Source organism: Methanoculleus sp. 10 (assembly GCF_913757945.1).
Taxonomy (GTDB): Archaea; Halobacteriota; Methanomicrobia; order Methanomicrobiales; family Methanoculleaceae; genus Methanoculleus.
On the sequence record NZ_CAJYDP010000007.1, the window covers coordinates 1 to 53,641 of the forward strand.

At 62.3% G+C, this 53,641-nt stretch carries 66 protein-coding genes and 1 tRNA gene (1 of these 67 cut by a window edge); 42 read left to right on the plus strand and 25 right to left on the minus strand.

From position 1 onward, the window contains the following. Positions 1–471 (plus strand): fibronectin type III domain-containing protein (locus tag QZ408_RS09035; RefSeq protein ID WP_292491044.1); only part of this gene is annotated, 471 nt, incomplete at its 5' end. Between the two features lie 39 nt (positions 472–510). Here the strand turns inward: QZ408_RS09035 and QZ408_RS09040 are convergent. Next, positions 511–582, minus strand: a tRNA-Arg gene (locus tag QZ408_RS09040). Positions 583–637: 55 nt separating this feature from the next. On the opposite strand from QZ408_RS09040, the gene QZ408_RS09045 reads away from it, so the two are divergent. Together QZ408_RS09045 and QZ408_RS09050 are read left to right on the plus strand one after the other, a co-directional pair. After that, positions 638–1,063 (plus strand): dCTP deaminase, encoded by a 426-nt coding sequence (locus QZ408_RS09045; protein WP_292491046.1) that lies wholly within the window; start codon positions 638–640, stop codon positions 1,061–1,063. Further along, positions 1,060–2,028, plus strand: coding sequence for an NrpR regulatory domain-containing protein (locus tag QZ408_RS09050; RefSeq protein WP_292491047.1), 969 nt, complete (start codon positions 1,060–1,062; stop codon positions 2,026–2,028). The genes QZ408_RS09045 and QZ408_RS09050 overlap by 4 nt, the downstream gene beginning before the upstream one ends. Here the strand turns inward: QZ408_RS09050 and QZ408_RS09055 are convergent. Further along, positions 2,012–3,898 (minus strand): tubulin/FtsZ family protein, encoded by a 1,887-nt coding sequence (locus tag QZ408_RS09055; protein WP_292491048.1) that lies wholly within the window; start codon positions 3,896–3,898, stop codon positions 2,012–2,014. The genes QZ408_RS09050 and QZ408_RS09055 overlap by 17 nt on opposite strands. A 345-nt stretch (positions 3,899–4,243) precedes the next feature. Here QZ408_RS09055 and QZ408_RS09060 point away from each other — a divergent pair, with 345 nt between their 5' ends. Continuing rightward, positions 4,244–5,251: a 5,10-methylenetetrahydromethanopterin reductase gene (locus tag QZ408_RS09060; RefSeq protein ID WP_292491050.1), complete on the plus strand. Its 1,008-nt coding sequence runs from the start codon at positions 4,244–4,246 to the stop codon at positions 5,249–5,251. Between the two features lie 189 nt (positions 5,252–5,440). Next, complete coding sequence (locus tag QZ408_RS09065) at positions 5,441–6,367, plus strand: galactose-1-phosphate uridylyltransferase (protein ID WP_292491051.1); 927 nt, start codon at positions 5,441–5,443, stop codon at positions 6,365–6,367. Positions 6,368–6,726: 359 nt separating this feature from the next. On the opposite strand, the gene QZ408_RS09070 is transcribed toward QZ408_RS09065, so the two are convergent. Beyond that, a complete protein-coding gene (locus QZ408_RS09070; RefSeq protein ID WP_292491052.1) occupies positions 6,727–7,569 on the minus strand; it encodes a F420-dependent methylenetetrahydromethanopterin dehydrogenase in 843 nt (280 codons plus the stop codon). A gap of 141 nt (positions 7,570–7,710) precedes the next feature. Here QZ408_RS09070 and QZ408_RS09075 point away from each other — a divergent pair, with 141 nt between their 5' ends. The 28 genes from QZ408_RS09075 (at position 7,711) to cmk (ending at position 23,528) form a co-directional block, all read left to right on the plus strand. Continuing rightward, the gene (locus QZ408_RS09075; protein ID WP_292491053.1) at positions 7,711–8,115 is read left to right on the plus strand and encodes a Tfx family DNA-binding protein; all 405 of its coding nucleotides are present in this window, start codon (positions 7,711–7,713) and stop codon (positions 8,113–8,115) included. Positions 8,116–8,956: 841 nt separating this feature from the next. Further along, positions 8,957–9,970, plus strand: coding sequence for a 50S ribosomal protein L3 (locus QZ408_RS09080; protein ID WP_292491054.1), 1,014 nt, complete (start codon positions 8,957–8,959; stop codon positions 9,968–9,970). 6 nt (positions 9,971–9,976) lie between these two features. Continuing rightward, positions 9,977–10,726, plus strand: coding sequence for a 50S ribosomal protein L4 (gene rpl4p / locus QZ408_RS09085; RefSeq protein ID WP_292491055.1), 750 nt, complete (start codon positions 9,977–9,979; stop codon positions 10,724–10,726). Then, positions 10,723–10,971 (plus strand): 50S ribosomal protein L23, encoded by a 249-nt coding sequence (locus QZ408_RS09090; RefSeq protein ID WP_292491057.1) that lies wholly within the window; start codon positions 10,723–10,725, stop codon positions 10,969–10,971. Before rpl4p ends, QZ408_RS09090 begins: the two co-directional genes overlap by 4 nt. Before the next feature lie 11 nt (positions 10,972–10,982). Next, positions 10,983–11,702: a 50S ribosomal protein L2 gene (locus QZ408_RS09095; protein ID WP_292491058.1), complete on the plus strand. Its 720-nt coding sequence runs from the start codon at positions 10,983–10,985 to the stop codon at positions 11,700–11,702. 10 nt (positions 11,703–11,712) lie between these two features. Then, positions 11,713–12,126, plus strand: a complete 414-nt coding sequence (locus QZ408_RS09100; protein WP_292491059.1) for a 30S ribosomal protein S19 — start codon at positions 11,713–11,715, stop codon at positions 12,124–12,126. A 5-nt stretch (positions 12,127–12,131) separates the two neighbouring features. Beyond that, positions 12,132–12,593: a 50S ribosomal protein L22 gene (locus tag QZ408_RS09105; RefSeq protein ID WP_292491060.1), complete on the plus strand. Its 462-nt coding sequence runs from the start codon at positions 12,132–12,134 to the stop codon at positions 12,591–12,593. Further along, positions 12,593–13,297: a 30S ribosomal protein S3 gene (locus QZ408_RS09110; RefSeq protein WP_292491061.1), complete on the plus strand. Its 705-nt coding sequence runs from the start codon at positions 12,593–12,595 to the stop codon at positions 13,295–13,297. Before QZ408_RS09105 ends, QZ408_RS09110 begins: the two co-directional genes overlap by 1 nt. After that, on the plus strand, positions 13,298–13,501 hold the full coding sequence (rpmC, locus tag QZ408_RS09115; protein WP_292491062.1) for a 50S ribosomal protein L29: 204 nt from the start codon (positions 13,298–13,300) through the stop codon (positions 13,499–13,501). After that, the gene (locus tag QZ408_RS09120) at positions 13,498–13,770 is read left to right on the plus strand and encodes a ribonuclease P protein component 1 (RefSeq protein WP_292491064.1); all 273 of its coding nucleotides are present in this window, start codon (positions 13,498–13,500) and stop codon (positions 13,768–13,770) included. The genes rpmC and QZ408_RS09120 overlap by 4 nt, the downstream gene beginning before the upstream one ends. 12 nt (positions 13,771–13,782) lie before the next feature. After that, the gene (locus QZ408_RS09125; RefSeq protein WP_292491065.1) at positions 13,783–14,109 is read left to right on the plus strand and encodes a 30S ribosomal protein S17; all 327 of its coding nucleotides are present in this window, start codon (positions 13,783–13,785) and stop codon (positions 14,107–14,109) included. Then, positions 14,106–14,504, plus strand: coding sequence for a 50S ribosomal protein L14 (gene rpl14p, locus QZ408_RS09130; protein ID WP_292491067.1), 399 nt, complete (start codon positions 14,106–14,108; stop codon positions 14,502–14,504). The genes QZ408_RS09125 and rpl14p overlap by 4 nt, the downstream gene beginning before the upstream one ends. A 13-nt stretch (positions 14,505–14,517) precedes the next feature. Next, positions 14,518–14,883, plus strand: coding sequence for a 50S ribosomal protein L24 (gene rplX / locus QZ408_RS09135; RefSeq protein ID WP_292491068.1), 366 nt, complete (start codon positions 14,518–14,520; stop codon positions 14,881–14,883). Next, entirely contained in the window at positions 14,883–15,611 is a 729-nt protein-coding gene (locus QZ408_RS09140; protein ID WP_292491069.1) for a 30S ribosomal protein S4e, read from the plus strand. The genes rplX and QZ408_RS09140 overlap by 1 nt, the downstream gene beginning before the upstream one ends. Continuing rightward, positions 15,608–16,111: a 50S ribosomal protein L5 gene (locus tag QZ408_RS09145; RefSeq protein WP_292491071.1), complete on the plus strand. Its 504-nt coding sequence runs from the start codon at positions 15,608–15,610 to the stop codon at positions 16,109–16,111. The genes QZ408_RS09140 and QZ408_RS09145 overlap by 4 nt, the downstream gene beginning before the upstream one ends. A 3-nt stretch (positions 16,112–16,114) precedes the next feature. Then, entirely contained in the window at positions 16,115–16,294 is a 180-nt protein-coding gene (locus QZ408_RS09150) for a 30S ribosomal protein S14 (protein WP_292491073.1), read from the plus strand. A gap of 12 nt (positions 16,295–16,306) precedes the next feature. After that, positions 16,307–16,699 (plus strand): 30S ribosomal protein S8, encoded by a 393-nt coding sequence (locus QZ408_RS09155; RefSeq protein ID WP_292491075.1) that lies wholly within the window; start codon positions 16,307–16,309, stop codon positions 16,697–16,699. A gap of 14 nt (positions 16,700–16,713) precedes the next feature. Then, a complete protein-coding gene (locus QZ408_RS09160) occupies positions 16,714–17,238 on the plus strand; it encodes a 50S ribosomal protein L6 (protein WP_292491077.1) in 525 nt (174 codons plus the stop codon). A 5-nt stretch (positions 17,239–17,243) separates the two neighbouring features. Beyond that, positions 17,244–17,675 carry a 50S ribosomal protein L32e gene (locus tag QZ408_RS09165; RefSeq protein WP_292491079.1) on the plus strand — a complete coding sequence of 144 codons (432 nt, stop codon included), beginning with the start codon at positions 17,244–17,246 and terminating at the stop codon, positions 17,673–17,675. Continuing rightward, positions 17,668–18,120, plus strand: a complete 453-nt coding sequence (locus tag QZ408_RS09170) for a 50S ribosomal protein L19e (protein WP_292491080.1) — start codon at positions 17,668–17,670, stop codon at positions 18,118–18,120. Before QZ408_RS09165 ends, QZ408_RS09170 begins: the two co-directional genes overlap by 8 nt. Next, complete coding sequence (locus QZ408_RS09175; RefSeq protein ID WP_292491082.1) at positions 18,120–18,647, plus strand: 50S ribosomal protein L18; 528 nt, start codon at positions 18,120–18,122, stop codon at positions 18,645–18,647. Before QZ408_RS09170 ends, QZ408_RS09175 begins: the two co-directional genes overlap by 1 nt. Position 18,648: 1 nt before the next feature. Next, positions 18,649–19,266, plus strand: coding sequence for a 30S ribosomal protein S5 (locus tag QZ408_RS09180; protein ID WP_292491084.1), 618 nt, complete (start codon positions 18,649–18,651; stop codon positions 19,264–19,266). Then, positions 19,267–19,728: a 50S ribosomal protein L30 gene (locus QZ408_RS09185; protein ID WP_292491086.1), complete on the plus strand. Its 462-nt coding sequence runs from the start codon at positions 19,267–19,269 to the stop codon at positions 19,726–19,728. A gap of 5 nt (positions 19,729–19,733) precedes the next feature. After that, positions 19,734–20,159 (plus strand): uL15m family ribosomal protein, encoded by a 426-nt coding sequence (locus QZ408_RS09190; RefSeq protein WP_292491089.1) that lies wholly within the window; start codon positions 19,734–19,736, stop codon positions 20,157–20,159. A 20-nt stretch (positions 20,160–20,179) separates the two neighbouring features. After that, positions 20,180–21,613 carry a preprotein translocase subunit SecY gene (secY, locus tag QZ408_RS09195; RefSeq protein WP_292491091.1) on the plus strand — a complete coding sequence of 478 codons (1,434 nt, stop codon included), beginning with the start codon at positions 20,180–20,182 and terminating at the stop codon, positions 21,611–21,613. A 164-nt stretch (positions 21,614–21,777) separates the two neighbouring features. Then, the gene (locus QZ408_RS09200) at positions 21,778–22,353 is read left to right on the plus strand and encodes an adenylate kinase (protein WP_292491272.1); all 576 of its coding nucleotides are present in this window, start codon (positions 21,778–21,780) and stop codon (positions 22,351–22,353) included. 6 nt (positions 22,354–22,359) lie between these two features. Then, the gene (locus tag QZ408_RS09205; RefSeq protein ID WP_292491092.1) at positions 22,360–22,986 is read left to right on the plus strand and encodes an EMC3/TMCO1 family protein; all 627 of its coding nucleotides are present in this window, start codon (positions 22,360–22,362) and stop codon (positions 22,984–22,986) included. Further along, positions 22,986–23,528, plus strand: coding sequence for a (d)CMP kinase (gene cmk, locus QZ408_RS09210; protein ID WP_292491095.1), 543 nt, complete (start codon positions 22,986–22,988; stop codon positions 23,526–23,528). Before QZ408_RS09205 ends, cmk begins: the two co-directional genes overlap by 1 nt. Here cmk and QZ408_RS09215 read toward each other — a convergent pair. Both QZ408_RS09215 and QZ408_RS09220 read right to left on the minus strand, forming a co-directional pair. Beyond that, positions 23,525–24,169 carry a V-type ATP synthase subunit D gene (locus QZ408_RS09215; protein WP_292491097.1) on the minus strand — a complete coding sequence of 215 codons (645 nt, stop codon included), beginning with the start codon at positions 24,167–24,169 and terminating at the stop codon, positions 23,525–23,527. The two genes, cmk and QZ408_RS09215, sit on opposite strands and share 4 nt — an antisense overlap. A gap of 9 nt (positions 24,170–24,178) precedes the next feature. After that, positions 24,179–25,288 carry a V-type ATP synthase subunit C gene (locus tag QZ408_RS09220; RefSeq protein WP_292491099.1) on the minus strand — a complete coding sequence of 370 codons (1,110 nt, stop codon included), beginning with the start codon at positions 25,286–25,288 and terminating at the stop codon, positions 24,179–24,181. Between the two features lie 82 nt (positions 25,289–25,370). Between QZ408_RS09220 and QZ408_RS09225 the strand changes: the two genes are divergently transcribed. The 6 genes from QZ408_RS09225 (at position 25,371) to QZ408_RS09250 (ending at position 30,634) form a co-directional block, all read left to right on the plus strand. Beyond that, a complete protein-coding gene (locus QZ408_RS09225) occupies positions 25,371–26,447 on the plus strand; it encodes a histone deacetylase (RefSeq protein ID WP_365995891.1) in 1,077 nt (358 codons plus the stop codon). A gap of 205 nt (positions 26,448–26,652) precedes the next feature. Beyond that, on the plus strand, positions 26,653–27,243 hold the full coding sequence (locus QZ408_RS09230; RefSeq protein ID WP_292491100.1) for a hypothetical protein: 591 nt from the start codon (positions 26,653–26,655) through the stop codon (positions 27,241–27,243). A gap of 204 nt (positions 27,244–27,447) precedes the next feature. Then, positions 27,448–28,020 carry a tryptophan transporter gene (locus QZ408_RS09235; protein ID WP_292491101.1) on the plus strand — a complete coding sequence of 191 codons (573 nt, stop codon included), beginning with the start codon at positions 27,448–27,450 and terminating at the stop codon, positions 28,018–28,020. After that, on the plus strand, positions 28,010–29,425 hold the full coding sequence (locus QZ408_RS09240) for an energy-coupling factor transporter ATPase (RefSeq protein WP_292491104.1): 1,416 nt from the start codon (positions 28,010–28,012) through the stop codon (positions 29,423–29,425). The genes QZ408_RS09235 and QZ408_RS09240 overlap by 11 nt, the downstream gene beginning before the upstream one ends. 8 nt (positions 29,426–29,433) lie before the next feature. Continuing rightward, positions 29,434–30,219: an energy-coupling factor transporter transmembrane protein EcfT gene (locus QZ408_RS09245; protein ID WP_292491105.1), complete on the plus strand. Its 786-nt coding sequence runs from the start codon at positions 29,434–29,436 to the stop codon at positions 30,217–30,219. A 7-nt stretch (positions 30,220–30,226) separates the two neighbouring features. Further along, a complete protein-coding gene (locus QZ408_RS09250) occupies positions 30,227–30,634 on the plus strand; it encodes a hypothetical protein (RefSeq protein WP_292491107.1) in 408 nt (135 codons plus the stop codon). 4 nt (positions 30,635–30,638) lie between these two features. On the opposite strand, the gene QZ408_RS09255 is transcribed toward QZ408_RS09250, so the two are convergent. The 6 genes from QZ408_RS09255 to QZ408_RS09280 all read right to left on the minus strand — a co-directional run bounded on the left by QZ408_RS09255 (position 30,639) and on the right by QZ408_RS09280 (position 39,753). Further along, the gene (locus QZ408_RS09255; protein WP_292491108.1) at positions 30,639–31,379 is read right to left on the minus strand and encodes a sugar phosphate isomerase/epimerase family protein; all 741 of its coding nucleotides are present in this window, start codon (positions 31,377–31,379) and stop codon (positions 30,639–30,641) included. Positions 31,380–31,389: 10 nt separating this feature from the next. After that, a complete protein-coding gene (locus tag QZ408_RS09260; protein ID WP_292491109.1) occupies positions 31,390–32,487 on the minus strand; it encodes a PQQ-binding-like beta-propeller repeat protein in 1,098 nt (365 codons plus the stop codon). Between the two features lie 17 nt (positions 32,488–32,504). Further along, positions 32,505–34,487, minus strand: coding sequence for a helical backbone metal receptor (locus tag QZ408_RS09265; RefSeq protein WP_292491111.1), 1,983 nt, complete (start codon positions 34,485–34,487; stop codon positions 32,505–32,507). Then, positions 34,469–37,393 (minus strand): PQQ-binding-like beta-propeller repeat protein, encoded by a 2,925-nt coding sequence (locus QZ408_RS09270; RefSeq protein WP_292491112.1) that lies wholly within the window; start codon positions 37,391–37,393, stop codon positions 34,469–34,471. The genes QZ408_RS09265 and QZ408_RS09270 overlap by 19 nt, the downstream gene beginning before the upstream one ends. A gap of 174 nt (positions 37,394–37,567) precedes the next feature. Continuing rightward, positions 37,568–38,812, minus strand: a complete 1,245-nt coding sequence (locus tag QZ408_RS09275; protein ID WP_292491114.1) for an ABC transporter ATP-binding protein — start codon at positions 38,810–38,812, stop codon at positions 37,568–37,570. Beyond that, positions 38,809–39,753 carry an iron chelate uptake ABC transporter family permease subunit gene (locus QZ408_RS09280; protein WP_292491116.1) on the minus strand — a complete coding sequence of 315 codons (945 nt, stop codon included), beginning with the start codon at positions 39,751–39,753 and terminating at the stop codon, positions 38,809–38,811. Before QZ408_RS09280 ends, QZ408_RS09275 begins: the two co-directional genes overlap by 4 nt. Positions 39,754–40,082: 329 nt before the next feature. Between QZ408_RS09280 and QZ408_RS09285 the strand changes: the two genes are divergently transcribed. The 3 genes from QZ408_RS09285 to QZ408_RS09295 all read left to right on the plus strand — a co-directional run bounded on the left by QZ408_RS09285 (position 40,083) and on the right by QZ408_RS09295 (position 41,821). Then, on the plus strand, positions 40,083–41,048 hold the full coding sequence (locus tag QZ408_RS09285; RefSeq protein ID WP_292491117.1) for an EF-Tu/IF-2/RF-3 family GTPase: 966 nt from the start codon (positions 40,083–40,085) through the stop codon (positions 41,046–41,048). Positions 41,049–41,357: 309 nt separating this feature from the next. Next, a complete protein-coding gene (locus QZ408_RS09290; protein WP_292491119.1) occupies positions 41,358–41,537 on the plus strand; it encodes a type II toxin-antitoxin system Phd/YefM family antitoxin in 180 nt (59 codons plus the stop codon). Beyond that, positions 41,537–41,821 (plus strand): type II toxin-antitoxin system RelE/ParE family toxin, encoded by a 285-nt coding sequence (locus QZ408_RS09295; RefSeq protein WP_292491121.1) that lies wholly within the window; start codon positions 41,537–41,539, stop codon positions 41,819–41,821. Before QZ408_RS09290 ends, QZ408_RS09295 begins: the two co-directional genes overlap by 1 nt. Before the next feature lie 69 nt (positions 41,822–41,890). On the opposite strand, the gene QZ408_RS09300 is transcribed toward QZ408_RS09295, so the two are convergent. From QZ408_RS09300 to mcrC, 14 genes are all read right to left on the minus strand, one after another. After that, positions 41,891–42,655, minus strand: a complete 765-nt coding sequence (locus QZ408_RS09300) for a DUF364 domain-containing protein (protein WP_292491122.1) — start codon at positions 42,653–42,655, stop codon at positions 41,891–41,893. A gap of 3 nt (positions 42,656–42,658) precedes the next feature. Then, positions 42,659–43,693 (minus strand): ABC transporter ATP-binding protein, encoded by a 1,035-nt coding sequence (locus QZ408_RS09305; RefSeq protein WP_292491124.1) that lies wholly within the window; start codon positions 43,691–43,693, stop codon positions 42,659–42,661. Beyond that, positions 43,690–44,382 carry a GTP-binding protein gene (locus QZ408_RS09310; RefSeq protein WP_292491126.1) on the minus strand — a complete coding sequence of 231 codons (693 nt, stop codon included), beginning with the start codon at positions 44,380–44,382 and terminating at the stop codon, positions 43,690–43,692. The genes QZ408_RS09305 and QZ408_RS09310 overlap by 4 nt, the downstream gene beginning before the upstream one ends. Positions 44,383–44,711: 329 nt before the next feature. Next, positions 44,712–45,749, minus strand: coding sequence for a tetrahydromethanopterin S-methyltransferase subunit H (gene mtrH / locus QZ408_RS09315; RefSeq protein WP_292491128.1), 1,038 nt, complete (start codon positions 45,747–45,749; stop codon positions 44,712–44,714). Between the two features lie 15 nt (positions 45,750–45,764). Beyond that, positions 45,765–46,505, minus strand: a complete 741-nt coding sequence (gene mtrA, locus QZ408_RS09320; protein ID WP_292491130.1) for a tetrahydromethanopterin S-methyltransferase subunit A — start codon at positions 46,503–46,505, stop codon at positions 45,765–45,767. A 1-nt stretch (position 46,506) separates the two neighbouring features. After that, positions 46,507–46,716, minus strand: coding sequence for a tetrahydromethanopterin S-methyltransferase subunit F (locus QZ408_RS09325; RefSeq protein WP_292491132.1), 210 nt, complete (start codon positions 46,714–46,716; stop codon positions 46,507–46,509). Between the two features lie 5 nt (positions 46,717–46,721). Next, positions 46,722–47,447, minus strand: coding sequence for a tetrahydromethanopterin S-methyltransferase subunit A (mtrA, locus tag QZ408_RS09330; protein ID WP_292491134.1), 726 nt, complete (start codon positions 47,445–47,447; stop codon positions 46,722–46,724). A 10-nt stretch (positions 47,448–47,457) separates the two neighbouring features. Further along, positions 47,458–47,742 (minus strand): tetrahydromethanopterin S-methyltransferase subunit MtrB, encoded by a 285-nt coding sequence (gene mtrB, locus QZ408_RS09335; RefSeq protein ID WP_292491136.1) that lies wholly within the window; start codon positions 47,740–47,742, stop codon positions 47,458–47,460. After that, entirely contained in the window at positions 47,743–48,594 is an 852-nt protein-coding gene (gene mtrC / locus QZ408_RS09340; protein ID WP_292491138.1) for a tetrahydromethanopterin S-methyltransferase subunit MtrC, read from the minus strand. Continuing rightward, positions 48,595–49,446, minus strand: a complete 852-nt coding sequence (mtrD, locus tag QZ408_RS09345; RefSeq protein WP_292491140.1) for a tetrahydromethanopterin S-methyltransferase subunit D — start codon at positions 49,444–49,446, stop codon at positions 48,595–48,597. Beyond that, entirely contained in the window at positions 49,443–50,342 is a 900-nt protein-coding gene (mtrE, locus tag QZ408_RS09350) for a tetrahydromethanopterin S-methyltransferase subunit E (RefSeq protein WP_292491142.1), read from the minus strand. Before mtrE ends, mtrD begins: the two co-directional genes overlap by 4 nt. A 194-nt stretch (positions 50,343–50,536) precedes the next feature. After that, entirely contained in the window at positions 50,537–52,243 is a 1,707-nt protein-coding gene (gene mcrA / locus QZ408_RS09355) for a coenzyme-B sulfoethylthiotransferase subunit alpha (protein ID WP_292491143.1), read from the minus strand. Positions 52,244–52,248: 5 nt separating this feature from the next. Next, a complete protein-coding gene (gene mcrG / locus QZ408_RS09360) occupies positions 52,249–53,010 on the minus strand; it encodes a coenzyme-B sulfoethylthiotransferase subunit gamma (protein ID WP_292491274.1) in 762 nt (253 codons plus the stop codon). A 14-nt stretch (positions 53,011–53,024) separates the two neighbouring features. Beyond that, positions 53,025–53,641, minus strand: the 3' portion of a protein-coding gene (gene mcrC, locus QZ408_RS09365; RefSeq protein ID WP_292491144.1) for a methyl-coenzyme M reductase I operon protein C. 7 nt of this gene lie beyond the right edge of the window; the window shows 617 of its 624 coding nt (coding positions 8–624); its start codon lies beyond the right edge, outside the window; its stop codon occupies positions 53,025–53,027.

Below are 53,641 nucleotides of genomic sequence, written 5' to 3' on the forward strand. Positions count from 1 at the left end.
GTGCTCACCGACGGCAACATCAACATCTTCGGGCCCGGATCGAAGATACGCTTCAACGAAGGAGCAGCAGAACTCGACCTTCCCGACACCTTCATCACGGCCGTGCCGGACCTCACCAACACAGGCCTCGGCTCCGGGACGCTTCAACTCGCGAACCCGCGCTACACCTGCGCAGAACCGGCCCTGGAGTTCCTCACCGCCGCCTGGGACCTCTCGTACACCGGGGCGGGAACCGTGACTGAGGTCGTGGAGTACTCAAACGACGGCGGCCTCTCCTGGGTGCGGTTCGACACCCTGACCGCAGGCAGCACCGCGACCGGGGGCGTCGCCACCCTTGATGTCCGGGACCTCCCGCCCGGGGAGTACCGGGTCCGGGTACGCGCCTCAGCAGATGACGCGCCCGACGCCGGGGTGCTCTTCCCCCCGATCCGGGTCGGAGAACGACAAACAGCGTATATCAAGCTCTCATAATTTTTTCAGGGTGCACCGGGTGCACCCGGGAAGAAATGACGGACCCAGCGGGAATTGAACCCGCGTCCTTGGGTTCGAAGCCCAAAAGGATGTCCTCTACCCCATGGGTCCCCACATGGGTTTCTATCATAAGTTATTAAGCGTTTTTATGCCAGTACTCTGTACAATGATCCTCTCATCCAGCGAAATTGTTCGCAGGCGCGAGGACGGCGATCTCGTCATCGAGCCGTACCACAGCGTATCCCAGCAGCCCGCATCATACGACCTCCGCGTGGCCGGGGCAACCGTGCTCCCGTGCAACGCATGCACCCTTGTCCCCTCGATCGAGCGGGTAGAACTCCCCGCCGACCTCGCGGCAACCCTCCGGTGCCGCTCCTCGCTCGCCCGCCGGGGCGTCATCCTCGGCGGCGGGTTTGTCGATCCCGGGTTTCGCGGCCAGCTGACCCTCTGCCTGACCAACATGGGGCCGGAACCCATAACCCTGGCTCCAGGAGACCGGATCGTCCAGATGGTCATCCAGGAAGTCAGAAACGGCGACCGGCTCTACCAGGGCAGATACCAGGACAGTCTTGGCGCGGTGCATACGCGATGAGCCCCTCCATACGCTCGGAACGGAAGTATCTTGAGCTCCTCCGGATCCTCGCGGAGTCGCACGAACCCCTGGGCGCAAAGAGGTTGAGCGAGAAGATGGCCGAGCGGGGGTTCGTCCTGAGCGACCGCGCCGTCCAGTACTACCTCCAGTACCTCGACGAGATGGGGTTCACGGAGAAGATCGGAAACCGGGGACGTATCCTCACCGAGGCAGGGACCGCCGAGAGCGAGAGCGCGCTCGTCGACGAACGGATCGGTTTCATCATATCGAGGCTCGAGCAGCTCTCCTTCCGGAGCACCTTCAACCCGGCGACCGGGACCGGAAGCGTCGCCTACAACCTCTCCTTCGTGCGGGAGGAGGACCTCCCGGGCGTCACGGCAGCCTTCGACGAGGTGGCAGAGAGCGGCTACGGGTTCCTCAGCACCTACCGGATCGTCGATGCCGACCCCCGGATACCTGACGGCCATGTCGGGATCATGACGGCCTGCAGCGTCACCCTCGACGGTGTCCTCCAGAAGATGGGCATACCCGCGAGGCTTGAGTACGCGGGGAGGATGGCCGTCGATGAGAACGGCTCTGCCGGGTTCCTCGACCTCATCGGCTACCGGGGAACCTCGGTCGACCCGCTCCACCTCTTCATATCCGCCGGGCTCACCGCGATCAACCGGCTGGTGACAACCCGGGCCGGTGTGGCGCTGGCAAACGTCCGTGCGGTCCCGGCGGCCGCGCGGGACCGGGTGGAGGAGGCTGCCGGCCTGATGATGGAGTGCGGGTTCACCTTCCCTGCCGGGAACGGGATCGGGGAGTTCAACCTCCCGAGGCACCCCTACCGGCTCTCCGTCGTCGCCTTCAGCGGCATGAACATGGTGGCAAACGCCGTTGAGAAGGGCTACGCCATCAGGACCGAGATCGGTGCCGGGACCATACCATTTGAAAGAATAACGGGTGCTACCGGATCCAGGTGATCCCGCCGTCGTCGCGGTCGTCGTCCGGTTTCTTCTCCACTTTCTTCTTCGGCCGCTCGACTGCATCGATCACATCGAGCCTCCCGCGGGAGGGGTCCACCTCCTTCGGGCGGGGTCCCCCGCGGCCGAACCCCCGGCCGGTCTGATCCAGCGGGGCGTCCTTCGGTGCGGGAGCCGCCCCGCGCATCTGCAGACCGGGCTCATCGAGGATCCCGTCGCGTGGCCGCCGCACCCCGCGGTCCAGCACAACCGCATCGCCGGTGAGCGCCCCGTCCTTCGGGCGCTGTACCGGGCGGACGGGTGCGGAGTAGAGCACTGCATCGTCTTTTGGGGCGTTTTTCGCGATGTTGATGCCCTTTGGGCCGAAGGCGGAATTCTTCGGCGCAGGCATAGACGAGGTGACCGATGCCGACCCGGTGAGGTCAATCTCCCGCCCGCCCTGTTTCGGGGGAAGGATGACGGCGCCGTCATCATGGTTCTTCGCGGCTCTCGGGAGCATATCGATGGTGTCATCTCTGCCCGCATCACCGCTTCTGCCGCTGCCCGTAAGCACGATCATCTCGTCCTTTCCTGCTGTAGACTGTTCTGCCATAGAGTCACTCTCCTCGAGAAACGCCGATTCAAGGGGGGAGGCGAACTCCAGGGCATCTCCCTCCTCCTCCGGCACCTCCGGAGCGCCCCCCGGTGCCCGGGCTCTCTCCTCTTCGGCCCTCAGCGCCTCTTCCTCGCACTCGAGCCGGTACTCGGCCCGGATCTCCCGGAGATCTTCGACGCGGGGAACGTTCGCGAGCCCCGAGAGCACGATGATGATCCCGACAAACGATGTGTTCTTCACGGGGTAGTCGCCGGAACGCATCTCGAGGCCGGCGATGTTCCGGTCGATCCACTTCCTGACGGTCTGGAACCCCTTCATCGAGAGTTCGGCAGAAGGCCCCGCGATCAGGACGAGCGCCTTGTCGGCGCTCGTGAGGTCGCAGGGGACCGATACCTCCTCATAGACCGCCTTCTTCGCGAGCGAGACGATCCGGGCCGCCTTCTCCTGGGAGCCCTGGATGAAGTACTTCAGCGATCGCCGCCGGTAGATCCGGTCCAGCCACCCGGACGGCAGGCGTTCGGCGGCGTAGCCGACCGCAACGAGGCCGTTCCCTTTCAGGGTGTTGAGCACCTCCCCGGCATCCAGGACAACCTCGGCGACGTCGAGTCCGGACTCGTTGAACTCGCCGGCGCGGAGGAGGAGGCCGATCTGGCGGGCGATCCGCTCGTTGAGCAGGCCGTATTGGGTCCGCGGGTCGAGCGCCCCCGGACGCGGGTTCCGGCGCAGCTGGTCCATGATCCCGGCATTCTCCTTTCCGGCCGCGGCCGCGGCAGCCCTGATCTTCTGCGACCAGGTCTCGTTATCGAAGAGGATGACGGCATCGACAAGCCCCCGAAGCGTATCGAGGTCGTCGGCGGCCTTTGCCGAGACCCGCTTCCCCTCGTTGAGGCACGGCAGGACGGCGAGGGCGAAGATCGGCTCCATATAGGACTTCCGGAGTTCGCCGATGATGAGCGGCGCGATATCGGCGACGTTGCCCCCGAGCCCGCAACAGAGCAGGATGGCATCGATCTCCATTGTGTCCATGCCCTGGATGCGGGTCATGACCTCCTCGATATCGATCACGTTCACGATCTCGCCCTGGCCCGCCGGGTCGATCCTCGGGAAGAAGATCCTCGCGGGATCCGGGAGGTGACGGAGCTGGATCAGGGAGTTCGGGTCGATGTCGATTGCTACCGCACTCATGCAGCAGACTTTGCTCCGCCTGTCATGGTCGTAGAGGTTATCCACAACCCGTGACCCCGCGCCCCCGAGCCCGATCGCCAGCACCCGCATACTGTTCTACTCCCCGATCCTCGAACCTTCGCATGCCCGGGATGACCGTTGACGCGAAAAAGAGCGCGCATATCACCCGGAACTACTGATGAGTATGTGGGCAGACAAACTTATATATTTCTGTACGTCCCCGGGCCCCGGAGCGCATCCGTTCACAAACGTTCCATATTTGAATTTTCCGGTTTCATTTCCCCGCGCTGGCGTCCCCTGCAGGATAAGAGAGAACAGTCACCGGATGCCCTTCTAAACCCGTTACATCCCTCCATTTTGCACTACATGTGCGGTACGTGTCGTTTAGCGAGCACAAAATGGTAATATATATAACTCTCTGCACGTAACTACTCAATGAGGTGCATAGCCTTGACTACATATGGAATTGAATTTGTGCCCGGAGCAGTCAACGTCAAGCAGGTGGTGACCTACACCAAGCTTGCAGAGTCGAAGGATATCGACTATGCTTGGATCACCAACCACTACAACAACCGTCATGCATACCCGACCCTCGCCATGATCGCGGCGAACACCGACACGATCAAGATGGGGCCGGGCATCATGAATACGTTCACCGATACCCCCGCAGCCATCGCATCCTTCATGGCTACCTTAAACGAGATCTCCGACGGACGTGCCGTCCTCGGCATCGGACCCGGCGACCTCTCGACACTCCCGAAGCTCGCCATCGACCCCGCAAAGCCCGTCGCCCGCCTGAAAGAGGGTGTCGAGCAGATCAAGAAACTCCTCACCGGTGAGGAGGTCAAGAAGACCGGCAACATGGAGTTCTTCGACTACGACGGCGCCAAGCTGACCGGTGTCACCCTGCCCGGCAAGAAGGGCATCCCCGTCTACATCGGTGCCCAGGGGCCCAAGATGCTCGAACTTGCCGGCGAGGTCGGTGAGGGAGCCCTGATCAACGCCTCGAACCCCAAGGACTTCGATATTGCCATCCCGATCATCAAGCAGGCGATGGAGAAGGTCGGCAAGAAGAAATTCGACGTCGGCGCCTACACCGCCATGTCCATCGACAGGGACGAGAAGAAGGCCCGGAACGCCGCAAAGATTGTAGCTGCATTCATCGCCGCAGGCTCCCCGCCCCCGCTCCTGCAGCGCCACGGCCTCGACCTCAACAACGTCGCGAAGATCAAGGAGGCGCTCGGCCGCTTCGACTTCAAGACCGTCGGCGGACTCGTTACCGACAAGGAGATCGACGCCTTCACCATCGCCGGAACCCCAGATATGGTCAAGCAGAAGTGCGAGGATCTCGCAAAGTCCGGAGTTACCCAGATCATCTTCGGCTCGCCGCTCGGCCCCGACATGACCAACTCCATCCGCCTGCTCGGCAAGTACATTGTCTAAAGCGGGAAAACCCTCATCATTTTTTCTCGGAAACGTTCAGGCCCCGGCGAAGAGCTCGTGCGGGCCGATCCACAGGCACCCCCGGGTTTTCCGGGCACCATACGTCCCACGAGGAGCCCCCGGCCTCCATCGCCGGCAACCCGGACAGGGTTTTATAGGGTCGGCGCGCCAATCGGAATACGAAGGGTCATGTTCACCACCCGCGAGATCCGGACCAAGCGAGGAGTCCTCCAGTACCGCCGGGAGTCCCTCACCGGTATCCGGTGCCGGATCAGTCCCGTCCGGGTCGAACGGCAGATCGACACCGCTCCCGCCCTGTCCCCCTCCCGTGAAGGTTGTCCGTTCTGCCCCGATACCATAAATGTCTCCACCCCGACGTTTGAGGACGGCAGCCGCCTCCGGTGCGGGGAGAGCGTAACGTTCCCGAACCTCTACCCGTTTGCAGAGCACCACGTGGTCACGGTGATCACGCCCGACCACGCGGCCGGCCGGTTCAGCGTCCGGTGCCTCGCCGACGCCATATCCGGCACGGCAGAAGCCCTGTCCCGGTCTTCCGGCTACGCGAGCATCAACTGGAACTACCTCCCTTCGGCCGGTGCGAGCATCGTCCACCCACACCTGCAGGGCATCGCCGACCCGGAGCCCACCTGCCTTGCGGGCCTCTACATCGCCGCCGGCCGCCGGTATCTTGCCGACCACGGCCGCCTCTACTGGGACGACCTGGTGGAGCGCGAGCGCTGCTCCGGCCGGTTCCTCTTCGAGGACGAGATCTTCTGGTCGGCAAGCCCCGTCCCCCTCGGCGAACGGGAGGTGCGGGGGATCCTCCCGGTATCGACGCTTGCCGACCTCGGACCCTACATCGAGCCGCTGGCCGACGGGATCCTCCGGGTCATCGAGTTCTACCGGGGCCTCGGGACGCACGCCTTCAATGCCGCGATCTTCTTTGACGCCCCCCGGGTGGGGCGGGGCCACCGGGCATTCTGCTCCCTCATCGCGCGGTTAAACCCAAACAGTCTCTCCATGTGCGACTCGGCGTTCATGGAGCGGCTGCACCTGGAGCCGGTCATCCTGACGCTCCCGGAAGACCTGGGCACGCTCTTTTCGGGCGGGAAGTGATACAGCGCTTCGCACGGGACCGCCGGTATCCCTTCACCGTTACTTTGCGCGGAGGATGCGAAGGAGCGTTTTACGCCCGTCTACCAATCTTCGCGAACTTCCGCGGCAACGCGAGAGGTACCTGGTGCGGATAGCGATAGAGCCTCGCGCGAAGGGTGCGAAGCCGCGGGGGAGCGTTGCTCACGACGATCCACCGATCTTTGCGCTCTTTGCGACAACGCGTGATCCGACCTGCGCGGTTCATCGGCGGTCCGCCCGGGCGCCGGACCACCCGGAATTAGATGACCCGATGCAGTAACTTCGCCGATCCAGAGATCATATCACAGCGAGAACACGAAAAAAGGGAAGTGCTATTGAATTTACTCGGGTTTGCTGATGAGTTTCGTCTTCGAGACGATCTCGCCAGTCTTCTTGTGGGGCTTCCTGATCACGCCGTCCATGGCCTTCTCGAGCTCACGGGCCTCCTCGCAGAGGTACATGGCCTGGCGCATCATCTCGTGAGCGCTTGAGACGATCGGGATGTACTTCTCCCACTCCTTCGTCATGAAGCAGCCCTTGACGTTGACGCCGGCAACCGACTGTGCGATCTCGTAGGCGGCACGGGCCTTCGCGAGCGCGTAGGGGTTGCTGAACTCGCCCTCCACGGCCTTGTCGGAGGTCATGACGACCTTCGGGAGCGCAAGGTCCGCGCCCTTCTTGCCTGCCTTCACCTGGTCGATCACCTTGTCGAGTTCCAGCTGCATCTTGCGGAACGCGCCGGTGATGGCGAGGACCTTGACGAGGTTCCCGTTGTAATCCGCCATCTCGATGGGGTCGAGGAATTCACGGCGGGCGCCGATCATGGCGTCGGCCTTCATGATGATGTAGCCGAAGTTGCTCGCCTTGAGCGCCTCGAACTGCTCCTTCTTGGTGGTGACGTCGTCGGTGATGACGATGCAGGGGATTCCGGCCGCTGCGAGGTCCTCACGGGCCTTGGTGGGTCCGGGGAGGATACCGTTCGGGGAGACGACGATACAGAAGTCCGGGCCCCATGCCTTCATGTTGCTGACCACGCGGTCAATATCCTCAGGCTGCAGCTTCGTGCCGGAGGTTGCCATGAAGGTGATCATATCCTCACGGTCGGCACGCTCGTCGAGGAGGAGTTCACCCATTACACCGCTGGCGATATTTCCCAGTTTCGCAATTCCAACTTTAACAACCACTTTAACACCTCTCAAAATTTGAGAACACGATAGTATCGCCAAGTTCTCATATAAACATTTTGAAATGGCCCCGAAAAGTGCGGTCGAAGAGGGGTGGTTAAGGAAAAGTGTTTAAATTTATCACGACCATATATAATCCTGATGAAACAAGGTCTGCTTACCGATCGCCAGAAGGAAGTGTTGCGTTACCGGAAGAAAGGACTGACGCAACAACAGATCGCGGACATTATAAAAACCTCAAAGGCAAACGTCTGTACCATCGAGAAGGCCGCTCTCGAGAATATAGCGCGTGCGCGTGAGACGCTTGAGTTTCTCTATACACTCGACGCCGCACACCTCTGCACGCTCGAGGGCGGCCTCGACCTGCTCAAAGCTCCCGAGGTCATCTACGCCGAAGCCGAGAAGATGGGGGTAAAAGTCAAGTATGACACGATATCGCTCATCAACAGGCTCAGGGATGCAAATCCTGATCGGTTCAGGGGCAGGCAGGTCCGTGACGATGTCGAGGTCTACATCAACCAGGACGGCGATCTGTACTTTGGATGACGCGGACCCCGGGGCGCGCACACGCGCGGGTCATGTGCCAGGGTGGCCCGGCCGGAGCGGGAGCCCTGAAAATGGGAGTCTTTCGCCTGTTTTGCGGCAACACCATCCTCGCAGCCCTTCGTTCATCCAGTCGGCCGTTCAGTCCGGGGGGCCGGTGCCGCGCCTGCAGCACCACCCATCCGGCGCAAATTTTTGGGAGAACGGATAACAAGGTTTATATCTCCTTTTAAGTAATGTTTAAGAAACCGCTCTGTACAATCCTGCCCGGACCCGGGGAGTGATCGGCACTTTACGTGCCTCCGATCTCCGGGAACTCTCTGGATCCGTAAGATAACCGGATCAGAGACCCGCGGCAGGAGGGTGCAGGAGGTACCAGACAAAGCGAAGGACGAACCCTCCTCACGGAGGGCCGATGTCGATACGGAGTTGTGCTCGTCACAACGGGATGACAGGAGCTGGATCTGATCGAGACGCTGGGCCAACGCCAGTGCAGCGCGCCCGGTTCCGGGAACTCTCTTCCCGGAAGCGTCAGAGAGTCAGGATCTATTGGCGACGACTGGAGCGTACCCGGGTGGCACACCTGGGCCGGCAGCGGAGAGCGATCGGGATGTGGAGCAGGAGACAGACGTCTCCCCCGTCCTCACGCTCCGCTGCCTCCATCAACTGTTTCCCTTCACATCCGGGCGTTTTCGCCCGGATGTTCGATGTCCTGCCCGGTATGGGTTCGCCAGAAGACCGATCGTGCCGGTGCGTCCGGCACGGGATTCGGCGCACGCATCGCCCTGCAGCAGGCCTGCAGGGCAGTGCATCACACTACAACGCACGAAGGGTTGATTGAAACATGCCGAAGTTTAACAGGCCACGCAGAGGATCCCTCGCGTACAGCCCGCGAAAACGGGCAAAGAGCCCGGTTCCCCGGTATGGCTCATGGCCGGAGTACAAGGGAGCCCCGGCCGTGCAGGGATTTGCAGGGTACAAGGTGGGGATGACCCACGTCATCATGGTGGACGACCACAAGAGCAGCCCCACCGAAGGCAGGGATGTGATGGTGCCGGTGACTGTGGTTGAGGTCCCGCCCATGCGGGTGGCAGGCGTGCGCGCATACTGCGAGGATACCTACGGGAAGCACGCGCTGACCGAGGCCTGGACGACCGACCTCGATGGGGAGTTGTCCCGGCGGATCAACGTCCCGAAGAACCACGACACCGCCGCGGCCCTTGAGGCCATCCGGAACGCAATCGGCGAGGGCAGGGTCACGGAACTCTACGCCCTCACCTACACCCGGCCCATGGAACTCACCGGCGTCCCGAAGAAGGTCCCCGACCTGATGGAGATGCGGATCGCCGGCGGAAGCCTTGACGACCAGATCGCCTACGCCGCCGGGATCCTCGGGAAAGAGGTTACGATCTCCGGGAACCTCAAGGTCGGCGAATACGTCGACGTGACTGCCGTCACCACCGGTAAGGGCACCGAAGGGCCCGTAAAGCGCTGGGGCGTCCAGGTCCGGAAGCGGAAACACTCCCGGGGCGGCAAAAAGCGCCACATCGGCAACCTCGGCCCGTGGCACCCGCACCACGTCCGGTGGCAGGTGCCCCAGATGGGCCAGATGGGCTACCAGCAGCGCACCGAGTTCAACAAACGGATCTTGAAGATCGGTGCGAACGGCGATGAGATAACCCCGGCAGGCGGCTTCCTCCACTACGGCCTCGTGCGCGGTCCTTACGTGCTGATCAAGGGTTCCGTCCCCGGGCCGAACAAGCGTCTCGTCCGGATACGGCCCGCGATACGGCTCGGTGAACACACCATCCGCACGCCGACGATCAGCTTTGTCAGCGCGCAGAGCAAGCAGGGGTGAGCAGCGATGAAGGCACAGGTTCGAACACTGACAGGCGAGATCGCCCACGAGATCGATCTCCCGGAAATATTCAATGAAGAGTACAGGCCCGACCTGATTAAGCGGGCAGTCCTCGCGCTCCAGAGCACCCGGTTCCAGCCGCACGGGACAGACCCCTATGCCGGCATCCGCACCTCGGCAGAGTCCTGGGGTAGCGGGCGGGGTGTCGCTCAGGTCCCCCGCTTAAAGAACGGAAGCAGGGTGGCCCGGGTTCCGCAGGCAACCGGCGGGCGTGCAGCCCATCCCCCGAAGGTCGCAAAGATCCTCGTCAAGGAGATCAACAGAAAAGAGAAGCAGAAGGCTCTCCGGTCTGCAATCGCAGCCAGCACGTCCCAGGACCTCGTCCGCGGGCGCGGGCACCTCTTTGAGGGCGACCTCCCGCTGGTCTTTGAGGACCGGTTCGAGGAGGTCACCCGGACGGGCGACGTCATCGCGGCGCTCTCTGCACTCGGAGTCTACGCCGATGTCGAGCGGGCAAAGGGCAGCAGGAAGGTCCGCGCAGGGCGCGGCACCATGCGCGGCCGCCGCTACAAGCAGCGCAAGAGCATTCTCATCGTCACCGGGAACGAACCGCTCAGGGCGGCCCGGAACCTTGCCGGCGTCGATGTTGTGGCGGTCAACCAGCTCAACACCGAACTGCTCGCACCCGGCACGCAGGCAGGACGCCTGACGGTCTGGACGGAGTCTGCAATCAGGAGGCTGGAGGAGTTCTCATGACACTGAAACACCCGTTCGTTACTGAAAAGGCAACGATGATGCTCGAAGGCGAGAACAAACTCCAGTTTATCGTGCAGAGGAACGCCACGAAGTCGGAGATCAAGCGCGAGTTGGAGTCGGCCTTCGAGCAGGACGTGGCCGAGATCCGAACCATGATGACGATGAAAGGCGAAAAGAAGGCCATTGTAAAGTTTTCGGATGAAAAGGCGGCTGAAGAGATCCTCAGCCGGCTGGGAATAATGTAAGGTGAGTGACGATGGCACACCGAATTATAGCGCAGAACCGCGGTAAAGGCGGTCCGACCTACCGTGCACCGTCGCACCGGTATAAGGCCGAGCTCCGGCACGCCGGGAAGAACACCGCCCTGATCTCCGGGCGCGTCGTCGATATAGAGCACGACCCCGCCCGCCACGCGCCGATCGCTCTCACCAGGCTCGAAGACGGCCGGAAGGTCTACGTCCTTGCCACCGAAGGGCTCGGTGTCGGGGATACGGTCACCTGGGGGCCGGGAGGCGCCGTGAAGAACGGAAACACCCTGCCGCTCCAGGAGATTCCGGTCGGTGCATACATCTGCAACATCGAGGCCAGGCCCAACGACGGCGGCAGGTTCGTCCGCGCAAGCGGCGTCCAGGCCCTCGTCATCGGGAAGGCCGACGACGGCAGAGTCGGCGTCCGGATGCCAAGCGGCAAGAACAAGTGGTTCAGCGGTGTCTGCATGGCAACCGTCGGTATCGTTGCCGGCGGCGGACGGGGCGAGAAACCGTTCGCCAAGGCAGGAAAGAAGCACTTCCATGTCAAGTCCTCCGCCGAGAAGTGGCCCCGCGTCAAGGGTGTCTGCATGAACGTCATCGACCACCCGTTCGGTGGCGGCGGTCACCAGCACTGCGGGCGGCCAAAGACTGTATCCCACGGAACGTCCCCGGGGAGGAAGGTAGGGCATATTGCCGCCCGGAGAACCGGCAAGTGGAAGAAGTGAGGGGTGAATCATGGCAAAGAAGATACAAAAACGAATGCCGCGGCGGCGTGAGGAGTTCACCTATCGCGGCCACTCCGTTGAGGACCTGCAGCAGATGGCTCTCTCCGAGCTGCTGCCGATCATGCCGGCCCGGGCACGCAGGAAGTTTGACCGGGGTCTCTCCCGGGAGCACGAGAAACTCCTTGCCGATGTCCGGTCGGGGGATGAGACCATCCGCACCCACCTGCGTGACATGATCGTCATGCCCGAGATGATCGGGAAGACAATCCTGATCCACAACGGGAAGGAGTTCCAGAAGGTGGAGATCCAGCCTGAGGCGGTCTTCCACTACCTTGGAGAGTTTGCACTGACCCGTAAGAGGGTCTCCCACGGCAGCGCCGGTATCGGTGCAACCCGGTCGAGCAAGTACGTCCCGCTGAAGTGATGGCTATGGCAAGAACTGAATATTCAGCAAAGATTGAGGGGGAGAACGTCGCTCGCGCAAAGGCGAACGAACTTCCCGTCTCACCCAAGCACTCGATCGAGATTGCCAGGTTCATCCGGACGATGACCACCACCGAAGCAAAGGCGTACCTCGCAGATGTGGTGGAGCTGAAGAAGGCCATCCCCTTCAAGCGGTTCAACCGGAACGTCGCCCACAAACGGGGCCTCGACCGGTGGGCGGCGGGCCGGTACCCGGTCAAGGCCGCGGAAGCCTACATCAGGCTGCTTGAGTCCGTCGAGAAGAACGCCGAGTACATCGGCCTTGATACCGAAAACCTCCGGATCGACCACGTCGCCGCGAACACGGGCCGTGGTCTCCGGGCCTTCTTCCCGCGTGCGATGGGCCGCGCCACCCCGAAGCGCAGGGAGACCGTGAACATCGAGATCGTTGTGACCGAGGTGGCGTAATGGCAATCGAGAAGAAGTTTATCACTGACGGCGTGCGCAACGTTCGCGTCGAGAAGTTCCTCACGAAGGAACTCAAACGGGCCGGGTACGGCGGCATGGATATCACCCGGACGCCGCTCGGCACCCAGGTGACCATCTTTGCGGAGAAACCCGGCATCGTGATCGGGAAGGGCGGCAAACAGGTCCGCCAACTCACCCAGGATCTCGCTACCACCTACGATATCGAGTCGCCGCAGGTGGAGGTCCAGCAGGTCCAGAACCCCAACTTCAACGCCCAGATCATGGCGGAGCGGCTGGCAAACGCCCTTGAGCGTGGCTGGTACTTCCGGAAGGCCGGACAGAGCACGATCCGCCGGGTGATGGAATCCGGTGCGCTCGGCTGCGAGATCATCATCGCCGGGAAACTGACCGGCGCCCGGGCACGGACCCAGAAGTTCACCGAGGGCTACGTCAAGCACTGTGGCGAGCCCAGCGAGACGATCGTCGAGAAGGGCTACGCTATCGCCGTCAAGAAACTCGGGACCATCGGGGTCCAGGTCAAGATCGTCCCGCCGGGTGCGCGGCTGCCCGACACTTTCGACGTCCTTGCACCCGCGCCGAAGCAGGCCCCGGCCAAGCCCGCCGAGCCCGAAGAGGTCGGCGACGAGGAGTTCGAGGAAGAGTTCGAGGCGATCCCCGGCGAGGAGTACATGGAGGAGAGATAAATGGCAATCTTTCGCGCACAGGAAGTGAGACAACTCTCCGATACCGAACTCCTCGAGCAGGAGCAGAAACTCTCCCTTGAACTGATCCAGGAGCGGGGAAAAGTCAGCGCCGGCGGTGCCACCGAGAACCCCGGGAGGATCCGCGAGATCCGGAGGACGATCGCGCGTATCCGGACCGAGCAGAACGCACGGAGGACCGCATGATCTCTCCCCAGAACGTCCTGCGGCACGAGTTGATCGGCCTCGACGTTCTGGTCGCCCGCGCAAGCAACCCGGGTCATGTCGGGGTGTCCGGTCGCATCATCGATGAGACGAAAAACACCCTGGTCATCCTGACCGGGCGGGGAGAGACGCGGATTCCAAAACGGTTCAGCGTATTCCGCATCCGGCTCCCTGACGGCACGACCGTCGAGATCGATGGTTCGAGCCTGGAGACACAGCCGGAACGGCGGATCAGTATGCGCATCAGATAAGCGAGGATAAATATGGCACGAAACATTGGGTTAGACGTCGCCGTTCCGGAAACGGAATGTGAGGACGCAAATTGTCCGTTTCACGGCACTTTGCCGGTACGCGGCCAGGTGATTACCGGCAAAGTCGTGAGCGACCGTATGAACGGTACCGTCGTCGTGGAGCGTGAGTTCCTCCACTACGTCAAGAAATATAAGCGGTACGAGAAGCGCAGGTCCCGGTATCATGCCCACAGCACGCCCTGCATCAACGCGGGCGTCGGCGATGTGGTCCGGATTGCGGAGTGCCGCCCGCTCTCGAAGACCAAGAACTTTGTGGTGGTTGAGGTGATGAAGGAATGAAGGCGATGCAGTCGACCATTCCGCGTGCCCTCGCCACCGGCTCCCGGATGGTCTGCTCCGACAACACCGGCGCACGCCTTGTGGAGATCGTCTCGGTCGACGGCTACCACGGTGTCCGGCGGCGGCAGCCCTGCATGGGCGTCGGCGACGTCGCGACCGTGAGCGTCAAGAAGGGCACCCCCGACATGCGGAGGAAACTTGAGAAGGCGGTCGTCATCCGGCAGAAGAAGGAGATTCGCCGGCCGAACGGCATCCGGCTCTCGTTCGAGGACAACGCCATGGTGCTCATCAACGAGCGCGGCGAGCCGAAGGGAACCGAGATCAAGGGCCCTGTCCCCCGCGAGATCGCTGAGCGGTTCCCAAAGATCGCCTCCATGGCGACGATCATCGTGTAAGGTGTGGTGAAGGATGGTACGCATAGTCAGCAAACAACCGAGAAAACAGCGTAAGGCACGTTACAACGCGCCGAACCACACTCGGGGCCGCTTCCTCTCCGCATCGCTCGCCCCCGACCTCCGCGGGAAGTATAACGCCCGGAGGACCCGTGTGGTCAAGGGCGACACCGTGAAGGTGCTCCGTGGCGACTTCGCCGGTGAAGAAGGCGTCGTCGACGCGGTCGATATGAAGATGTGCCGGCTGGTCGTGCACGGCGTGATGGTGACCAAATCCGACGGAACTGAGGTTCCCCGGCCGGTCGACCCCTCGAACGTGCAGATCACGAAGCTCAACCTGAAAGACAAACTCCGTGAGGAGAGACTCGGAGGCGGAGCATAATGTCCAATCATCTCAAACGACTGGTAGCGCCAGGATCCTGGCATATCCCGAAGAAGGTACAGAAATTCGTCATGAAGACCGCCCCGGGCCCCCACAGCGCCGGAGCCCTGCCGGTCGGTGTCTGGCTCCGCGAGCATATCGGCCTTGCACAGAATGCAAGCGAGGTCCGTAAGATCCTCTACCAGCGCGACATCATCGTCAACGGACGGGCCTGCAGGAACCCCCAGATGGGTCTAGGTGTCTTTGACATCGTCTCGATCCCGAAACTCGGGAAGCACTACCGCATCCAGCTCGACAAGCGGGGCAACCTGATTGCCGTTGAGATCTCTGCGGAGTCCGCGAAAACCCGGCTCTGCAAGGTGCAGAACAAGACCACCGTCAAGGGCGGCAGGGTGCAGCTGAACCTTGCGTTCGGCGCAAACATCCTTGCCGACAACACCTACAGGGCAAAAGACTCCATCGTCGTGACCCTTGGAACGGACGGCGAAGACCGGTTCCGGATCGTCGACCACTTCCCCTTCGCGGAAGGCAACGTGGCCATGATCGTCGGCGGGAAGCACTCCGGGAAGGTCGCGAGGATCGTCGAGATCACGAGGACCGCGAGCTCCGTCCCGAACCGGGTGATCCTTGTGGACGACTCGGCCGGCGAACGGTTCGAGACCATCGAGGAGTACGTCTTCATGGTCGGCCGCTCCGCGATTGCACCCGAACTGGAGGCCTCGGCATGAGCGCGATGAAGGATGTCTACATCGACAAGGTCGTCGTGCATATGGGCGTCGGGGAGAGCGGTGAGCGGCTGGTCAAGGCCGAGGATCTCGTGAAGAAGATCACCGGCCAGAAACCCGTCCGCACCATCGCAAAGCGGACCCAGCCGGCATTCGGTATCAGGAAGGGCGCACCCATCGGGTGCAAGGTCACCCTGCGCCGGGAGAACGCCGAGAAGTTTGTCGAGACCGCGCTCAACATCATCGAGCGGCACCTTGCCGTCTCGCAGTTCGACCGGACGGGCAACGTCTCCTTCGGCATCGAAGAACACACGGACTTTCCCGGCATGGCCTATGACCCGGCAATCGGTATCTTCGGCATGGACGTCAACGTGGTGCTCGAGCGCAGAGGCGTGCGGATCGCAAGGAGAAGCGTCGAGCGCAGGAAATTGCCGGCAAAGCAGAGAGTGAATCAGGATGAAGCCATCGCGTTCATGCGCGAGCGCTACCAGGTGGAGGTGTAAGGTATGGCAGAAGAGTCAGGTGCATCTGCTCCGGGCGAGGGCGTAAAGAAGTTCGGCCGTGGCGCGAACGAGTGCCGCATCTGCGGCCGGAAGCAGGGCCTTGTGCGTAAATACGGCATCTATTTCTGCCGCCAGTGCTTCCGCGAGTGGGCCGGGAAGATGGGCTTCAAGAAGATGAACTAGGGGTGAGAGAATATGGCACGACTGAATCCAATCGCTGACGCGATGAGCACGATCAAGAATGCCGGCGACGCTGGAAAGAGCGAGGTTATTGTCGAACCTGCCGGCAAGCTCCTGGGCGCAATGCTCCGCGTTATGCAGGAAAACGGCTTTATCGGCGGCTTCGAGTTCATCGAAGACGGCCGTGGCGGCCAGTTCCGGGTCCAGCTCTCCGGAACGATCAATAAGTGTGGCGCCATCACCCCCCGGTTCTCGGTGGGAATGGCTGATATGGAATACTGGGAGTCGCAGTACCTCCCCGCAAAGAACTTCGGTATCCTGATCGTCTCGACCTCGAAGGGAGTCGTCTCCCACGAGCAGGCCCGGGGCGAGGGTGTCGGCGGGCAGCTGCTGGGATACGTCTACTGACGGAGGAGAGGCTTATGGGAATAACACGACAGGTCGAGATCCCTCCCGGTGTGAACGTCGCGCTCGAAGGCAACGCGCTCACGGTCTCAGGACCGAAGGGCACGCTGGTCCGTGACATGCGTTTCCCGCAGATCGACGTCAGGATTGAAGACGGCGAAGTCGTCGTCTCCACGGCATCCGACAAGAAGCGGTTCCTCGCCATGAGCGGCACGCTCGAGGCACATGTGAAGAGCATGGTCCGGGGTGTCGTCGAAGGCTACGAGTACCGTATGAAAGTGGTCTACAGCCACTTCCCGATCCAGCTCAAACTGCAGGGCAACCGCCTCGAGATCGGCAACTTCCTCGGCGAGAAGCAGCCCCGGGCAGCGAAGATCATCGAGGGCGTCACCGTCAAGATTGGAAACGACGAGGTGACTCTCACCGGTATCGACAAGGAGAAGGTGGGCAACACGGCCGCAAACATCGAGCACGCGACGAAGATCACGAAGCGTGATCCCCGGGTGTTCCAGGACGGCATCTACATCACCGAGAGGGCGTGAAAAGAATGGATGAAACACGAAGATTGATCCGCGTCCGCACCCGGCACAACAAGCCTGCCTTCAAGAGGCGGGGACTTCACCGCAAAGCGAAACTGGAAGATGTCTGGCGGCGGCCGCGCGGTCTGCACAACAAGCAGAGACGGCAGTTCAGAGCAAAGGGCGTTCTTCCCCGGCCGGGGTATGGGAGCCCTGCCGCAATCCGCGGCATGCACCCGAGCGGCTATGAGGAGGTCCGGGTCTTTACACCGGCAGAACTTGCCGGGTTGAACCCGGAGAGCCAGGCTGTCCGGATCGGCGGATCCGTCGGCAACAAAAAGCGCGGGGAGATCCAGACCCGGGCCCTGGAACTGGGGCTCAAGGTGCTGAATGCAAAAGACCTCACCCGTGCGGCAAAAGTGCCTGCCGAAAGCGAAGAAGAGGTGAACGAGGATGAGTGATCTCGCCAACCAGAAGCGGATGGCAGCCGCCATCCTCAAGTGCGGGGTCAACCGTGTCTGGTTCGATCCCGAGCGCCAGGCCGATATCGAGGCGGCCATCTCCAGAAACGACCTGCGCGACCTCATCGGGGAGGGCGCGATCAGGGCCCACGCCGTGAAGGGGAACAGCCGTGGCAGGGCACGCGCGCGGATGGCACAGCGCTCCTACGGCCACCGGAAAGGACCGGGGCGGAGGAAGGGTGCCGCCGGTGCCCGCGCTTCGAGCAAGCGCATGTGGATCGGCAAGATCCGGGCACAGCGCCGGGCTCTTCGCGAGATGCGCGACGAAGGCAGAATCGAGCGGAGTCTCTACCGCGTGATGTATCGCCGGGCTTCCGGAGGCCAGTTCCGGAGCGTATCGCATCTCGCGGCTCATGTTGAGACGATGGCAGGGAGGATGAAATAATGGCAACGGGCCCACGGTACTTCGTGCCCTTCCGGAGAAGGCACGAGGGTAAGACAGACTACTACAAGCGGATGTCGCTCCTGTCGTCAGGCAGCCCGAGGGTGGTCGTCCGGAAGACGAACCGGCAGATCATCGTGCAGCTGGTCGTCCCTGAGAATGAGGGAGACCGCACTCTGGTGGCTGCATACTCGGCCGAACTTGCCGATTACGGCTACGAGGGATCGACCTCCTGCACCCCGGCCGCCTACCTGACCGGGATGCTGTTTGCAGTCAAGGCGCTGAATGCAGGGTATGAAGAGGGTATCCTGGATATCGGGCTCGCCCGGGCAAAACCCGGGGCGCGTGTCTTTGCCGCCCTCAAAGGGGCGGTGGACGGCGGTCTCGATATCCCCTACGGCGAGTCGATCCTCCCCGACGAGGAGCGGCTCAAGGGTGCCCACATCGCCGGGTATGCCCCCGAACGGGCAGGCAACCTAGTGGCGAATGTAGAGGCTGTGGCTCTGGCCATCAAGAAGGAGCTGGTGTGACATGGCATACGCACAGGAAGAATGGATTCCGCTCACCGGTCTCGGGCGCATGGTCGCCGCAGGCGAGATCACCAGTATCGATGAGGTGCTCGCGAGCGGCAGGCCGATCAAGGAGCCCCAGATCGTCGATCTCCTCCTGCCCGACCTGGAGGACGAGGTGCTGGACATCAACATGGTCCAGCGGATGACGGACTCGGGTCGCCGTGTAAAGTTCCGCACCGTCGTGGTGGTCGGCAACCGGAACGGCTACGTCGGGTTTGGTCAGGGCAAGGATGCCCAGGTCGGCAACGCGATCCAGAAGGCAATAACGGACGCAAAGGTGAACCTCATCAAGGTCTACCGGGGATGCGGGAGCTGGGAATGCGGTTGTGACGCCGCCCACTCGATCCCCATCGAGGTGACCGGCAAGGCAGGCAGCGTCCGGGTGACGCTGAAACCCGCCCCGCAGGGGATCGGTCTCGTGACCGGAGATATCCCGAAGAAGGTCCTGACGCTTGCAGGCATCAAGGATGTCTGGGCCTTCAACCGGGGGCAGACCCGGACGACTATCAACTACGCCAAGGCGACGTTCGAGGCGCTCCGGCAGACGAACATCGTCAGGATCGGGGGGACGCAGTAAATGTACGCGGTAGTGCAGGTGCGCGGCGTGGTCAAGACCAACCGCGAGATTAAGGACACCTTAAAGATGCTCCGTCTGCACCACGTCAACCACTGCGTCCTCGTGCCCGATACGCCGGCGTACCTTGGCATGATCCGCAAGGTGAAGGACTTTGTGGCGTATGGCGAGGTGGACGCGGAGACCCTGGCCACCCTCCTGCGTACCCGGGGCAGACTGACCGGGGATGAGCAGCTGACCGACGATTACGTCCGTGCGCATACCCCGTATGCCGGCATCGACGAATTCGCGAGGGCGCTGTGCAGCGGTGAGACCACTATCTGTGATCTCGCCGAGATCAAGCCGGTACTGAGACTGCACCCACCACGAAAGGGCTATAAAACCATCAAGCGAACCTTTCAGCAGGGTGGAGCTCTCGGCTACTATGGTTCCGAGATCAACGATCTCCTCTACAAGATGAGGTGAGACTGATGCCCGTAAACAAGAGAACCAAATATAGAGGTTCACGGACCTGCGGCGGCGGCACGCACAAGAACCGGCGCGGCGCTGGCAACAGGGGTGGACGGGGTAGAGCCGGGCAGCGGGATCACCGCTTCTCCCACTTCTACTTAAAGGGCGAGATATCCAACGGCAAGCACGGGTTCGTCAGCAAGACGTCCGTGCCGGTATCCGCCCTCGATGTCGGGGAGATCGACCAGATGGCCGAGGCACTGCTCCGCGAGGGGCTTGCAAGCAAAGAGGGCGACCTCATTGCCCTTGACGTCACCGGGATCGGTATCGACAAGGTGCTCGGCGGCGGAAGAGTCACCCACAAGATGAGTATCTCCGCCCGGGCGTTCTCGGAACGTGCCCGGGCAAAAATTGAGGAGATGGGCGGTCAGGCAACGACCGTCTGATCTTCTTTTCAGGTGAAACCATGGGAGATCTGCTGGATAGATTTGAATCCTTCCTTGCAGCGATGCCTGCAGTTCGAAGTCCGGAGGGGCACGTCCACTTCAAAAACAAACTGATGTGGACGCTTGCAATCCTGCTCCTCTACTTCACATTGACCAACATCGATATCTTTGGACTCTCTCCGCAGTCACAGGATATTTTCGGAATATACCGCGCCCTGCTTGCCGGTGCGAGCGGTTCGCTCCTGCATCTCGGTATCGGGCCGATCGTCACCGCGTCGATCGTGCTGCAGCTGCTCAAGGGCGCCGGAATCCTGCAGATCGATACGAGCGAAGCCCGCGGCCAGGTCATGTACATGGGCCTGCAGAAGATGCTCATCTTCGTGATGATCGTCGTTGAGGCGCTTCCCATGGTCTTGAGCGGGATGATGATGCCCGACCCGTCGGTGGCAACGCAGTTCTTCGGCGGCAATATGTTCGCGGTCTCGTTCCTGATCTTCCTCCAGCTCTGCATAGGCGGCCTCCTCGTGGTGCTGATGGATGAGGTCGTCACCAAGTGGGGTGTCGGATCGGGCGTGGGGCTCTTCATCGTTGCGGGGGTTTCGCAGGGTCTCGTGAACGGGTTCCTGAACTGGCAGACGGGCACCGACCCCTTCCCGATCGGGTTCTTCCCGCGGCTGATCGCCATCGGGACATCGGGGGCGAACTTCCTCGAGTACTTCGGCACGGACGTGCTCGCCCTCGTCACGACGATCATCATCTTCCTGGTGATTGTCTACGTGGAGTCGACCCGTATCGAGATTCCGCTTGCGCATACCGCCGTCCGGGGTGCCCGCGCGCGGTTCCCGGTGAAGCTCATCTACGCGAGCGTTCTCCCCATGATCCTGGTCCGGGTGCTGCAGGCGAACATCCAGATGATCGGGATGCTCCTCTCGAACGCCGGGATAACGATCCTCGGTGAGTTCCAGGGGCAGCAGCCGATAAGCGGCCTGATGTGGTATATTGCTCCCATCAACCAGCCGCAGGACTGGATGTGGTGGCTCTCCGACCTCGGGCATGCCCCCTGGGAGATCCTCCTCCGAATGGGCATCGATATCACCGTCATGGTGCTCGGCGGTGCGATCTTCGCGCTCTTCTGGGTCAAGACCGCGGGCCTCGACTCAAAAGACGTGGCCCGGCAGATACAGAGGAGCGGGATGCACATCCCCGGCTACCGCCGGAACGAGCAGGTGCTTGAGAGGTACCTCGACCGCTACATACCGAGGATCACCATCATCGGCGGTGCGTTCATCGGGATCCTCTCGGTCGTCGCAAACCTCTTTGGTGTGATCGGCGCGGTCGGCGGGACCGGGTTGCTGCTTGCGGTGAGCATCACCTACCGGCTCTACGAGGAGATCGCGAGCCAGCAGATCATGGAGATGTACCCGTTCATGCGGGGATTCTTCGGGAAGGAGTAAGTCCAGGTGGACTTACCTTTTTTCCCGGAACAATACCGCCGCATCCGCTTTTTTACCCGGGCGACTTCGGCCGCCGCTCAAGGTCGGGGTGATTCCGAAAGGCATTACTCCCGTGGGCGCGGATTTATTCTGCAGGGAACTATAACATAAACGGAGTGATAGAGTTGGGGAAGAAAGTCGTCGTGACGGGGGTTCCCGGCGTCGGGAAGACCACCGTCATCAATGGTGCGATGGAGCGGCTGGCGGCCGAAGGTGTCGCCTACGAGGCCGTCAATTTCGGTACGTTCATGTTCGACGTGGCGAGGAAAGAGAGCCTCGTCTCGAATCGCGACGAGATGCGCAAACTCGGAAAAGATGTCCAGAAGCGCCTCCAGCAGGCGGCGGCATCGGAGATTGCTGCCATGAGCGCCGATGCGAACATCATCATCGACACCCACAGCAGCGTCAAGACCCCGGCGGGCTTCCTCGCGGGGTTGCCTGAATGGGTGCTCCGGGAGCTGATGCCGGATGTCGTCGTGCTGGTGGAGACCGACCCGGACCAGATCCTGATGCGCCGGCTCGGCGACGCCTCGAGAGTCCGGGATATGGAGGGAGCCCGGGCAATCGCCGAACACCAGGAGTTCAACCGCGCGGTCAGCGCAGCATACGCGATGTACACCGGCTGCACCATCAAGATCGTCCGAAACGAGAACTTCCTCCTCGAACGGGGCATCGACGATCTGGTGGACGTACTGAGGTAACCTGATATGGTGGACCTGAAGAAGCACGGCCCGACGATCGCTCTCCTCTTCACCATGCTCGTGATGCTCTCCTACGGCATCGAGTGGGTGCGGGTGACGGTCGGTCAGGGGATGAATGTCCTGCTCGGCCCCTTCATCGACCCGAACGGACTCGGCGTACCCTTTTTCGTCATGATCCTGATCCTCTCCGGCATCACGGGCCTGTACTCGTCGCTCGTCCAGAAGTATACCATCGATTATGAGAAGATGCAGGAGACGCAGGCGAAGATGCGGGTCTTCCAGAAGGAGTTCCGGGAGGCCCAGCTCTCCGGAGACGAAAAACGGATCAAGAAACTCCAGGGGAAGCAGGAACGGATGATGCAGGACCAGCTCGATATGTCCCGGCAGCAGTTCACCCCGATGGCGATCATCCTCGTGCTCTCGGTGCCGATATTCTTCTGGCTCCTCCTGCGGCTCCCGGCGGTCGGCACGCCGACCACCATTGCGAGCGGCATCGTGATGCCCTTCATCGGGGCCGTCACGCTCTCGGATATTGCGTTCTGGATCGTGCCGGCCTGGATCCTGTGGTACATGCTCTGCTCGCTGACGATCAGCCAGGTGATCCGGAAGTCGCTCAACATCGGAGGGCTCTGATGCGGATCACCATCAGCGGCCCCCCGGGGAGCGGCACCACGTCGCTCGCCCGCTACCTCGCCGGGAAGCACGGGCTCGACTTCATATCTGCAGGGGAGGTCTTCCGGCAGCTCGCCCGGGAGCACGGCATGGATCTCGCCGCGTTCGGCAGGTTTGCGGAGAGCGACCCCGCGGTCGACCGGATGATCGATGCCCGGCAGAAAGAGATCGGTGAGGGTTCCGAAGACATCATCGTCGAGGGGAGGCTCTCGGGCCGGATGATCGAGAACGCCGATCTCCGGATCTGGCTTTCTGCACCGCTCTCCTGCCGGGCAAAGCGGATCGCGGGGCGTGACGGGATGGACGAGGAGGGAGCCCGGGTCTACACCGAGAACCGGCAGCGCTCGGAGGCCACCCGCTACCGGAGTTACTACGGCATCGATATCAACGACCTCTCGCCGTATGATATCGTCCTCTCCTCCGAGACCTTCGGCGTGGACGCTCTCGGTGCGATTGTGGATACGGCGATTGCGTGCCTCGCACGGCAGAAAGGCACCCTCTAGAGTTTCTCCGCCCTTTTTGCCTTTATCTTTTTGATGCGCCGGAGTCGTGTCCACTCCTGCCGCTCCATCTCGTCGCGCTGGTCCTCGATGATCCGGCGTTTCTCCACAAGTTCCGGGATGACTTTGAACTCCAGCGCGTTCACCCTCCGGCGGGTCCGCTCGATCTCGTCAAGCAGTTGCTTGACGCCCCCTTCGAGTTCGGCGCTTGCTATGATCGCTTCAAGGAGGTTCTCGTAGGCGTCGGCGGCGTCGTCGATGACCGATGATGTCCCGAGGACGCCGTATCCCCGCTGATCGAGCGTCTTCCTCACCGCTACCGGTTCCAGGTCCGGGAGGTGTACGCCAAAGACGTTCTTGTGCCCGGGCGTGTAGGTCGGGACGGTCTCCACCGAGAGTGCTGCAAGGAGCACTCCTGTCGCCCCCTCCATCATGGCGGCGATTGCCGCCATCTCCCGGGCCCTGGTATACAGTTCTTCGAGTTCCCGGCGTTGCAGTGCGGCCCGGTCGGTGAGCCTGACCAGTTCCAGCATCATACCATCGAGTTTCATCGAGAGAAGTTCATGTACCCGCTCCGCGAGCGCCATCCGCCGCCTGACGATCAGGAGGCCGGCCCGGGTAGGTTTGATCTCGTCGATCGGCATGGCTCCTCCTCACATGACAATGTACTGCCATATCCGGTCGGCCGGCAGACCGAACGCCTTCCCCCGTGCGATCGCCCGCAGGTTCGCGACCTCGTATCTCTTTCGCTCGAGGTACGCAAGCACCGGCAGGACCGAGAACGGGTGGCGCCGGGAGAGGGAATCCATCTGCTGAAGCCTGACGCGGGTGATCGCCATCTCGAGCTCGTGAACGGGCCGCAGGTGCTGGTGCCACCGCCGCCAGACCAGCTCTGCGGCGTCCGTGCTCGAGAAGTTCGGGTCCTGCCGGAGTTCACGCACCGCCCGGGCCAGAACCGGGGCGATCGCCATCTGCAAGAAGACGCTGATGAACTCTTCCTCCGTCCCGATGCCGTAGAGCCGGCGGAAGAGAGCGAGGGGGATGTTGCCGCCCGGGATCATGGTCCGGTCGACGACCGTGATGTCGCACGCCTCCTTCGCACAATGGAGCCGGAGGAGGTTCTTCATGTTGGTGATGTCTATCTCGAACCGGAGGTAGGCGATCAACTCCTGGCAGCCGCTACACCCTGATGCGGCAAGGCCGAGCAGCCCGGCGTAGTACTGCTGGTAGAGTTCGTCCTCGATCCGGGCAAAGACGCCCTTCTCCCCGCAGATCCGGTAGTATTCTGCAAGGGCCGGGTAGAGCCGCCAATCCTGGAGCGATTCCAGGACATCGCCGCATCCGGTGAGGTCGAGGAGGCGGTCGAGGAGCGCGCTGTCGAGCTCGCCCGCCGGGATAAGCAGGTCACGGATCTGTCGCCGGGGTACGTCGTGAACCGTGCCCCGCAGGATTGCCATGACGTTTGCGATGTCCCACCGGGCGAGGTATTCTCCCGTCAGGGTGTGCAGATCCCCCGGGGCAATCGCCATGGCGCTCCGGAACGACCGGGCCAGACTGCGGTTTACCGCTTCTTCGATGAGCTGGGCGCCGGAAAAGTCGCCGGCGAGATCCATGATCTCCTGGTAATCCTCCTGCCGGCCGAGGTGAGTGACGACCTCCGGTATGCTCATCCGCATGATCCGGAGATACGCTTCACGGGAGAGGAGTTTCGTCCTGCGGACGCGGAACCGGGTGCAGGCGTAGATACACGACGGAGAGATCACACCGCACAGGGCCATACAACATTTCTATATCATCCCTTCCCCTTAAAAGCACACCCGGCGGCACGGTCGCCGTCCTCTGTCGGTGCGGCATTACCGGGAACTGGCTGTCCGGCACCCGGGCAGGAGAAGGTTCATCTCCTGTGCCGGCGATCCTGCCCTGATCGCCATGCCATACTCGGTCGTGACGGGGGATGTCTTTGCCGGCCATGACGATCCCGGCCACCCCGAGTCACAGGCACGCCTCGAGGCTGCGCTTGCCGGGGTGCCGGCCGGTGCCCGCCGCGTACCTCCGGAGCAGGCGACGACCCGGGACCTTGCACGGGTGCACACGCACCGGCACATCGCGGCTATCCACTCGTTCTGCAGGGAGTGTCCCCCGGGCCGGGCCTGCTACATCGACCCCGACACCTACGTCACCCGGGGGTCGTTCGATGCGGCCCTCTACGCGGCAGGGGCCGCTTCTCAGGCGGTGGACCGCGCGCTCGGCGGCGAACACTCGTTTGCCCTGGTCCGCCCGCCGGGCCACCACGCCACGCCGGACCGGGCGATGGGGTTCTGCCTCTTCAACAACGCCGCCGTCGCGACGGCGCGGGCGCTTCGCGAGGTTGACCGGGTCGCCATCGTCGACTGGGACGTGCACCACGGCAACGGAACAGAGATGGCGTTCTACACATCGGACCGGGTGCTCTACTGCTCGGTCCACCAGATGGGGATCTTCCCCGGGACAGGCTGGCCGGATGAACGGGGTGCCGGCCCGGGCGCTGGATACACCATCAACGCACCGCTTGAGCCGGGCTCGACCGGCGCCGACTACACCCTGGTCTTTCGTGAGGTCTTCATCCCGGCGATCCGGCGGTTCGAGCCGGACCTCGTGGTGGTGTCGGCAGGGCAGGATGCGCTCGCCGGTGACCCACTCGGTTCGATGCTCCTCGAACCGGGCGACTTCGGGGTTCTCGCCGGGATGCTCGCGGACGCGGGTCCCGGTGCTCTCGCCCTCGTGCTCGAGGGGGGCTACGGGCGATTGCATGCCGGGGCCGTCGGCGCGATCATTGCCGCCCTTGACGGGGCGCGCTTCACCCCGGGCGGCGGTGAGCCGAAGGCAAGCACCCGGCAACTTGTCGAGACGTATATCGGTGTGGGACGGGCTGTTCCTGCCTGATTGCCTCTGTAACGGTCAGGATCATCCTGCCTGTCCTCAGCGGCGGTGAGTGCCCATGCGAGGTTGTTTACGGCTGTTCTCCAGGGTTATCCATACCCAGTTGCTTCGCGGCTCCGCGACTTGCACCTTCGGTGTTCAAGGTTGTTCTTGCTCCCCGGGGATCAGGTTCATCGTCTCCCGCGGGGATGGTGCGGCGGTGAACCGCATGCCCGGTCGCATTGGAACTCCTGGTGTCATTCTTCTCTTTCTCGCTCTCCTGACCGTGGCGGCCGTCTCTGCCGTCACCGTGTACCCGGGGAGCATCGTCACGCTCACGGGAACAAGCACGGGGGGCGATACCGTCTACCTCTTCGTCACCGGTCCGAACCTGCCGGCTGCCGGCGGACGACTCGATAACCCGGATACGCCTGTCCGGTCGGGCGACCCGGAGAGTTTCACGACGGTGGCGGTCGAGGGCGGCGACCGGTGGACCTACCGCTGGAGGACCGGCGACGCCGGGCTCGATCCGGGGACTTACACCGTCTACGCCGTGGATGCCCCCGTCGACCGATCGAATCTCTCCGGCCATGCCTACACGACCATCCCCGTCACCCTCGGCACACCTCCGGAGACCCCGGTGGCGGGGACCGCCGCTCCGACTACCGTGATGCCCACGGAGCCAGAGGCACCGATGGTTTCAGCGGCGACACCTTCACCCGCACCTTCGCCCACGTCGACAGCGGCGGCGCCTGTTGCCGCTGCGTGGATCACGGCCGGCGCAGTGCTTGTTGCCGCGCTCCTTATACGGCGACGGTGATCTACAGCAAGAGGTATCTATATATACATTAATGTACTATTTTGTACAATGATGTCCATGGTGCTATCGGGGTCTTTCGCCTGGCCCATCACCTCCGGGGGACTTTTCCGGCCCCTCTCCCAACCACGTTGGCGTCCCTGCCGACCTCAATAACCCTCAAACCCGCACCGCCCGTCGAACACCATACTATGAAGATAAGATACCATGAAATCGAGAGATATCGCAATCGTCGGCATACTCCTTGCCGTAGGGGCCATCATCAGGTACATGTCCCTCCTGATCCCCGGCCCCATCGTATCGAACCTCGTGATCGCCTTCTATAGCCTCGCCATCATCCTCGTCGTGCCCACGTTCCGGGAGGCGCTCGGGATCGGCGTTGTAGCGGGCATCATATGCGCCCTCATCAGCCACTCGATCTTCCCGCCCGCAAACCTGATCAGCGAACCCGTCGGGGCGGTCGTCTGCCTCGCGACCTATCTGGTGCTCAAGGAGCGCTTCGTGCTCGCACCCGCCGTGACGACGCTTCTGGCCACCCTCGCGAGTGGGTTCTCCTTCATCCTCATCGCGCTCATCGCGGTGGCCCCGACGGTTCTCGGCAAGTTCGGGACCGCCGGCGCGTTCCTCGCGGTCACCGTCCCGATCGTCCTCATCACGGCAACGGTCAACGCCGTCGTCGCACAGGCGCTCGAGGTGCCGGCGTCGCGGGCTCTCCTGCGGGGGGCCCGGCAGGCGGCCCCGGTGCGGAGAGCAGGAGCAGGACCGGCCGATGACTCCTGAGACCGCCCTCTCTCTCGCGGGCGTCTCCTACACGTATCCCGGCTCCGGGTCGCCGGCACTCGACGGGATCGGCCTTGAGATCCGGCGGGGGGAGATCGTCCTCGTCACCGGCCCTACCGGGGCGGGGAAGACGACCCTCTGCCTTGCGGCGTCCGGCATCCTCCACCACGAGTACGGCGGCACGCTCGAGGGCAGCATCACCATCCTCGGGAAGAGCGTCCGCGACTACCGGAGCATGGCCGGGATCGGGAGGCACGTCGGTGTGGTCTTTGACGACGCCGATGCCCAGCTCATCTTCTCCACCGTCGAGGAGGAGGTCGCCTCCGGGCTTGAGAACCTCGGCATCTCCCGTGAGGAGATGCAGCGGAGGCTCCACGATGTGATGGAGGCGACCGGGATCGCGGGTCTCGCGGACCGGGCCCCGCACACCCTCTCCGGCGGACAGAAGCAGCGGGTCGCCATCGCCGCAACCCTCGCCCTGGGCACAGAGGTCCTCATCCTCGACGAACCGACCGCCGAGCTGGACGCGGAGGCGACCGCTGCGATCGCCGCCCTCCTCCGGCGGCTTGCGGACGAGGGCACGGCCGTGCTCATTGTCGAGCAGAAACTCGATGCGCTTGCCGCCGTCGCCGACCGGATGGTCCTGATCGAGGGCGGGGCGATCACGCACGAAGGGTCTCCCGCGCAGGCGGTGCATGACGCCCTCACGGAGAGCGGCGCCCGGCGTCCTGTTCTCGCGGCGGCCCCCCGGAGGGGGGCGCCTCCCATCATATCCGTCCGGGGGCTTGTTCACCGCTACGACGGGGTGACGGCCCTCGGAGGAGTCGATCTCGAGGTCGCTCCCGGCGAGATCGTGGCTGTGGTCGGGGAGAACGGGTCAGGGAAGACGACGCTCGTCAAACACTTCAACGGGCTGCTCCGTCCCACCGAAGGCAGCGTCTTCGTCGACGGGCTTGATGCCGCGAAGGTCCCGGTCGCGGAACTCGCGCGTCATGTGGGTCTCGTCTTCCAGAACCCCGACACCATGCTCTTTGCGGAGACCGTGGAGGAGGAGGTGGCGTTCGGGCTCAAAAACATCGACCCCGGCGACCCGGGTCAGCCGGTCGACGCGGCCCTCCGCGAGGTCGGCCTCCTTCACCGGAAGGTGGCCTACCCGCGGTCGCTCTCGCGGGGCGAGCGGCAGCGCCTGGCCATAGCCTGCGTCATCGCCATGAGGCCGAAGGTGATCGTGCTCGACGAGCCCACGACCGGGCTTGACGCCCGGGAGTCGGCGCGGGTCATGGAGACCCTCGACCGCCTGCGGCGGGACGGCCACACGGTCATCATGGTGACACACGATCTGCTTCTCGGGGAGGCGTATGCCGACCGCCTCGTCAGGATGGAGCAGGGGTGCGTGAGAGTATAGGTGGAACCATGCCCGAGATTATGCAGTACGTCACCCGGGAGAGCGCCTTTCACCGTCTCCACCCGTTCACCAAACTGATCGGTGCCGTCGTCGTCGTGGCCCTCGCGGTGCTGACGAACGACACCGTGATGCTTGCAGTTCTTGTAGGGGCGGTCGTGGCCGCAGCGGCGGCGGGAGGGCTCGCCCGCGACCTCCTCCGCCAGGTGCCCCTGCTCCTCTCGCTCGCGGCAAGCCTGCTCCTCCTCACCGTCCTCACCATCCGGAGCGGGGATACCCTCGGTTTCCTGGTCCCCCCGGCGGTCCCGGTCGTCGGTGGGGCAATCCCCGTCACGGCAGGAGCGATCGACCTTGCGCTTGCGATGTCGCTCCGGTTCGCGGCGATGCTCTTTGCATTTCAGCTCTTCGTCATATCCACCCAACCGCGCGACCTCGTCCACGTCATGGACCGCCTCAGGATGCCTGTCGACTACACGCTCATGCTCCTGATCGCGCTCCGGTTCATACCGAGCCTGCAACTCGAGGGGAAGCGGATCCACGAAGCGCAGCTTGCCCGTGCCTACAACCCGGGCAAGGGCCTTGTCGGCAGGGTCCGGGGCCTCTTCCCCATCATCATCCCCCTGGTCTCAAACTCCCTCGGGAAAGCCACGGTCCTCGGGCTGACCATCGATCTCCGGGGTTACCGGTCCGGTATGCGGACGCCCATGCGGGACCTCGCCCCGGGCAGGGCCGACGTCGCCGGGATCTGCTGCATGGGGCTTCTCGTCGCAGGGTATTTGGCCGCGCTGGTCGCATAACCTGGTTATGGTCAGCGGTGCATCCTCCTCTCTCCCGGCGGCGCTCGAGTTCTACATCGGCGGGAGCGCCGGACCGTCCCTCTACGTCAGGCTCGTGGACGGCCGGCTCCTCTACGAATGGGCGAGCGCCGGCGGCTACTCGGGGGTGGTGATGGAGGCGTCGCCCACCCGGGAGGAGTGGGCGCGGTTCCGGGAGACCGTCGATCGGCTCGGTGTTCGGGAGTGGGAGCCGGAGTACGTCTCCGCCTACTCCTGCTGCGACGTCACCTACTGGCACCTCTCGCTGGAGATGGACGGGCGCCGTGTCGTCGCGCGGGGCGCAAACGCCTACCCTGGCTCTCCGGGGCCGGATGTATCAAAAGAGTTCCGGGCGTTCCGCGCGGCGGTGGAGCGGCTGATCGGGCGGGGCGCCTGAGGGCTCAGGGGGAGACCGATCTCAGGTAGTCGAGGCTTTTTTCGTACTGCCGGAACGATACCGGTTCGACGACCTTCGTCGCGCTCCGCGGGAGGGCCTGCAGCACGCGGCGAAAATCGATGCTGCCTTCACCGCATGCCAGGTGGTCGTCCCGGCTGCCGCAGTTGTCGTGCAGGTGAACATGGATTGCCCCGCCCTCCTCGAGGAACAATCCCAGGTTGCCGTTGACGTGGGCATGCCCCACGTCGAGGGCGAACCCGAGGCCGCTGTCGGCAAGGCGAGCGAGGAACCCGGGCTCCCGGAAGAAGCAGATATCCCATGCCCCCATGTTCTCGACGGCGAGCCGGACGTTTACGTCCCGCTGGATGGCAGCGAGATCGTTGAGCGAAGCGCTGAGGGCCCGCTCGGCGGCGCCCCGCATCTCCTCCCCCCAGATGTGCCCCGGGTGAACGACCAGCCGCCCGGCACCGATACGGTCGCAGACCTCTGCGAGGTCGCTGATGACCCTGACGGCCGCCCTCCTCAGGTGCTCGTTTCCGGACGCGATGTTGATGTCGGCGACCGGGGCGTGGACCGTATATCCAAGGTCGAACGAGCTGCAGGTCTCTTCTTCCAAAAAGAGGGTGTGGGGGCCGTCGGAGAGGATCTCCGCGAGGCTCGTGTGCCGGGCTATAAGAGCGAGCGCCTCCTCAAGCGCCCGGTCCATCAGGCAGCAGGTGGAGCAGCCGATGCACTCGCCGGACATGGGACCCGGGCTACCGCCCTCTCCTTCTCCGCCATCCCAGTGCGGCAAGCCACGCGCCGATGGCAACCGGCACTGCCGGGGCGAGCGCCGCCCCCTGCTCGGGGGACGTTGTCTCCCCCGGAGAGGGGAGCGGTCCGGCGGTGAAGGCGGCCTCCGGCGATGGTGCGCCGGCAGGGCCGGCTGCTGGCTGCAGCCTGAATACCGATACGGTCCCGTCGAGCGCACCGGCGATGATGCGGGTTGTGCCGGGCGAGGCGGAGACGCACCTGATCTCTTCCCCGGCCACGCCCCTCCACACGGCCTCTCCGTCCCGGTTGAGCACGGAGATGCCGCCGTCTGCCAGCACAAGGGTCGACCCGTCTCCGGAGAGTGAGACGTCCGTGACCCTGCCGTCCGCCGGGGACTTCCAGAGCAGCCGACCATGCCGGTTAAGGAGGAATACGGCCCGCTGAGACGATGCTGCGGCTACCGTCGAACCGTCATGGGATATGATCGCCCGGACGCCGCTGCTGCCCGTCCTGTAGTTCCAGAGCAGTCGCCCGTCTCCGCTGAAGAAGTATATATTCCCCGACTCGCCGGCGGCGACGACGCCCGACCCCTTTCTATCGATCGAGACGCTTACGATGGGATCTTCCGTACCGGAGGACCAGATGGCGCTGGCGGCCGTCTGTTCGCTCTCGGGGGAGAAGACCAGGAGGCCGGTGCCGGTCCCTGCATAGGCCGTCCGCCCATCTGCGGCGACGGCAACGCCCAGTATCCGGGATGCGGGCGTGTAACGGCGGAGCACCTCCCCGTTCCGGTCAAAGAGCAGGAGCTGGTCCCCGCCGGCCGCGATGTGTTCGCCGTCGGGGGATATGGCCACGCTCCTGCCGCGGGATACCGGATAACTCCAGAGCGTCGTGCCGTTCTCGTCAAAGAGGTACACCCTCTCCCCCGTGATCGCGGCACCGGAGAGGCCGTCCTCTGAGAGTGCAACCGCTAAAACCCGGTCTCCGATGCCGGACCGCCAGATCTCTTCGCCGGCGAGCGCCTGTGCCTGGACGGGGCACGCAAGGCCGCTCGCGAGGATGGCCGCAAGAAAGAGTAGTAAGAGTGGGTTCTGCCGCATTTCGCACCGATCCGGTCCTACCTCTTCACCCTGAGCAGGAAGACGGCGAGCAGCGCACAGGCAAGCGGAATCACGCCGAACCCCGGTGAGCGGGCTGCCGGGGTTGTTTTTTGGGCGCTCGTCCCGAAGAGGTCCGGGTGGAGGGTGGCCGCCACCTCCTCCAGCGCATCCACGATCCGCGGGCCTCCCCGGCTGATGATGTCGGCGTCGACGACGTAGACGTGCCCATCCCGGACCGCCTTGAGCCGCTGCATCCTGGGCTCGTTCATGAAGTAGTTGTAGATGATGTCGTACCCTCCCTCGCCCATGCCGGTGCCCGAGCTGACGAAGATGTACTCCGGGTCCGAGGTGAGGAACTCTTCAAGGCCGATGATGCTCCACTCCTCGACCGAACCGAACGCGTTGGTCCCTCCGGCCATCCCGATCACCTCGTCCTGGAACGTCCCGCGGCCGCTGACCCAGATCGGGTCGTACCAGATGACATGGGCGACCGACGGTTTTTCAGTCAGGTTCTCCGTCTTTCCGGTCACCGCCTGGATGCGGGCCCGGAGTTCCTTCACGCACGCCGCCGCCTGCTCCTCCTGCTCGGTGGCCGCCCCGACGAGTTCGATGTCCTGCAGGACGTCGTCGCTCGTCCCCGGGTTGAGGGAGACGACGGTCATCCCGAGGCTCCGCAGGCGGTTGACCACGTCTTCGGTGTTGCCGATCGCGGCAAAGACCAGGTCGGGCTCGGCCGCGAGCACCCGCTCGATGCTGATGGTGCTGAATCCGCCGACCTTCGGTTTACCGGCGGCCTCCGGGGGGTAGTTGCAGTAGTCGGTGGCACCGACGATCCGGTCTTCGAGGCCGAGGGCATACAGGATCTCGGTGTTCGAGGGCGCAAGCGAGACTATCCTCTGCGGTATCCCCCGGATAGTGACGGTCTCCCCGAAGTCGTCGGTCACCGTCACGGATCTTCCCGTCGCCGCCGGGGCGGGCGTCCGGGCCGGGGTTGCGGCCGGGGCGGTATGCCCGGCCGCGACGCGCGGTGCGGGCGTGGCGGGTGACAGCGATAGAGTTTCTGAAGGGGTCACCGGGTACGGTTTCCCGAGGAGTGCAGGGACGGCACTTGCCGTCATCCCGCAGGGGTTGTCGGTCACGTAGGCGGTGTGGCGGAACGATCCGTCGGGATTCTGCAGGCCGACGAGGTGGTCGACCACGCTTGTCTCACCCGCCCGCCACCCGGCGGGGTTGCCGCCTGCGGCAACGATACCCTGGATGACCCAGGCATCCGATGCGGAGTTTGAAGCGCTCGTTCCCCCGTAATGGAAACCGCCGTCCTCCAGTTGCTCTCCTTTGAGGTATGCGAGTGCGCCCTGCACCACGGCAGCGTCTCGGGAGACGCTTGCCGCCGCGAGCGCCTCAAGCGCGGCGCCCGTGTCGTCCGGGTCGCTCTCGGCACCCGGCGTCCAGGGGAAACCGCCGTCTGCGTTCTGCTGCGATGCCAGCCATGCGGCCGATGCATCAGTCTCTTCTCCGACCGAAGCGAGAGCGATGATCGTCCAGATGGTCGTGAAGACGTGATCCCCCGCCTGGCCGCCGGGTTTCACCCGCGATTTCAACTCCGCGACGTAATCGGTCCCGCAGAAGGCACGTGGGTCTTCTTCGATCGCGACCAGCGTCAGGATGGTGCGGGCGATATCGACGGTTCCTCCTTTTGCCAGGATATCGTCATTCATCGACCGGAGGTAGTCGACGGTCGAGTTGCCGTCCTTCACCCATCCCCGCGGGTCTTCGCCCGCGGCGACGGCCGCCATGATCGCCCACGACGATGTGCCGGGACTACTCTCGCGCCCTGCTTCCCCGAAACCGCCGTCGTTTTTCTGGCAGTCGCGGAGGTAGTCCAGGGAGGCCCGGATGGCCGGGTCACCCGGATCCAGGGGGTAGGCGCCGCAGGAGGCGACGCAGAGCAGGAGGATGAGCAGGGTACTGATGGCATGTTTCATGGTTGTCTTCTCCATTCGATGACGAGGCAGACCGCCGCGATAAGCAGGACCGCACCCGCTATAGCGACGACGGGGGGTGACGAGAGGGACGGCGGAGGTGTCGCTGTTACAGCGCCTGTCCCGGGGACGGGAGCGGTAGCGGCAGCTGCGGGGGTATCCTGTGCCGGGGGTGCCGCCGCGACCGCCAGCAGGCCGAAGGTCGAGAGGCCGCCGGGCGAGACCGCCTCGACGATCAGGTTCCCGTTCTCATCGGTCCCGGCAACCCGGGTTTCGAGTATCCGGTATGTGCCGTCCTCTGCGGATCGTGCGATCCTGAGGGCGCCGACGCCGCCGTGCTCCTCCACCCACCCCGTGCTTATGGTCATCCGGATCACCGCTCCGGCGATATCCTCGCCGTTCTCCAGGTTGGTCCGCGTGACGGTCATGGTGTAGGCAAGAGCAGTAATCTCTTCACCCTTCTCTGCGGCGGCAAGGGTGAAAGCGTTTGCCGTTGCTGCATCCGGGGTGGCGTTGAGTGCGATATCGAGCCGGCCGTCGGCTGCCGGGATGCCGGTGAGGTTGAGGTCCAGCGACGCGGTGACGGTTCCCAGTCCCTCGATCTCCCCGGATACCGGGCTTATTGCCGCGGTGACGCGCTCGATCAGGCCTCTCGCCACGCCGTCTTTCTCGTCGATGTTCTTCGCGGCGATGGTCAGCACAAGGCCGCCCTGGTTGATTGTAAGGGTGTTTCCTGATACGGCGACTGCATCCCCGGTTGTGTTGACCGAGAAGGCCTGGCCCCACTCCCCGAGCTCGACGGCGGCTCCGGCCGGCAGTCCGAAGTGGAACGACGCGGAACCCTGCTCACCGCCGCCCGGTTGCCCGCCGCCGGCGGGGGAGAGCGATGAACCGGAACTTCCTCCGCCTGAAGAGTCAGAGCCGGAACCGCAGGAAGATGTCGGGATCACGACCCTGATGGAGACGACGTCCGGAGAGGTCGCCGGGGTTGAACTCATACTCTCACTCCAGAAGAAGACGACGTTATCGCCGTCCTTGACCGTGCACGCATTGGCGCCGACGCCGGGGCTTTCGCCGTTCACCTGGTACATCCAGCCCCTTGCTCCTTCGTTTGTTCTTCCCCTGACGGAGTCGATAAAGAGCGATCCGTACTGCTGGTAATAGGTGTCGTCGACAGTATACTCGACTCCGGCTGCGTCCAGCGCCCCGAGCGCCGTCTGCCGGCTGACATCATAGGTCTTTTTGCTGTTGTCTGCGGTGAGGGTGAACGTCCCGGGATTGAGGGTGGCGGTGATCCAGGAGGACGGCGAATCGCCGCCGCCATCTCCGCCGCCACCGCCGCTCCCCGGTGCCGGGATGGCGACGGTGATGGTGACCACCGCAACGGCAGTCTCGGGGGTCGATCCCCAGGGACCGTACCAGTAGGTGACGACGTCCCCGTCCTTGAGGTGGTAGTCGGCCGCCCCGACATCGGCGGTCTCACCATTGATCGCGTAGAGCCAGGAGTCCCAGGAGGTCTCGTTGTAGGCGATACCGCCGATGGAGTAGAGGAACGCGCCCCAGGCGGTCTCCTGGACGGTGTAGTCAAACCCACCTCTCGTTGCGGCGTCATCGAGCGCCCCAAGCGCCGAGGTCCGGTTGATCGTGTAGGTGACGCTCTCGTTGTTGAACGGGGTGACCGTGAAGGTCTGGCCGTCTGTGAGCCTCACTGATCCGCTCCATCCGGTAAACGCAGGTCCCGATACCTCTCCTTCCCCGAAGGCGTAGAAGCGGTTATTCTCGGCGCCGATGTAGAGGACGCCGTCCGATACTGCGGGCGAGGAGGCAAAGAACGCGGCAAACGTGCCGTCACCTGCGGCCTTAAGGGTGTATGACCAGACCTCTTCGCCGGTCCCGGCGTCCACCGCATACACGGTGCCGGTCTCCTCGTTGGTCGCGGCGTAGACGAGGTTTCCGGCCACGGCCGGTGCAACGTTTACTTCTTTTGCCGGGAAGTGCCATTTCTCCTCGCCGGTCGACGCGTCAAGGCAGTGGAGGCCATCATAGGCCCCTGCATAGATATGCCCGTTGGCAAGGGCGGGGGTCGCCGCTGTCCCGGTCACGGAACTGTTCCAGCGCTCCGTGCCTGTGGTGCCGTCGAGGGCATAGCACCGTGAGTTGGTGGTGAAGTAGACGGTCCCGTCCCCGCCGACGACCGGCGAGGACTTCACCGACCCGCCCTGGTAGAAGGTCCAGACGGCGCTCCGGGTTGCCGGATCGATGCAGAAGATCTGGCTCCTGTTCCCTGCGCAGTAGATCTTTCCGTCGTAGCCCGTGGGAGAGGTGAAGGACAGCACACCGTTACCTGTCTCAAAGGTCCATGCCACGGTGCCATCGAGGTTGAGGGCGTGCAGCATGCCGTCCGAAGCCGAGAGGGCGTAGATCGTCCCTTCGTAGACGAGGGGCGAGGACGAGAGCCCGAAATAGCCGGTGGCATCGATCCGGTCGCTCGCCCAGAGCGTCTCCCCCGTCTCTTCATCGACGCAGTAGAGCCGCCCGTCGGTCCCGCCGAGGTAGACCCGACCGTCAGTGACAGCGACGCCCGAGACCGAACCGACGCCGGCGCCGCCGAGCTCGTTCGTCCAGAGTTCTACCCCGGTGGCGGCGTCGTGGCAGACAAGCCCCATCGGGTTGGTTTCATCGAAATTCATATCCGGCCAGGTCGGGACGAAGACCTTTCCGTTATGCACCGCCGGCGAACCTTCGGCAAATTCGGCTGTCTCCGCCACCCAGAGTGTGGCGTTCGTCTGCGGCCCCTCTCCGGGAACGTAGCCGGTCCGCTGCGGGTCGTAATGAAACATCGGGTACGATGCGCTCGCTGCCCCTACGAGGAGGAGCGAGAGCATGATAAGTCCAACAAAGAGTGATAGTTGCCTCGATAGCATGTGTACAAGTACACTTTATTTAACGTAATAAAACTTTACAAAATGTTCTTTATGTAATTAAGATTATTTTGTTTTCGGGGGGGTGTACGGCACTACAGCGCATCCTGCTCCGGTTATCAGGGGCCCGGCCGGGAGACGTAACGTACTCATGCCTCCCGCGCATATGTGACCGGTTCACACAGCCCCGTGCAGGATCCGCAGGACCTCCTCGATCCGCCCTGCCGTAATCGCTCCCCGGTCAAGCAGTTCGTGAATGATCGCTTCGGCCTCCCCCCCGGTGCAGTCCTGGAAGGACCGGTTCGCGCCGCCACAGAGGAGTATGATGGGCTTGTCACGGTAGTCCTTCAGTATCCTGACATTCTCGATGTTACCCTGCCCGATAGGCATGGCCGTGACGACGATTGCAGACGCGGCATCGATACACCGCCCGAGGCTATCGCGGGCGCCCGGGGAGATCGCGGCAAAGGGCGCCTCGGTGACGCAGGGGATACCCAGCGCCGTCGCGGTCGCATAGTCGGTATCAAAGACATTGAGCACACCGGTGCTCACCCGGAACCCTTCCCGGTGGAGAGCGTAGAGGAGATCGGATCCCGTGCCGCCGCCGCAGACGACATGTACCGTACGTTCCGACTGATGCTCCATGATAGGTTCATACACCGGGAGGATATAGGGCCTCCCTGTCAGCGGGTGGGCCCTTACCAGCGCGTCAATCCCGTACACCGTATTGATCGTCTCCCGGGTCAGCACATCTCCCGGCTCACCAACGGCGAATATCTTCTTCTCTTTCAGCATGATCAGGCGGTCGCAGTAGTATGCGGCAAGGTTCAGGTCGTGGAAGACGCTGATCACCGTGACCTCGCCGGTGAGGCTCCTGATGATGTTTAAGATCTCGATCCGGTGACTGATATCCAGGTTCGAGGTCGCCTCGTCGAGGAGCAGGATCTTCGGCTCCTGCGCGAGTGCCCGCGCGATCAGCGCCCGTTGCCGCTCGCCGCCACTGATCTTGTTGACCGACGAACCGGCGAGGTGCGCGATGTTTGCAAGGCGCATGGCGCGGTCGCAGATCTCCAGGTCCCGGGAAGTCGCGGAGGAGAGCTTCCCGATGTAGGGATGTCTCCCCATCATGACGATATCGCGCACGGTGTAATCGAAACTGATCGAGATCCCCTGCGGCACGACCGCGACCTGCTGCGCCATCTCCCGGAAACTGAAGGAATCCAGGCTCCGGGCGTTGAGGTAGATCTCCCCGTTCTCCGGGGCGACGATCCGGCTCATCGCCTTGATGAGCGTCGTCTTCCCTGCCCCGTTCGGCCCGATGATCCCGAGGATCTCGCCTTTCTTTGCAGACAGCGAGACTGCTTCGAGGACCTTCTTTGCGCCGTAGGAGACGTCGATACCAATGACCTCGACTGGTTTCATGCTTTCATCCGGCTCCGCAGGAGGTATATGAAGAACGGTGCGCCGAAACAGGCGGTGATGATCCCGACCGGCATATCGCCGGCAAACGTCCTCGTGAGCGTATCAGACCAGAGGAGGAGGATCCCGCCCGCAAGTGCGGCCGCAGGAAGGAGGATACGGTGGTCGGGCCCGACGATCAGGCGCATCACGTGGGGTGTGATCAGGCCGATGAACCCGATCGCTCCCGCGATCGAGACCGCTATCCCTGTCAGGAAGGCGCTCGCAAAGAGGAGGATCTGTTTCAGCCGCTCGACGTTCACGCCGAGGTGGATCGCGTCCTCGTCGCCGAGCGATATGATGTTGATATCGCGCGCATAGAGGTAGACGGCCAGGCACCCGACCGGGATGAGGATGGCGATGCGGACGTCGCCCCACGAGACGTTCCAGAACCCTCCCATCAGCCAGAACATGATCTGGTGCAGGCTCCGTCCGGAGGTGTACATGAGAAACGAGAGGAACGCCGAGAGCAGCATCGAGAGGGCAACGCCGGAGAGCAGGAGCGTCTCGACCGGGATCCTCCCGCCCTGGCGGGCGATGATGTAGACGGCAAAGGTGGCGATCGCGGCCCCGGCAAATGCAAAGACCGGCAGTCCCGCACCCGCGAAGAGGACGATTGCAAGCGTGGCCCCGAGCGCCCCGCCGGACGATGTGCCGATGATATAGGGATCCGCCATGGAGTTCCGGAACAGCCCCTGCATGGCCGTGCCCGCCACGGCAAGCGCGCACCCGACCAGTGCCGCGGTGATCACCCTCGGTACCCTGACATCCCAGATAATCATCCCTGCGCTGGGCAGGGTAACCAGGGATCCGAGGGAAACCGGCCCGAGAACGACTGCACAGGCCATGCTGATGAGGAGCGTGCAGGTGAGTGCCAGGATCGCGATGGGCGCCGTTCTTCGCATACGGTGTAGTAAAATTAAATTTACTTTGTTAAAATATATTTGGTTAGTGGTGTGGTGCGCGTGGAGCTCGCCGCATCTCCGGCCATGCCCTGCGGGGCTCCGGGTATGGCGCATCAGGTTGTCTGCAGTTGTGGGATAGCCTGCTGTAGCCCGTGACGGCCTCGCGCAAAGAGCGCGAAGGCGTGAAGGGATGGTGATGCGATCCCGCACGGAGCAACCCGGGGTGCGGGGTTCTCCAGGTGTTCCTGGGCGCTGGTGCCCGGGCGCGTTCTCCCGGAGATAGCGCTTGCGTTAACCTCATACTCTCGGATAACCAAGTTATCTGCCATATGGGCAACCTGAATGTCGCCGTGCTGGGACCTCTCGGCTACGCAAAAGACCTCGGGAAGAAAGGCACGACATCCGATATCACCTTCTACAACCTGAAGAAGGGCGACGATACCGTCACCTTCATCGAACCGACCCGGTATCCCGAGCGGTTGGCCCCGCTCTTCTACGCCGCATCGATGGCTGATACGGCCCTCGTCGTGGTGGGCGAGATCACCCCGACGTTCGGGGAGTGGGTCCTGATGCTCGATGAGGTGGGGGTAGAGCAGGGCTGCATCGTCCTCCTGAACTACCTCACCCCCGGAGACCTCATGCCGTTCCTCCGCGGGACGGTGCTCGAACACTATGAGTTTGCAGACGTCGACCCGATTGCGCTGCGCGACCGCCTGCTCGCTCGCGCACACGCCCGCGCATCCGCCCAGCCCGGCGCCGGCGCCGCGGGATCGGTCCCCATCGATCACCACTTCAACGTCCGCGGCATCGGGACGGTCATTCTCGGCGGCGTTGTGCGGGGCGGCATCAGGAAGCACGACACCCTGAAGGTCTACCCCGGGGAGCAGGCGATCACGGTGCGGTCCATCCAGAAGCACGACGACGACTTCGACTGGGCGGCCGAGGGCGACCGCGTGGGGCTCGCGCTCAAGAACATCGAGTCCGACGACCTCGACCGGGGTTTTGTCCTCTCAAGCGATCCCGCAATCCGGACCCGGACGAACCTTGAGGCCCGGGCGACCCTGGTCAAATACTGGCCGGCACCGCTCACGGCAGGGACGGTGCTCCACGTCGGCCACTGGATGCAGTTTATCCCGGCGCGGGTGGAGGCGGTGCGGGACGACGGAGACTGGCGGCAGCCGACGCTCACACTCGCGCTGGAAAAGGACCTTATCCACCTCCCGGGAGATACGGCGGTCCTCCACTACCTCGAGGGCGGGAAACTCCGGATCGCCGGGCATATCGAGTTGCCGTGAGCGGGGGTTGTGAGAACCCCGTTTTTTTCAAGCCTGGTCCTGCAGGGGTGTGTTGGGGGGTAATGCAGGCGGCCCAGGGGGTCGGGCAGAGCGAAGACCGGGGCTTCCAGAACCCCAGCCGCTCCGACAGTCACAGGACCCTCGGAGATCCCCTCCGATGCGATTGGCGACCGGCCCGGGCGCCGCGAGGCTAGCTGTGGTCAAACTCCGGGCGTTCTGGCAGTAGGGGGTGAGGGCATCCTTCACCCGATGCAGCAAAAAAAGGTTAATGGTCTCTGCACTCTATCTAGAAGTCAGGAGACTGTAACGATGAGTGCTACAGGAGAACAATACGTCGTTGATGAGCACGGGAACCGTGTCGCGATTATTCTTCCTCTCCGGGAGTATGAGCAACTGCAGGAGGACCTCCATGACCTTGCCGTGGTAGCAGAGCGGCGCGAAGAACCAAGCATAGGATTTGACGAGTTCAAGAAGCGATATGAGCGATAATGGTGGGATATGCGGTTCTCATCAAAGAAAGCGTTGAGAAGGATATCGCAGCATTGCCGGGTGAGGTTGTTCTGCGCATTCTACAGGACATAGAGGCTCTGTCTGAAAGACCGTTGCCGCCCGGTGTGCGCAAGTTAAGCGGAGCAGAGCATCTCTACCGGATTTGGGTAGGAGATTACCGGATTATATACGCTGTGAATCATGGAGAACAGGAGGTTATAATCCTCTATGTCCGCCACCGGCACACTTGCATATCGTGGGTTGTGACTCCCTGGGCATCCTGAACATTCAAGACCGAATTCGGTCATGATGCTGTACTATCCATGAGATACAAAAATACGCCGTAATCTCCTTCAAACCCCGGGGCGAAGATACTGCACCTTCATCCCCGCCCCGAAGATCCTCTTGCTTTCTGCTCCTGCAATAACTCGTTTGGCGAATAAAACATCGGTTACGACAAAACCGGACAGGTCCGTCACGCCGTAATCGAAGAATACCGAAGACAGGGGAGTTCCCGGACCCACGATCGTCACCCCCTTTGCATTTGCCGAGAGCTCAAGAAGCCGCGGCATACTTTTGTCGCCGACAGCGGCACAGGTGAGAAACGCATAATCGCATTCCGGCAGCAAGTATTCGCAGGCAGAATACGGGTAATCTCCCTCCTCCGGGTCCCACTCAACAATGCTCAGGTCGCAGACAGGGGCAATCAGCTTCTCAAGGAACGGAAAATGGCCGACAACACAGACCTTCTTTCCTTTCACGAGATTCTGGGATTTGATGAACGGGTCTTTCAACCGCTCCTCGACCCGTTTCTTTTCTGCAACCTCGATTCCCGCTCTCCTCGCGGTATCCGGATGATTGTACCACGCGTTGATTGCCGAATGGCCGATTGATGCTTCCTGCAGGTTCCAGGACTTCACATACCCGGCAATCTCTTTCAACGGCTTTCCAATCCTGTTCCCGGTCATCATCGGGGCACGCTGGACATAATCGCGGTATGCTGCAAGACCGATGTTGCCGTTTGCCTCGACATACGTCATCTCCCCGCCGATGACGATATCATCAACGATGACGTCGTCAGGGATCTGCTCGATCAATGCGTCGTATAACTCCCACATAACTCATCTCTCCTGAAATTCCGGAATGCTCTCTTTTGCGACAACCCCTCCCCCCCGGAGCTGATTGCGGATATCGAGGAGGACGGAATCGATCGCCTCAATCCTGTGAAGCGTCCATTCCTCCTCGGCAGTCGTCTCGATCACTTTCGCGATACCTCCGTTCCTGATGACGATCCGCTTATCGGCACGGAGGGCAAGAAGCGGGTCGTGCGTCGACATGAGAACAATCTTCTCGTTGCCAACAAGGAGTTTGATCGCCTCCCGCCGGTCGATACCTGCATTCTCCAGCTCGTCGATGAGGATGATCGGGGACAAACTCAGAAGAGCGGTGTCGGCAATCATCAGCGACCGCGACTGTCCGCCGGAGAGCTGGGTGACCTTCGTATCCAGCGTGAACTTCTCGCCGGCGAGAGAATTGGCAACCGCAAAACACTTCTCTACAACCGCGGAGGAGTCGGGGATCATCCGGCTTTTCGCATGCATCTCCAGGAATTCCTGGACAGTTAAATCCATGACGAAGTTCATATTCTGCGAGAGCTGGGCAACCAGTTTTCCTCCGGCAGAAAACCTCTTGTTGAGATCGGGGACTGAGCCGTTGATGAGAATCTGCCTTGCGGTCGGCGTATCGCGCTGGGCAAGGCACTCGATATCCTCAAGCAGCCTGCTTTTCCCTGAACCGGTAGGACCGACGATACTTACGACCTCACCGGGCGTTATTGTCAGTTCGACCATCTCGGGTTTTCCCGCCTTATCCCGTCCGCCGAGGATCGTAATGGAGGAAATTGCCTCAACAGATTCCTTCTTCCTGGAAAAAGCCTCAAGAAATGCACAGAAGTGGAAGATGACCTCTTCGCGGTCAAGCCCGAACTCCTCAAGCATATCCTCATCGACGTCCTCCAGGATCTCGGGGAGTGTTTTGGTCTCATCAACCCCGACCAGGCGTATGTTGGCGAGGTAATCGACCGCAAGGGGGTAACGGCGGAGGATATCGCCGATTGGCACGGTAGAAACCTCTGCAGCGTAATCGAGGGCCTTCATACGTCGTCGAACTCCATCCGTTTGACCATCCCCATCTGGTACATCTCCCCGATGAGAGTCTCACCGGTACAGTAGGAACAGATGGCGGCAGGCATGGTGAACCTGAGTTTGCGGTCGCGAAGCGTCTGGATATCAAGGGCGTCCTGCCAGTAGCGGGCAAGCATAAACGCTCCCTGGCCGGTGATCCCGTTGACGAAAAGAACTATTGCCGATGCATTGACCTCACGGATATTGAAGGCAAAGACCTCGCGTTCCGCCTGGGAGACGATGTCCCCTTTGGTGACGACGACAATATCGGCGTATTTCAGCATCGGGCCGATCTTCCTCGGCGTGTTGACGCCGGAGAGGTTGTCGATCACACAGACCGAGAGAATACCGTTCACGTATGGCGAGCACCGGTTGCAGAGACCTGCGCTTTCCGTGACAAGGACCGACAATCCCTTTTTCATACCCCATTCAACCGCCTCTTCGACATTGCTGACGAAAAAATGATCCGGGCAGATTTTTCCTGCAAATGCAGTCTGATTGGGTATCTGCTGTTCATCATAGCGCTGGTGATCGAAGGAGGTGAGCGAGTCGAACTTCACGACACCCACGCTTCCTTCGGGCAGTCCGAGGGCTGCAATGGTTTTGAGAATCACGGAGGTCTTCCCCGAAGATGGGGGGCCTGCAACGGTAATCAGCTTCATAACGCCTGGTGATTTGTTATGGGGCGCGTAAATGTATAATGTTTGCTAAATACAAATCGTTAATTCGAATGGGCTTACTGGCGATCTCCAATACTCCGTACACGAAAAAGGGAAGAGTACCGATCACATTTCGCACTCTTCGGAAGGTTTCATCCCGGGAGCACGAGCGTTCCGGACTCTGGTTCCGGTACTGGTATGTTTCTCTGGAATACGCCTATAATGCGCTGTTTCAGGCTGGATGGTAGACCTGGCCCGTTGCTTCCATGCCTGTCCCGGTACACCGGACCGTGGCGGATATCGCCGCGGGGGGGCTAAAAAAAGGGTTTGGTTTAGATGAGTTTGAAGAGCGGGTGGGTATCGACCTTGGGCTCGATACCGAGATCACGCACCGCTTCCAGCACGACGATGTCGACGTAGGCCTGTGCGGTGATCATCGCTTCGACGTTCTCGATCGGGCCGTACATGATCAGGTCGGCGCCGAGCGTGCTTGCAACCATGTTGCACCCGATATCGGGGGCAGACCATGCCGCCTGGCGCAGTCCGTCCGTACCGCCGAGGTAGTGGTGCGTGAGCTGCTTGATGAGGTTCTCTTTGCCCTCGAGGCCGGCCAGCTGCTGCGAGGGAACTTTCTTCGTCCCCTTCCACCGCTTCAGCCAGGTCCAGGAGACGGTCATGTTGTGGTAAGCGCCACCGGTGGGGAGACCGTGGATCGCCTTGCAGGCGAGGATCTCACGGTACGAACCGCCGGAACCGAGACCGAGCGGGGTCGCCGCGGTGTCGAGGATCGGGCGGGTGATGCCGCACTTCTCCGCGATCTCAAGCATCCCCATCTCCTGTCCGGCGACGCCGCCCTCGACCAGAACCTTCTCACGGCCGGCGACCGACGGGTCACCGGGGTTGAAGGCGAGGACGATCGCGGCGTTCACGTCGCTCTTTGCCAGCGCCTCGATGTTCTCGGGCAGGATCGAACCGTTGATCGAGTTGTAGATCGCACGGTCCGCAACGCCGGCCTGCGTGACGTAGTCACACGCGTGGGCAAGCGCCGCCGGGACGGAAGAGTCCATCAGGAACGCGGTCTTGTCGTCGATGCTGCAGAACCAGTCGATGTAACTCTCGAAGGCCTCGCCGAACTCCCCGATGATCTGGATGAAGTGCGGGATACCGGTGAGATCCGAGAGTTCCTGGCAGCGGTTCCAGAGCGCCTCCGCCGTGGGTTTGTCAATCTTTCCGGTGTGGTCATCCAGAACAACTTCGTGCTTGTTGTAGAAGATGGATGCACCGAGCACGGTCGGGTATTCTCCAGGCTGCCCGCCGATCTTGGTACCGCTAAAGTCGTGTACCGTCTGCTCTTTTTCGAACTTGAACATATTCGTCAATCCTCCTTACAGGTACCCAACTAACTTGGGCAGTAACACCAACAACATCATGAATACAATCAAACCTGCAACCAGTCCATACAGGATGCCGATATCGCGCCCGACTTTCCTTCCGACGCGCTGGGCAATCTCTGCATCGACGAACTCGATCCTCTCTTCGATAGCGTTGAGCCGCTCCTCGATCTCAAGGAACTGCGGGTTTGCGCCTGCAACGGCAACTTCCGCCGCACCGCCGGCCGCTTCCTTGACCTCGACGATCATGGGTTCTGCGGGGAACGCACCGGGGTCCTTGGCCTTGAGTTCGTTGATCTTGGCCTTGATGGTCCCCATATCCTCGCTTTCCATGATGTCGACGATCTCGACCTGCTCCTGGAAGCGCTTGATCGCTTCATCAGAGAGGTTCTCGATGAACGGGATGGCTCCCTGGGCGCCGACGATCTTACCGCCGGAAACACCGCCGGCATGCAGAGCGATGAAACTCTGGCCGGAGAGGTGGCCCTTCACTTCCGTACCGCAGCAGAGGATGAACCTGATGTTGGGGTTGGAGATGACGTTTGCGATGACCTTCTCGAGGCCGAGGTTCTCGGTCTTGCAGGACCCGGCGATTGCCGCTCCGGCATCGCAGATGCCCTGTTCGTCGAGGTGGGATCCCATGGTGACGACGCCGACGCAACTCTGCGCGTCTCCGGTGTGGAAGTCGCCCTGAACAATCGGCCATCCGCTGGCCGGTGATTTCTTCTCAACCATGTTAGATCGCCCCCAGCATCAGTGCCGGAACCAGGATCAGGAGCATCACGGCGACGATCCCGACTGCGAACCCGAGGATCCCCATGCCCATGATGCCCGATTCGAGTTTGGTCGTGCGGGCAAGGATCTGTGCCTTGTACCGGATGGCGTCCATCATTCTGTTGATTGCGGTCATCCGGATGGGGCCTGCCTGTTTACTTTCTTCTGCCATCTATATCACCCCAGCAGGATAAATCCAAGGATCACAAACGAGACGATCAGGCCGATCATGAGACCCTCGATCTTGCCCGAGTAGACACCGGCAGCAAACTTGTTGCGGTAGCCGATGTCGGTGACCATCCGCTCGATGACCTTCATCCGCGCATGTATCAGTGCCAGCTCGCCGGAGAGCGGCTGAACTTCGCCGGTTACCTCTTCGGCGCCGGCACCGGCCGCTTCCTTGACCTCGACGATCATGGGTTCTGCGGGGAACGCACCGGGGTCCTTGGCCTTGAGTTCGTTGATCTTGGCCTTGATGGTCCCCATATCCTCGCTTTCCATGATGTCGACGATCTCGACCTGCTCCTGGAAGCGCTTGATCGCTTCATCAGAGAGGTTCTCGATGAACGGGATGGCTCCCTGGGCGCCGACGATCTTACCGCCGGAAACACCGCCGGCATGCAGAGCGATGAAACTCTGGCCGGAGAGGTGGCCCTTCACTTCCGTACCGCAGCAGAGGATGAACCTGATGTTGGGGTTGGAGATGACGTTTGCGATGACCTTCTCGAGGCCGAGGTTCTCGGTCTTGCAGGACCCGGCGATTGCCGCTCCGGCATCGCAGATGCCCTGTTCGTCGAGGTGGGATCCCATGGTGACGACGCCGACGCAACTCTGCGCGTCTCCGGTGTGGAAGTCGCCCTGAACAATCGGCCATCCGCTGGCCGGTGATTTCTTCTCAACCATGTTCTTCACCTCACAGCAGTCCTAATACGATGACACCGGCAACCAGAAGGCCGATTGCCATGCCATACCAGAATGCGGTCACGCCTCCGGCGATCTTGAGGACTCCCTCTCTATTCGGGAACGATGCCAGGAAGTTGCCCTCGCCGGAGAGCATGCCGACCAGGTCGTCGGTGATCTTCTCGAGTTCCGCTACCTGTTCGAGCACGGGGGTGTACGAGACACCGGCGGTGGTGACGACACCGACCATCGGATCGACGACCAGCCCGTACTCGGGCAGCACCTGAATGTATGCCATTTAGGCACCTCCCTTGGGCTCCAGGATCGGCTGCGCGTCGAGCCATGCGTAGGCATCACGCTTCGAGAGCACAATGTACTGCGCATAGGTGTAGATCCACCCGACGATCGAGACCACGAGCGAGATGAGGGCAGGGATGAACGCGATGAACGCAAACGACATGATCGCAACGGGGATCATGGAGAGGAACCCGCACTCTGCGGCGAGCATGAGCGTCCGGTCCTGCTTCTCCCCCGGCCCGAGACAGGCGTTGAAGGAGTGCTGGATCGCGATTGCGGCGAGCATGAAGATCACGGCGATGATGCTGCCGCCGATGACGGAGGCCTCGTAACTCTGTACGGTGAATCCGAGGATGACGGTCGTGCCGGTGATCAGGTCCTGGAAGTTGAACGTTCCACCGACCATGGCTGCGAGGCCGAGCACTGTTATTGCACCGACAATCGCAAGTTCAGTCAGGGAGACGACCATGACCGGGATATCCATCCTGACCACGTGGTTAGCCAGCAGCCCGGCGACCGCACCGATGATCGCGGCAACGATGACCGCAACGATCGGCGCAAAGATGCCGGTCGTGGCTCCGACGAGCGCGGCGATGACACCGGACCCGAGCGCGATCATACCCGCCGACGGGACACCGGTACCAAGACCGTAGCTGCAGAGGTGCTTGATCGTGTCGGTACCCCAGAGGAGTGCGACCACGGCGGCAAGCCCGCCGAAGAACGCGAAGTACTGGGTCTGGGTAATCGTGTTCAGGTATGTCAGGTAGATGAGGACGATCGATCCCACGAGCCCGTAGATCAGGATCTGGTTGTGTGGGATGCCGCCTGCTCCTACTTCAATTTTTACCGACATTTAGAATACCCCCAGCAGTCCGAGCAGCCCGATTGCAAAGATGCCTGCAACCGCCGACGCCGCAGCGGCCGCGATGACCGCTCGCGGGAATCTCTTGAACTTGGGGTCGTGCGGCCCTTCGATCGTACCGGTGATGTTGTACGCCGCAAGCACGGCGTTCATCAGGAACATGCCGACCGCGAAGACGCCGGCAAGCGATATGGCGACGGGGGCGATCTGTTCGACCGTTGCGTTCAGGATTGTGGGCAACTGCGCCTGGTAGACCTCGAGGAGCTCGATGTAGATGAGCGTTCCGCCGAGACCGCCGAGTGCACCGCCAATGACGCCGCCAACCCAGGAGACGAACGGGAGGCCGTGCCCCTCGGTACCCTGGCTCTTGTACCCGGAGAAGGTGTCGCCCGTGATTGGGTCCTTGTCGACCTTACCGGAAGCTGCCGGGATACCCATGCCGAAGACGTAGACGACGTTTACCATCGTACAGGTGATCGCCATTAAGAGGCCGCCGCCAATCGCACCGCCGGCGAGGGCGACGGGAATTCCGAGCGGGACAGCCCACGCGCCGCCGAAGAGCCCGGCAAGGCCGGCGCCGGCTGCGAGCATCGCGACACCGGTCGCGATACCTGGTGCCTGTCCCATCGCTGCGGGTGCCCCGCCGACCGGGACGAAGTGGACGCCGAACCCGATCAGGACGCCGCCGATGATGATGCCGACGAGAGCGATCAGCCCGGCCATCTGCACGAGGAAGAAGGCGAGCGCAAGCGCGACGATGATAAGAACAATGCTGATAACGAGGCCCATCCCCGTCGGGGGCTGGATACCCGCAGTCTGTTTAGGTCCGCCGAGCGCGCTCATGATGACGCCTCCTCAGGAGCCGTATAGGGCCCGAAGGTCTTCCTTGCCCAGACCTCGATGTAGCGGTCAATGATGGCAAAGACCAGGATCACGACGATGCCGACGATGACCGCTCCCCATCCGTTGACGAGCGGCTCGAAGACCACGGTACGCCAGAGCTCGAAGAAGACGATCAGGCCAAAGCAGACTCCCGACGCGGGGCCGCCGAGTTTGGCGCTGAAGAACCCGTTGTCGAGCGAGTTCCGCTGGCCGGCTTCGGCGTAGCGGACGATGTTACCGGACGCGGAGATCGGAACTCCGGCTCCGAACTTCTGCTCCTGGTACTGCCGCTCCTTTCCGTAGAACGGGTTACCGGTTGCAGACCCGGCTGCACCGAGCGCGATACCCCATACGAGGCCCAGCAGTGGGAGCGGGAAGGGGTGGCCGAGTGCGCTGATGATCAGGTGACACATCGCGACGGTGGTGAAGATCGCAACGAACGCGTGTGCCATGGTCACGGTCGTCATCGACTTTAAGATATCGATGTAGACCGGCTGTCCAAACTTGGCGAGACTTGCAGTACGGCCGAGATACGCGGTTGTCGCGTAAACGCCCTGCACGAAGACTGCAAGAGCGCTCCCGAGTACGATTGCAAGTATCGGATTTATCTGCATCGCCATGAAAGCCCAGGCAAGGCCTGCACCCAGGGCAACCCAGAGGCCGTACGCGGGAGGTTCACCGGCAATTGCCTTGTTAAAGATGCGGTGAATATATCCCATCTGCGGAGCGAGCTGAACCTGAGAGTTCGGGTCACCCTGTGATCCGATATCAGACTCAGTATCCTCTGCAGCGCCGGCTACGGTTGCAAGAGCACCTGCCAATGCGGTAATGCCGATGCCAAATACGATCTCTTCCATTCAGCATCCTCCTTTGATGCACGTTGCACCAGAGTATGAGTTCAAAACCTTTTTGGTTCATTTAACAGTTGTTTATGACTTAATTAAAGGTTTCGAAAAGTTGCGCCGATATAGCAACGAAATGTTAAAAATCGCCCGGAATAGTCTTTTTAGTCATATGAGGTTACACTAAGGAAAAAAAAGTTGAATTGGGGTTACCGGGCCGGAATGATGAGCGAACGCTCGCCGGCGGGCATAAACTCGCGGATGGCACCCTTCGCGAACTCGCGGCGGGGCTCGGCGAAGTCGAACTTCAGGGCCGGGTCGGCGAAGCAGATCTTCACACGCGGGTCGAAGCACCACGCGTCGCCGCGCCCGTAGTGAGCGCCGCCGACGATCGCGGCGTACTCGCCCTGGTGGCCGACGTTCATCGCGTAGTTCGGGTAGTTCGGGCCGCGGACCTCGCCGATCGCGCCCTCGTCCCCACGGATGGAGAGCGAGTTCGCGGACCCGCACTGGTCCTGGAGGTCGTAGCCGAAGAAGCCGAGACGCGACCAGCCGTCCTTGTGCAGGAGCATCGAGAGATACCAGGCGTTCAGGCCGGCGTTCGAGTTGCCGGTCGCAATGGAGGTCGTGAGACCGGATGCGGCGGCGATGACACCGGCACGCTGGGACCCGCCGAAGTGGTCCTCCATCATGGTCGGGAACTGCTCGTACTGCTCCATGGCGTTGAGCGAGACCTCGGTCGCCATGTCGTTGACGATGTCGTAGGTCGGCTTGACCTTATCGTTCGGGCTCGGGTTCTTCCAGTCGACCTTGTACTTGTCCTTGATGTAGTCCATACCGTAGTAGGTGAACTCGTCAAGGATGTTGTCGGTGTAGGCCGCGGTCGCGTACTGGGTGAACCCGACACCGCCGGACATGTAGGAGCCGAGCCAGATCTGGTCATAGAGCATGGTTCCGGCGCCGACGACCTCAAGGGAGGCCCTGGAGGGGTCGTTCGGGTACTTCCGGTTCGCCTGGACGATATCCGAGAAGAGGCCGAACGCGAGGCCGCCGGGCTCGTTCGGGCCACGGGCACGCCGGGCGGGCAGGTGGGAGGCCATCTGGATGACGCCCGCGTGTTTCGCGGCGTAAGAGAGGTCGGCAACGGCCGCTTCACCGGCGCACATGCGGTAGGCGGCGATGAAGGACATGCCGATCTGCATTGCAGACCACCGGGAGGTCGTTCCACCGTCGCAGGTCCGTGAGACCGTGGTCGGGATGTGGATCGCCTGCCAGAGAGACTTCCCTACGGCTGCAGAGAGGGCCTGGGCCTGCTTGGCGGGGAAGAGCTTCTCGACGTCGAGGACGAACTGGGGCTCGAGGTCATCGGCAAGTTCCTGGTCGCCGGTGAAGACCTTGACGTAACAGTCGTCGACGAGGCCGGGGTGCGTCTCGACCATGTGCTCCTGGACGACGGCCGCGCCGGGCATGGCGTGGTTTAAGATATGGAGGTACTCGTTGATCGTCTCAGGGGTGACTTCCTTTCCGAGACGCTTCTGCAGGGTCTGGTGGGCAAGGTCCATGTTGACGATGACCGTCCTCCGGATGTCGTCCCAGAACTGCTGCATCGCAGCGTTGTTGACGAAGTGGAGGTCGTCGCCCTCGACGAAGACGCCGGTGCCGGAGACTTCATAGGTCATCAGCTGGCGCTGGCCCAGCGGGATACCGCCAAGGTGGCAGCGCTCGGGGTCGTACATGGAGATGCCGCGTCCCATCTCGATGGCCTTGCTGGCCTTCACGAACTCCATCTTGCGGGGAGACTGGTGAATACCGTTGAACTTGTAGTACTCTGCCGTATCGGACTGGACATCCTGTCCCTGGAACTTCTCCTTGAGTGCTTTCAGGAACATCTTCTGGGATCTTTCAATCTTTGCCATTGTGATCACTCCCTTGGAAGGAATCCGTATTTCGTCCGCAGCGTGTGGATACGCTGGACGTACTCGACGTACTCCTTGTCGTCGCGGTACGGGGTGCCGCCGAGCGAGTGGAAGATCGTCGTGTGGGCCTTGAGCCACTTCTCGTCGAGCGGCTTGCCGACGGCGACGGCACGGTCGAGGGGCTCGCCGATCTGGTTCTTGACGTAGCGGACGATGCCGTCCTCGCCAAGGACACTCCTCTGGAGCATGTCGAACATCATACCGTTCTCGGCAAGACGGAGCGAGTGGCCGTGCACGGTCGCACCGCGGATGCCGGTCCGGGCCGGGTCGAGGAGCTCGGTGTTGATGAGTTCCTTTGCGTACTTCTCGAGGTCACGCTCGCGGCACTCGACGATCTGGCGGCCGGAGAGCGTACCGGGGTCGATGCCGCGGAAGCGGTAGCACTCGGTGTAGGTCCGCTGGTAGGGCTGCGAGGGGGCGAAGAACATCGAGTCCGCGAACTGGATGTAGCGGACACGGTCGCCGGCCTTGGCGCCCTCTGTCGGGGTTACGATCTTCCTGATGGGGCAGTCGGGCTCCTGCTGCTCGGCGAGCGGCGGGTGGGCCGTTGGATAGGCGGCTCCCGGCGCCCTGTGGCCGAGGATCAGCACGATGTCCTCGTCAGTCACATCACGCATCTTTTCAAGCTTCTGGTTGGGGTTCATCTGCTTGCGCCGGTTCTCGGCGACCTTGGATGTACCCGGTCCGTATTGGGGCTTGTATGCCATGTTTCCTTTCACCTTCATGTTGGGTTTTTTAGCACTTTCATAACGGCACGAATGACCTCTGCCAGTTTTTCCCTGCCTGGCGTCTGACCCCGTGTCACACCGCTGACGATATCCATCACCATGCCTTTCGTCTTCACCCGGTCGGGCGGCGGCATAACCACTGCTGTCCTGACCCCCTCTTTTGCGAGGTCTTCGAAGTCGATCGGGACCTGGGAGACGACGATTGCCCTGATGTCTGCATGCTCAAGGATAAACCGGACCTTCTGCACCACGTGGGAGCGGACATTCCCATGGTGCAGGATGGCGACCTTGTGCTGCTCGATCTGGGCTATCTCCTTCTCGGTCAACCCGAAATACGCTCCGAGGACGTGACCCGCGACGGGGGAATCTGCCGGAACCCCGCTTCCTGCATTGAGGACGAGCGTGGTTACGGAGAACTGTGCCCCTTCCCTCCGGAGACCGGAGGTGATGTCGCAGACCGGTTTTGTGACGTGTCTGCGGCCCGGGGACATCCCGATCACGATCACATCCGGGGATCTCGCTTCGGAGATGGTCCCGCGCTGGGCAAGACCGCCTCCTTTTCCCATCCCCATGCTCTCGCGGCAGTCGACAACCTGGGTTACTCTTCCGA

What these genes read in the sequence shown, in the direction of transcription:
- QZ408_RS09265 (WP_292491111.1), bottom strand. Translation starts at nt 34,487, where the DNA reads ATGGAGAAGACAACCATGAAACATGCCATCAGTACCCTGCTCATCCTC.
- QZ408_RS09250 (WP_292491107.1), top strand. Translation starts at nt 30,227, where the DNA reads ATGGTCAGCGGTGCATCCTCCTCTCTCCCGGCGGCGCTCGAGTTCTAC.
- QZ408_RS09060 (WP_292491050.1), top strand. Translation starts at nt 4,244, where the DNA reads ATGAGGTGCATAGCCTTGACTACATATGGAATTGAATTTGTGCCCGGA.
- QZ408_RS09055 (WP_292491048.1), bottom strand. Translation starts at nt 3,898, where the DNA reads ATGCGGGTGCTGGCGATCGGGCTCGGGGGCGCGGGGTCACGGGTTGTG.
- QZ408_RS09045 (WP_292491046.1), top strand. Translation starts at nt 638, where the DNA reads ATGATCCTCTCATCCAGCGAAATTGTTCGCAGGCGCGAGGACGGCGAT.
- QZ408_RS09260 (WP_292491109.1), bottom strand. Translation starts at nt 32,487, where the DNA reads ATGCGGCAGAACCCACTCTTACTACTCTTTCTTGCGGCCATCCTCGCG.
- QZ408_RS09050 (WP_292491047.1), top strand. Translation starts at nt 1,060, where the DNA reads ATGAGCCCCTCCATACGCTCGGAACGGAAGTATCTTGAGCTCCTCCGG.
- QZ408_RS09285 (WP_292491117.1), top strand. Translation starts at nt 40,083, where the DNA reads ATGGGCAACCTGAATGTCGCCGTGCTGGGACCTCTCGGCTACGCAAAA.
- QZ408_RS09310 (WP_292491126.1), bottom strand. Translation starts at nt 44,382, where the DNA reads ATGAAGCTGATTACCGTTGCAGGCCCCCCATCTTCGGGGAAGACCTCC.
- QZ408_RS09280 (WP_292491116.1), bottom strand. Translation starts at nt 39,753, where the DNA reads ATGCGAAGAACGGCGCCCATCGCGATCCTGGCACTCACCTGCACGCTC.
- QZ408_RS09295 (WP_292491121.1), top strand. Translation starts at nt 41,537, where the DNA reads ATGGTGGGATATGCGGTTCTCATCAAAGAAAGCGTTGAGAAGGATATC.
- QZ408_RS09165 (WP_292491079.1), top strand. Translation starts at nt 17,244, where the DNA reads ATGGATGAAACACGAAGATTGATCCGCGTCCGCACCCGGCACAACAAG.
- rpl14p (WP_292491067.1), top strand. Translation starts at nt 14,106, where the DNA reads ATGAAGGCGATGCAGTCGACCATTCCGCGTGCCCTCGCCACCGGCTCC.
- rplX (WP_292491068.1), top strand. Translation starts at nt 14,518, where the DNA reads ATGGTACGCATAGTCAGCAAACAACCGAGAAAACAGCGTAAGGCACGT.
- mcrA (WP_292491143.1), bottom strand. Translation starts at nt 52,243, where the DNA reads ATGGCAAAGATTGAAAGATCCCAGAAGATGTTCCTGAAAGCACTCAAG.
- mtrB (WP_292491136.1), bottom strand. Translation starts at nt 47,742, where the DNA reads ATGGCATACATTCAGGTGCTGCCCGAGTACGGGCTGGTCGTCGATCCG.
- QZ408_RS09120 (WP_292491064.1), top strand. Translation starts at nt 13,498, where the DNA reads ATGATCTCTCCCCAGAACGTCCTGCGGCACGAGTTGATCGGCCTCGAC.
- QZ408_RS09275 (WP_292491114.1), bottom strand. Translation starts at nt 38,812, where the DNA reads ATGAAACCAGTCGAGGTCATTGGTATCGACGTCTCCTACGGCGCAAAG.
- QZ408_RS09170 (WP_292491080.1), top strand. Translation starts at nt 17,668, where the DNA reads ATGAGTGATCTCGCCAACCAGAAGCGGATGGCAGCCGCCATCCTCAAG.
- rpl4p (WP_292491055.1), top strand. Translation starts at nt 9,977, where the DNA reads ATGAAGGCACAGGTTCGAACACTGACAGGCGAGATCGCCCACGAGATC.
- secY (WP_292491091.1), top strand. Translation starts at nt 20,180, where the DNA reads ATGGGAGATCTGCTGGATAGATTTGAATCCTTCCTTGCAGCGATGCCT.
- QZ408_RS09180 (WP_292491084.1), top strand. Translation starts at nt 18,649, where the DNA reads ATGGCATACGCACAGGAAGAATGGATTCCGCTCACCGGTCTCGGGCGC.
- QZ408_RS09080 (WP_292491054.1), top strand. Translation starts at nt 8,957, where the DNA reads ATGCCGAAGTTTAACAGGCCACGCAGAGGATCCCTCGCGTACAGCCCG.
- QZ408_RS09065 (WP_292491051.1), top strand. Translation starts at nt 5,441, where the DNA reads ATGTTCACCACCCGCGAGATCCGGACCAAGCGAGGAGTCCTCCAGTAC.
- cmk (WP_292491095.1), top strand. Translation starts at nt 22,986, where the DNA reads ATGCGGATCACCATCAGCGGCCCCCCGGGGAGCGGCACCACGTCGCTC.
- QZ408_RS09095 (WP_292491058.1), top strand. Translation starts at nt 10,983, where the DNA reads ATGGCACACCGAATTATAGCGCAGAACCGCGGTAAAGGCGGTCCGACC.
- QZ408_RS09215 (WP_292491097.1), bottom strand. Translation starts at nt 24,169, where the DNA reads ATGCCGATCGACGAGATCAAACCTACCCGGGCCGGCCTCCTGATCGTC.
- QZ408_RS09160 (WP_292491077.1), top strand. Translation starts at nt 16,714, where the DNA reads ATGGGAATAACACGACAGGTCGAGATCCCTCCCGGTGTGAACGTCGCG.
- QZ408_RS09205 (WP_292491092.1), top strand. Translation starts at nt 22,360, where the DNA reads ATGGTGGACCTGAAGAAGCACGGCCCGACGATCGCTCTCCTCTTCACC.
- QZ408_RS09190 (WP_292491089.1), top strand. Translation starts at nt 19,734, where the DNA reads ATGCCCGTAAACAAGAGAACCAAATATAGAGGTTCACGGACCTGCGGC.
- mtrH (WP_292491128.1), bottom strand. Translation starts at nt 45,749, where the DNA reads ATGTTCAAGTTCGAAAAAGAGCAGACGGTACACGACTTTAGCGGTACC.
- mtrA (WP_292491134.1), bottom strand. Translation starts at nt 47,447, where the DNA reads ATGGTTGAGAAGAAATCACCGGCCAGCGGATGGCCGATTGTTCAGGGC.
- mtrD (WP_292491140.1), bottom strand. Translation starts at nt 49,446, where the DNA reads ATGAGCGCGCTCGGCGGACCTAAACAGACTGCGGGTATCCAGCCCCCG.
- mtrA (WP_292491130.1), bottom strand. Translation starts at nt 46,505, where the DNA reads ATGGTTGAGAAGAAATCACCGGCCAGCGGATGGCCGATTGTTCAGGGC.
- mcrG (WP_292491274.1), bottom strand. Translation starts at nt 53,010, where the DNA reads ATGGCATACAAGCCCCAATACGGACCGGGTACATCCAAGGTCGCCGAG.
- QZ408_RS09305 (WP_292491124.1), bottom strand. Translation starts at nt 43,693, where the DNA reads ATGAAGGCCCTCGATTACGCTGCAGAGGTTTCTACCGTGCCAATCGGC.
- QZ408_RS09105 (WP_292491060.1), top strand. Translation starts at nt 12,132, where the DNA reads ATGGCAAGAACTGAATATTCAGCAAAGATTGAGGGGGAGAACGTCGCT.
- QZ408_RS09175 (WP_292491082.1), top strand. Translation starts at nt 18,120, where the DNA reads ATGGCAACGGGCCCACGGTACTTCGTGCCCTTCCGGAGAAGGCACGAG.
- QZ408_RS09240 (WP_292491104.1), top strand. Translation starts at nt 28,010, where the DNA reads ATGACTCCTGAGACCGCCCTCTCTCTCGCGGGCGTCTCCTACACGTAT.
- mtrE (WP_292491142.1), bottom strand. Translation starts at nt 50,342, where the DNA reads ATGGAAGAGATCGTATTTGGCATCGGCATTACCGCATTGGCAGGTGCT.
- QZ408_RS09145 (WP_292491071.1), top strand. Translation starts at nt 15,608, where the DNA reads ATGAGCGCGATGAAGGATGTCTACATCGACAAGGTCGTCGTGCATATG.
- QZ408_RS09185 (WP_292491086.1), top strand. Translation starts at nt 19,267, where the DNA reads ATGTACGCGGTAGTGCAGGTGCGCGGCGTGGTCAAGACCAACCGCGAG.
- QZ408_RS09100 (WP_292491059.1), top strand. Translation starts at nt 11,713, where the DNA reads ATGGCAAAGAAGATACAAAAACGAATGCCGCGGCGGCGTGAGGAGTTC.
- QZ408_RS09235 (WP_292491101.1), top strand. Translation starts at nt 27,448, where the DNA reads ATGAAATCGAGAGATATCGCAATCGTCGGCATACTCCTTGCCGTAGGG.
- QZ408_RS09155 (WP_292491075.1), top strand. Translation starts at nt 16,307, where the DNA reads ATGGCACGACTGAATCCAATCGCTGACGCGATGAGCACGATCAAGAAT.
- QZ408_RS09290 (WP_292491119.1), top strand. Translation starts at nt 41,358, where the DNA reads ATGAGTGCTACAGGAGAACAATACGTCGTTGATGAGCACGGGAACCGT.
- QZ408_RS09075 (WP_292491053.1), top strand. Translation starts at nt 7,711, where the DNA reads ATGAAACAAGGTCTGCTTACCGATCGCCAGAAGGAAGTGTTGCGTTAC.
- QZ408_RS09245 (WP_292491105.1), top strand. Translation starts at nt 29,434, where the DNA reads ATGCCCGAGATTATGCAGTACGTCACCCGGGAGAGCGCCTTTCACCGT.
- QZ408_RS09110 (WP_292491061.1), top strand. Translation starts at nt 12,593, where the DNA reads ATGGCAATCGAGAAGAAGTTTATCACTGACGGCGTGCGCAACGTTCGC.
- QZ408_RS09300 (WP_292491122.1), bottom strand. Translation starts at nt 42,655, where the DNA reads ATGTGGGAGTTATACGACGCATTGATCGAGCAGATCCCTGACGACGTC.
- QZ408_RS09325 (WP_292491132.1), bottom strand. Translation starts at nt 46,716, where the DNA reads ATGGCAGAAGAAAGTAAACAGGCAGGCCCCATCCGGATGACCGCAATC.
- QZ408_RS09140 (WP_292491069.1), top strand. Translation starts at nt 14,883, where the DNA reads ATGTCCAATCATCTCAAACGACTGGTAGCGCCAGGATCCTGGCATATC.
- QZ408_RS09150 (WP_292491073.1), top strand. Translation starts at nt 16,115, where the DNA reads ATGGCAGAAGAGTCAGGTGCATCTGCTCCGGGCGAGGGCGTAAAGAAG.
- mtrC (WP_292491138.1), bottom strand. Translation starts at nt 48,594, where the DNA reads ATGTCGGTAAAAATTGAAGTAGGAGCAGGCGGCATCCCACACAACCAG.
- QZ408_RS09270 (WP_292491112.1), bottom strand. Translation starts at nt 37,393, where the DNA reads ATGCTATCGAGGCAACTATCACTCTTTGTTGGACTTATCATGCTCTCG.
- QZ408_RS09125 (WP_292491065.1), top strand. Translation starts at nt 13,783, where the DNA reads ATGGCACGAAACATTGGGTTAGACGTCGCCGTTCCGGAAACGGAATGT.
- QZ408_RS09230 (WP_292491100.1), top strand. Translation starts at nt 26,653, where the DNA reads ATGCCCGGTCGCATTGGAACTCCTGGTGTCATTCTTCTCTTTCTCGCT.
- QZ408_RS09090 (WP_292491057.1), top strand. Translation starts at nt 10,723, where the DNA reads ATGACACTGAAACACCCGTTCGTTACTGAAAAGGCAACGATGATGCTC.
- QZ408_RS09255 (WP_292491108.1), bottom strand. Translation starts at nt 31,379, where the DNA reads ATGTCCGGCGAGTGCATCGGCTGCTCCACCTGCTGCCTGATGGACCGG.
- rpmC (WP_292491062.1), top strand. Translation starts at nt 13,298, where the DNA reads ATGGCAATCTTTCGCGCACAGGAAGTGAGACAACTCTCCGATACCGAA.